The sequence below is a fragment of the Pseudomonas maioricensis genome, from assembly GCF_022790535.1.
In the GTDB taxonomy this organism is placed as follows: Bacteria; Pseudomonadota; Gammaproteobacteria; order Pseudomonadales; family Pseudomonadaceae; genus Aquipseudomonas; species Aquipseudomonas maioricensis.
The window spans coordinates 180,859-237,661 of record NZ_LOHG01000004.1; the positions used below are offsets into that span (position 1 = coordinate 180,859).

Annotated in this window: 54 protein-coding genes; 34 read left to right on the forward strand and 20 right to left on the reverse strand. The window is 56.9% G+C overall.

The features are described 5' to 3' along the window. Positions 1 to 635: 635 nt before the first annotated feature. Together AUC61_RS08210 and nhaA are read left to right on the forward strand one after the other, a co-directional pair. Positions 636 to 2,246 (forward strand): NAD(P)/FAD-dependent oxidoreductase, encoded by a 1,611-nt coding sequence (locus tag AUC61_RS08210; protein ID WP_243245462.1) that lies wholly within the window; start codon positions 636 to 638, stop codon positions 2,244 to 2,246. Between the two features lie 195 nt (positions 2,247 to 2,441). Beyond that, the gene (nhaA, locus tag AUC61_RS08215) at positions 2,442 to 3,623 is read left to right on the forward strand and encodes a Na+/H+ antiporter NhaA (RefSeq protein ID WP_243245463.1); all 1,182 of its coding nucleotides are present in this window, start codon (positions 2,442 to 2,444) and stop codon (positions 3,621 to 3,623) included. A 216-nt stretch (positions 3,624 to 3,839) separates the two neighbouring features. Here the strand turns inward: nhaA and AUC61_RS08220 are convergent, their stop codons facing one another. From AUC61_RS08220 to dinG, 5 genes are all read right to left on the reverse strand, one after another. Continuing rightward, the gene (locus AUC61_RS08220; protein WP_122666007.1) at positions 3,840 to 4,301 is read right to left on the reverse strand and encodes an outer membrane lipoprotein; all 462 of its coding nucleotides are present in this window, start codon (positions 4,299 to 4,301) and stop codon (positions 3,840 to 3,842) included. Positions 4,302 to 4,460: 159 nt separating this feature from the next. Then, positions 4,461 to 5,108 carry a pyridoxamine 5'-phosphate oxidase gene (gene pdxH, locus AUC61_RS08225; RefSeq protein WP_243245464.1) on the reverse strand — a complete coding sequence of 216 codons (648 nt, stop codon included), beginning with the start codon at positions 5,106 to 5,108 and terminating at the stop codon, positions 4,461 to 4,463. Between the two features lie 68 nt (positions 5,109 to 5,176). Further along, positions 5,177 to 6,271, reverse strand: coding sequence for an OmpA family protein (locus AUC61_RS08230; protein ID WP_243245465.1), 1,095 nt, complete (start codon positions 6,269 to 6,271; stop codon positions 5,177 to 5,179). Between the two features lie 154 nt (positions 6,272 to 6,425). Then, entirely contained in the window at positions 6,426 to 7,574 is a 1,149-nt protein-coding gene (locus tag AUC61_RS08235; protein ID WP_243245466.1) for a serine hydrolase domain-containing protein, read from the reverse strand. 250 nt (positions 7,575 to 7,824) lie between these two features. Beyond that, positions 7,825 to 9,969 carry an ATP-dependent DNA helicase DinG gene (gene dinG, locus AUC61_RS08240; RefSeq protein ID WP_087269212.1) on the reverse strand — a complete coding sequence of 715 codons (2,145 nt, stop codon included), beginning with the start codon at positions 9,967 to 9,969 and terminating at the stop codon, positions 7,825 to 7,827. Positions 9,970 to 10,114: 145 nt separating this feature from the next. Between dinG and AUC61_RS08245 the strand changes: the two genes are divergently transcribed. Further along, positions 10,115 to 10,579 (forward strand): CopD family protein, encoded by a 465-nt coding sequence (locus AUC61_RS08245; RefSeq protein WP_243245467.1) that lies wholly within the window; start codon positions 10,115 to 10,117, stop codon positions 10,577 to 10,579. Positions 10,580 to 10,720: 141 nt separating this feature from the next. Here the strand turns inward: AUC61_RS08245 and AUC61_RS08250 are convergent, their stop codons facing one another. From AUC61_RS08250 to AUC61_RS08260, 3 genes are all read right to left on the reverse strand, one after another. Beyond that, on the reverse strand, positions 10,721 to 11,479 hold the full coding sequence (locus AUC61_RS08250) for a collagen-like protein (RefSeq protein ID WP_243245468.1): 759 nt from the start codon (positions 11,477 to 11,479) through the stop codon (positions 10,721 to 10,723). Then, positions 11,472 to 11,747: a DUF1145 domain-containing protein gene (locus tag AUC61_RS08255; RefSeq protein WP_243245469.1), complete on the reverse strand. Its 276-nt coding sequence runs from the start codon at positions 11,745 to 11,747 to the stop codon at positions 11,472 to 11,474. The genes AUC61_RS08250 and AUC61_RS08255 overlap by 8 nt, the downstream gene beginning before the upstream one ends. Before the next feature lie 195 nt (positions 11,748 to 11,942). Next, positions 11,943 to 12,644, reverse strand: coding sequence for a PA1041 family peptidoglycan-binding anchor lipoprotein (locus AUC61_RS08260; protein ID WP_243245470.1), 702 nt, complete (start codon positions 12,642 to 12,644; stop codon positions 11,943 to 11,945). Positions 12,645 to 12,906: 262 nt separating this feature from the next. Between AUC61_RS08260 and AUC61_RS08265 the strand changes: the two genes are divergently transcribed. Continuing rightward, positions 12,907 to 13,404: a DUF6231 family protein gene (locus AUC61_RS08265; RefSeq protein ID WP_243245471.1), complete on the forward strand. Its 498-nt coding sequence runs from the start codon at positions 12,907 to 12,909 to the stop codon at positions 13,402 to 13,404. Positions 13,405 to 13,407: 3 nt separating this feature from the next. Further along, entirely contained in the window at positions 13,408 to 13,881 is a 474-nt protein-coding gene (locus AUC61_RS08270; RefSeq protein ID WP_243245472.1) for a YchJ family protein, read from the forward strand. A gap of 11 nt (positions 13,882 to 13,892) precedes the next feature. Here AUC61_RS08270 and AUC61_RS08275 read toward each other — a convergent pair whose 3' ends face one another. Continuing rightward, on the reverse strand, positions 13,893 to 14,411 hold the full coding sequence (locus AUC61_RS08275; protein ID WP_243245473.1) for a hypothetical protein: 519 nt from the start codon (positions 14,409 to 14,411) through the stop codon (positions 13,893 to 13,895). 101 nt (positions 14,412 to 14,512) lie between these two features. On the opposite strand from AUC61_RS08275, the gene AUC61_RS08280 reads away from it, so the two are divergent. From AUC61_RS08280 to pdeM, 13 genes are all read left to right on the forward strand, one after another. Next, a complete protein-coding gene (locus tag AUC61_RS08280) occupies positions 14,513 to 15,001 on the forward strand; it encodes an LEA/WHy family protein (protein ID WP_243245474.1) in 489 nt (162 codons plus the stop codon). 5 nt (positions 15,002 to 15,006) lie between these two features. After that, positions 15,007 to 15,222, forward strand: coding sequence for an SEC-C metal-binding domain-containing protein (locus tag AUC61_RS08285; RefSeq protein ID WP_087269191.1), 216 nt, complete (start codon positions 15,007 to 15,009; stop codon positions 15,220 to 15,222). A gap of 106 nt (positions 15,223 to 15,328) precedes the next feature. Then, complete coding sequence (locus AUC61_RS08290) at positions 15,329 to 15,979, forward strand: glutathione binding-like protein (RefSeq protein WP_243245475.1); 651 nt, start codon at positions 15,329 to 15,331, stop codon at positions 15,977 to 15,979. Positions 15,980 to 16,215: 236 nt separating this feature from the next. Continuing rightward, a complete protein-coding gene (locus tag AUC61_RS08295) occupies positions 16,216 to 18,681 on the forward strand; it encodes a penicillin acylase family protein (RefSeq protein ID WP_243245476.1) in 2,466 nt (821 codons plus the stop codon). Positions 18,682 to 18,851: 170 nt separating this feature from the next. Then, positions 18,852 to 19,883: a ligase-associated DNA damage response exonuclease gene (locus AUC61_RS08300; RefSeq protein ID WP_243245477.1), complete on the forward strand. Its 1,032-nt coding sequence runs from the start codon at positions 18,852 to 18,854 to the stop codon at positions 19,881 to 19,883. Beyond that, on the forward strand, positions 19,880 to 21,595 hold the full coding sequence (locus AUC61_RS08305) for an ATP-dependent DNA ligase (protein WP_243245478.1): 1,716 nt from the start codon (positions 19,880 to 19,882) through the stop codon (positions 21,593 to 21,595). Before AUC61_RS08300 ends, AUC61_RS08305 begins: the two co-directional genes overlap by 4 nt. 315 nt (positions 21,596 to 21,910) lie before the next feature. After that, on the forward strand, positions 21,911 to 22,693 hold the full coding sequence (locus AUC61_RS08310) for a transporter substrate-binding domain-containing protein (protein ID WP_122666023.1): 783 nt from the start codon (positions 21,911 to 21,913) through the stop codon (positions 22,691 to 22,693). Between the two features lie 85 nt (positions 22,694 to 22,778). Continuing rightward, positions 22,779 to 23,507: an ABC transporter permease gene (locus AUC61_RS08315; protein WP_243245479.1), complete on the forward strand. Its 729-nt coding sequence runs from the start codon at positions 22,779 to 22,781 to the stop codon at positions 23,505 to 23,507. Next, positions 23,504 to 24,214: an ABC transporter permease gene (locus AUC61_RS08320; RefSeq protein WP_243245480.1), complete on the forward strand. Its 711-nt coding sequence runs from the start codon at positions 23,504 to 23,506 to the stop codon at positions 24,212 to 24,214. The genes AUC61_RS08315 and AUC61_RS08320 overlap by 4 nt, the downstream gene beginning before the upstream one ends. Before the next feature lie 9 nt (positions 24,215 to 24,223). Next, the gene (locus tag AUC61_RS08325; RefSeq protein ID WP_243245481.1) at positions 24,224 to 25,342 is read left to right on the forward strand and encodes a succinylglutamate desuccinylase/aspartoacylase family protein; all 1,119 of its coding nucleotides are present in this window, start codon (positions 24,224 to 24,226) and stop codon (positions 25,340 to 25,342) included. Positions 25,343 to 25,355: 13 nt separating this feature from the next. Next, positions 25,356 to 26,120 (forward strand): ABC transporter ATP-binding protein, encoded by a 765-nt coding sequence (locus AUC61_RS08330; RefSeq protein WP_243245482.1) that lies wholly within the window; start codon positions 25,356 to 25,358, stop codon positions 26,118 to 26,120. A gap of 224 nt (positions 26,121 to 26,344) precedes the next feature. Further along, a complete protein-coding gene (locus tag AUC61_RS08335) occupies positions 26,345 to 28,834 on the forward strand; it encodes a ligase-associated DNA damage response DEXH box helicase (RefSeq protein WP_243245483.1) in 2,490 nt (829 codons plus the stop codon). Next, complete coding sequence (pdeM, locus tag AUC61_RS08340; protein WP_243245484.1) at positions 28,831 to 29,487, forward strand: ligase-associated DNA damage response endonuclease PdeM; 657 nt, start codon at positions 28,831 to 28,833, stop codon at positions 29,485 to 29,487. Before AUC61_RS08335 ends, pdeM begins: the two co-directional genes overlap by 4 nt. 112 nt (positions 29,488 to 29,599) lie before the next feature. Here pdeM and AUC61_RS08345 read toward each other — a convergent pair whose 3' ends face one another. After that, complete coding sequence (locus AUC61_RS08345) at positions 29,600 to 29,815, reverse strand: hypothetical protein (RefSeq protein ID WP_122666029.1); 216 nt, start codon at positions 29,813 to 29,815, stop codon at positions 29,600 to 29,602. Between the two features lie 119 nt (positions 29,816 to 29,934). Further along, the gene (dcd, locus tag AUC61_RS08350; RefSeq protein ID WP_111757808.1) at positions 29,935 to 30,501 is read right to left on the reverse strand and encodes a dCTP deaminase; all 567 of its coding nucleotides are present in this window, start codon (positions 30,499 to 30,501) and stop codon (positions 29,935 to 29,937) included. Positions 30,502 to 30,810: 309 nt separating this feature from the next. Between dcd and AUC61_RS08355 the strand changes: the two genes are divergently transcribed. Beyond that, positions 30,811 to 31,020, forward strand: coding sequence for a cold-shock protein (locus AUC61_RS08355; RefSeq protein ID WP_002554837.1), 210 nt, complete (start codon positions 30,811 to 30,813; stop codon positions 31,018 to 31,020). 151 nt (positions 31,021 to 31,171) lie between these two features. On the opposite strand, the gene apbC is transcribed toward AUC61_RS08355, so the two are convergent. Continuing rightward, a complete protein-coding gene (apbC, locus tag AUC61_RS08360; protein ID WP_243245485.1) occupies positions 31,172 to 32,266 on the reverse strand; it encodes an iron-sulfur cluster carrier protein ApbC in 1,095 nt (364 codons plus the stop codon). Between the two features lie 307 nt (positions 32,267 to 32,573). On the opposite strand from apbC, the gene metG reads away from it, so the two are divergent. The 4 genes from metG to AUC61_RS08380 all read left to right on the forward strand — a co-directional run bounded on the left by metG (position 32,574) and on the right by AUC61_RS08380 (position 36,739). Further along, positions 32,574 to 34,622: a methionine--tRNA ligase gene (gene metG / locus AUC61_RS08365; protein WP_243245486.1), complete on the forward strand. Its 2,049-nt coding sequence runs from the start codon at positions 32,574 to 32,576 to the stop codon at positions 34,620 to 34,622. Between the two features lie 131 nt (positions 34,623 to 34,753). Next, positions 34,754 to 35,815: an electron transport complex subunit RsxB gene (gene rsxB / locus AUC61_RS08370; RefSeq protein WP_243245487.1), complete on the forward strand. Its 1,062-nt coding sequence runs from the start codon at positions 34,754 to 34,756 to the stop codon at positions 35,813 to 35,815. Then, the gene (gene nth, locus AUC61_RS08375) at positions 35,812 to 36,450 is read left to right on the forward strand and encodes an endonuclease III (RefSeq protein WP_243245488.1); all 639 of its coding nucleotides are present in this window, start codon (positions 35,812 to 35,814) and stop codon (positions 36,448 to 36,450) included. Before rsxB ends, nth begins: the two co-directional genes overlap by 4 nt. A 106-nt stretch (positions 36,451 to 36,556) precedes the next feature. Further along, a complete protein-coding gene (locus AUC61_RS08380; protein ID WP_243245489.1) occupies positions 36,557 to 36,739 on the forward strand; it encodes a PA3496 family putative envelope integrity protein in 183 nt (60 codons plus the stop codon). 117 nt (positions 36,740 to 36,856) lie between these two features. On the opposite strand, the gene AUC61_RS08385 is transcribed toward AUC61_RS08380, so the two are convergent. Next, entirely contained in the window at positions 36,857 to 37,483 is a 627-nt protein-coding gene (locus AUC61_RS08385; RefSeq protein ID WP_025261490.1) for a response regulator transcription factor, read from the reverse strand. 1,252 nt (positions 37,484 to 38,735) lie between these two features. Between AUC61_RS08385 and AUC61_RS08390 the strand changes: the two genes are divergently transcribed. Both AUC61_RS08390 and AUC61_RS08395 read left to right on the forward strand, forming a co-directional pair. Continuing rightward, a complete protein-coding gene (locus AUC61_RS08390) occupies positions 38,736 to 39,263 on the forward strand; it encodes a hypothetical protein (protein WP_243245490.1) in 528 nt (175 codons plus the stop codon). Positions 39,264 to 39,277: 14 nt separating this feature from the next. Beyond that, positions 39,278 to 39,649 carry a hypothetical protein gene (locus AUC61_RS08395; RefSeq protein WP_243245491.1) on the forward strand — a complete coding sequence of 124 codons (372 nt, stop codon included), beginning with the start codon at positions 39,278 to 39,280 and terminating at the stop codon, positions 39,647 to 39,649. A gap of 491 nt (positions 39,650 to 40,140) precedes the next feature. On the opposite strand, the gene AUC61_RS08400 is transcribed toward AUC61_RS08395, so the two are convergent. Together AUC61_RS08400 and AUC61_RS08405 are read right to left on the reverse strand one after the other, a co-directional pair. Beyond that, positions 40,141 to 41,358, reverse strand: a complete 1,218-nt coding sequence (locus AUC61_RS08400) for an argininosuccinate synthase (protein ID WP_027898440.1) — start codon at positions 41,356 to 41,358, stop codon at positions 40,141 to 40,143. A 132-nt stretch (positions 41,359 to 41,490) separates the two neighbouring features. Then, positions 41,491 to 42,396, reverse strand: coding sequence for a flagellar protein MotY (locus tag AUC61_RS08405; protein WP_243245492.1), 906 nt, complete (start codon positions 42,394 to 42,396; stop codon positions 41,491 to 41,493). 147 nt (positions 42,397 to 42,543) lie between these two features. On the opposite strand from AUC61_RS08405, the gene pyrC reads away from it, so the two are divergent. From pyrC to bfr, 4 genes are all read left to right on the forward strand, one after another. Further along, the gene (gene pyrC / locus AUC61_RS08410; protein WP_243245493.1) at positions 42,544 to 43,590 is read left to right on the forward strand and encodes a dihydroorotase; all 1,047 of its coding nucleotides are present in this window, start codon (positions 42,544 to 42,546) and stop codon (positions 43,588 to 43,590) included. Next, positions 43,587 to 44,258: a ribonuclease T gene (gene rnt, locus AUC61_RS08415; protein WP_243245494.1), complete on the forward strand. Its 672-nt coding sequence runs from the start codon at positions 43,587 to 43,589 to the stop codon at positions 44,256 to 44,258. Before pyrC ends, rnt begins: the two co-directional genes overlap by 4 nt. Positions 44,259 to 44,505: 247 nt before the next feature. Beyond that, positions 44,506 to 44,724 carry a bacterioferritin-associated ferredoxin gene (locus AUC61_RS08420; RefSeq protein WP_243245495.1) on the forward strand — a complete coding sequence of 73 codons (219 nt, stop codon included), beginning with the start codon at positions 44,506 to 44,508 and terminating at the stop codon, positions 44,722 to 44,724. Between the two features lie 201 nt (positions 44,725 to 44,925). Further along, positions 44,926 to 45,399 (forward strand): bacterioferritin, encoded by a 474-nt coding sequence (bfr, locus tag AUC61_RS08425; RefSeq protein ID WP_122666039.1) that lies wholly within the window; start codon positions 44,926 to 44,928, stop codon positions 45,397 to 45,399. 487 nt (positions 45,400 to 45,886) lie between these two features. Here the strand turns inward: bfr and grxD are convergent, their stop codons facing one another. The 3 genes from grxD to AUC61_RS08440 all read right to left on the reverse strand — a co-directional run bounded on the left by grxD (position 45,887) and on the right by AUC61_RS08440 (position 48,861). After that, positions 45,887 to 46,228, reverse strand: a complete 342-nt coding sequence (grxD, locus tag AUC61_RS08430; RefSeq protein WP_087269113.1) for a Grx4 family monothiol glutaredoxin — start codon at positions 46,226 to 46,228, stop codon at positions 45,887 to 45,889. 99 nt (positions 46,229 to 46,327) lie between these two features. Then, positions 46,328 to 48,436, reverse strand: coding sequence for a molybdopterin oxidoreductase family protein (locus AUC61_RS08435; protein WP_243245496.1), 2,109 nt, complete (start codon positions 48,434 to 48,436; stop codon positions 46,328 to 46,330). 134 nt (positions 48,437 to 48,570) lie between these two features. Beyond that, complete coding sequence (locus AUC61_RS08440) at positions 48,571 to 48,861, reverse strand: hypothetical protein (protein ID WP_027900758.1); 291 nt, start codon at positions 48,859 to 48,861, stop codon at positions 48,571 to 48,573. Between the two features lie 453 nt (positions 48,862 to 49,314). Here AUC61_RS08440 and argF point away from each other — a divergent pair, with 453 nt between their 5' ends. Both argF and AUC61_RS08450 read left to right on the forward strand, forming a co-directional pair. After that, positions 49,315 to 50,235 (forward strand): ornithine carbamoyltransferase, encoded by a 921-nt coding sequence (gene argF, locus AUC61_RS08445; RefSeq protein WP_122666041.1) that lies wholly within the window; start codon positions 49,315 to 49,317, stop codon positions 50,233 to 50,235. After that, positions 50,232 to 51,305 carry an ABC transporter ATP-binding protein gene (locus tag AUC61_RS08450; protein WP_243245497.1) on the forward strand — a complete coding sequence of 358 codons (1,074 nt, stop codon included), beginning with the start codon at positions 50,232 to 50,234 and terminating at the stop codon, positions 51,303 to 51,305. The genes argF and AUC61_RS08450 overlap by 4 nt, the downstream gene beginning before the upstream one ends. A 31-nt stretch (positions 51,306 to 51,336) precedes the next feature. Here AUC61_RS08450 and AUC61_RS08455 read toward each other — a convergent pair whose 3' ends face one another. Further along, complete coding sequence (locus AUC61_RS08455) at positions 51,337 to 52,125, reverse strand: PhzF family phenazine biosynthesis protein (RefSeq protein ID WP_243245498.1); 789 nt, start codon at positions 52,123 to 52,125, stop codon at positions 51,337 to 51,339. Positions 52,126 to 52,297: 172 nt separating this feature from the next. Further along, positions 52,298 to 52,768, reverse strand: a complete 471-nt coding sequence (ybaK, locus tag AUC61_RS08460) for a Cys-tRNA(Pro) deacylase (RefSeq protein ID WP_243245499.1) — start codon at positions 52,766 to 52,768, stop codon at positions 52,298 to 52,300. A 358-nt stretch (positions 52,769 to 53,126) separates the two neighbouring features. Here ybaK and AUC61_RS08465 point away from each other — a divergent pair, with 358 nt between their 5' ends. The 3 genes from AUC61_RS08465 (at position 53,127) to AUC61_RS08475 (ending at position 56,407) form a co-directional block, all read left to right on the forward strand. Continuing rightward, positions 53,127 to 53,981 carry an MIP/aquaporin family protein gene (locus tag AUC61_RS08465; RefSeq protein WP_243245500.1) on the forward strand — a complete coding sequence of 285 codons (855 nt, stop codon included), beginning with the start codon at positions 53,127 to 53,129 and terminating at the stop codon, positions 53,979 to 53,981. 49 nt (positions 53,982 to 54,030) lie between these two features. After that, positions 54,031 to 55,536: a glycerol kinase GlpK gene (gene glpK / locus AUC61_RS08470; RefSeq protein WP_243245501.1), complete on the forward strand. Its 1,506-nt coding sequence runs from the start codon at positions 54,031 to 54,033 to the stop codon at positions 55,534 to 55,536. 115 nt (positions 55,537 to 55,651) lie between these two features. Continuing rightward, positions 55,652 to 56,407 carry a DeoR/GlpR family transcriptional regulator gene (locus AUC61_RS08475; protein ID WP_027900765.1) on the forward strand — a complete coding sequence of 252 codons (756 nt, stop codon included), beginning with the start codon at positions 55,652 to 55,654 and terminating at the stop codon, positions 56,405 to 56,407. The last annotated feature ends 396 nt before the right edge of the window (positions 56,408 to 56,803 follow it).

Below are 56,803 nucleotides of genomic sequence, written 5' to 3' on the forward strand. Positions count from 1 at the left end.
TAATGGGGCGCCTCAGATCAAAATCAAAAGCGCGGCGGCCTGACAGCCGACCTGATTGTGTGAACTTACCGATCTTCTGTAGGAGCTGCCGAAGGCTGCGATGCGGTGTGTCAGACGTCGAGTGCGTTGGTCGTGGTGACGTCTCGCGAACAAGTTCGCTCCTACCAGTTCGAAGTGAACCGATGCTTTTGATCTGCTTTTGATTTTGATCTTAAGCGCTCCGTTAAACCACGCCGGCCGTAATCCGATATTGCTGCGTGGGGCAAACCGGCAGGGATGCCGGTTTAGCCGCCTCAGGCCATGGATGGCCGGTTGCGGCGGCCCTGCCAGTTAAAAACTGTTACCTATGTGCGTGAACTGATTTGTAACCCATGTGGGTGAGTCATACCGGCAAGAGCGTTTTGCTTACTTTTGCGCTTTCAAAAGTGAGGCGCTGTAAAAGCGCAACCAATATCAGACATCATCGCGGTAATGGATATGTACGCAAAAATCACGGCATAAATGTGTTCCCCCCTAATAGCGTAACCATAAAACTCAGACAACCCACCACCCCGCCTCCCCCCAATGTGTCTTATAATCCCCGGTTCTTGTAGCGCTGTCGGGCTGATCCTGCGGCCCGGAAACTGGATCCTTTCATGTTACGAATCACCGAACTCAAGCTGCCGATCGATCATCCGGACGAAGACTTGCGTCCAGCCCTTTTGCAGCGTTTGGGCATCACCAGCGATGAACTGCTGGAATTCACCCTGTTCAAGCGCAGTTACGATGCGCGCAAAAAGTCTTCTGAGCTGTGCTTCATCTACACCATCGACTTCCAGGTGCAGGATGAAGCGGCTCTGCTGTCGCGCCTGGCCGATGATCGTCACGTCAACCCGGCACCGGACATCAGCTACAAAGTCGTCGGGCACGCGCCTGAAGGCCTGACCGAACGCCCGGTGGTGGTTGGCTTTGGCCCCTGTGGGATTTTTGCTGGCCTCCTGCTTGCGCAGATGGGCTTCAAGCCGATCATTCTCGAGCGCGGCAAGGAAGTCCGGCAGCGCACCAAAGACACCTGGGGCCTGTGGCGCAAAAACGTCCTGAACCCGGAGTCCAACGTGCAGTTCGGCGAAGGCGGCGCTGGGACATTCTCCGATGGCAAGCTCTACAGCCAGATCAAGGACCCTAAATTTCACGGTCGCAAGGTCCTGAACGAGTTCGTGAAAGCCGGTGCACCTGAAGAGATCCTTTACGTCAGCAAACCGCACATCGGTACTTTCCGACTGACAGGCGTCGTGGAAAACATGCGTCACCAGATCGAAGCACTGGGCGGTGAAGTACGCTTCGAGCAACGCGTGACTGACGTGCTGATCGACAATGGCCAACTGCAGGGTGTGGTCGTTGACGGTGGCGAACGCATCGAGTCGCGCCATGTGATCATGGCACTGGGGCACAGCGCTCGTGACACGTTCCGCATGCTCCACGGCCGTGGCGTTTATATGGAGGCCAAGCCATTCTCTGTAGGCTTCCGTATCGAACACCCGCAATCACTGATCGACCGTGCTCGCCTGGGCAAGTACGCCGGCCACCCAAAGCTGGGTGCCGCCGATTACAAGCTCGTGCATCACGCCAAAAACGGGCGCTCGGTATACAGCTTCTGTATGTGCCCGGGCGGCACCGTTGTCGCCGCGACGTCGGAGCCAAATCGCGTCGTCACCAACGGCATGAGTCAGTACTCGCGAAACGAGCGTAATGCCAATTCCGGGATCGTGGTCGGTATCACTCCGGAAGATTATCCAGGAGGCCCGCTGGCGGGCATCGAGCTACAGGAGCGTCTGGAATCCCACGCCTATCTGATGGGCGGTAGCACCTATGAAGCACCTGCACAGCTGGTAGGTGATTTCATCGCAGGCAAAGCGTCGCAGGAGTTGGGCAGCGTCGAACCGTCTTACAAGCCTGGGGTCAAGCTTGTGGATCTGGCGGACGCCCTTCCCGCTTACGCCATCGAGGCGATTCGCGAAGCACTGCCAGCGTTTGAAAAGCAGATCAAAGGCTTTGCCCTGCATGACGCCGTACTGACCGGGATCGAAACCCGCACCTCCGCGCCACTGCGGATCACCCGTGACGACACCATGCAGAGCCTGAACGTCAAAGGTCTGTTTCCGGCCGGTGAAGGTGCAGGCTATGCGGGCGGCATTCTTTCCGCCGGAGTGGATGGCATCCGCATCGCTGAAGCGTTGGCAAGAAGCATGCTGGGTATCGAAGCCTGAACACAGCTGTAATTTCAGACGATTCCTACACCATAAAAAGCGCCTTCCCACCAGCAAAAGCGCACTGACTGACAGACCTGAAAACACTCTAAACCGGCCGTCCCGCTTATAACAAAAACGAATATAACTTTTGTTTTAACAGCGAGAAGTCCGGGTTAGGGTGTCGCTCCTTTTCGTTGGATGGGAGCGCAAACCTTGCCTCTGCGTATCACTGTCACTCGTTTTTTTCAGCTCGAAGCTGCAGGTGGTCTGCTATTGATCGCGGCCGCTGCCCTGGCGTTGATCATTAATAACTCGCCGCTATCCTGGCTCTATAACGCCTTCCTTGATGTGCCCGTCGTGGCACAGATCGGCGCTGTCAAAATCGCCAAGCCGCTATTGCTGTGGATCAACGACGGCATGATGGCGCTGTTCTTCCTGCTGATAGGTCTGGAGGTCAAACGGGAGGTCCTGGACGGCCATCTCTCACGCCCCTCGCAAATCATTCTGCCAGGTACTGCGGCCATCGGCGGCATGGTGATCCCGGCGCTGGTCTTCTGGGCGCTGAACAAGGGAGACGCCGCCGCCATGAATGGCTGGGCGATCCCCATGGCCACTGACATCGCCTTCGCACTGGGCGTGCTAGCGTTGTTAGGCAAGCGTGTTCCGGTTTCACTCAAACTGTTTCTGATGACGCTGGCGATCATTGATGATCTCGGGGCAATCATCGTCATCGCGCTGTTCTATTCGGGTGAGCTTTCCAACTTGTCGCTGATACTGGCGGGATCCTCAATCGTGGCGCTGATTGCGATGAATCGGCTGGGCGTGCGCAAGCTGGGCCCTTATCTGCTGATAGGCCTGTTGCTGTGGGTCTGCGTACTCAAAAGCGGCGTCCACGCGACACTGGCAGGCGTGGTACTGGCGTTCTGCATCCCGTTACGCACCACTGACCACGACTCGTCCCCCCTATTGTCGCTGGAGCACGCCCTGCATCCATGGGTCGCATACGGGATTCTTCCATTGTTTGCGTTCGCTAACGCAGGCGTGTCGCTCAGCGGCGTCACGCTGGAGAGTTTCACCCATCACGTCCCTATGGGTATCGCAGCAGGCCTGTTGGTGGGCAAGACAGTCGGTGTTTTCGGCTTGACCTGGCTGGCGATCAAAATTGGCATCGCAAAACTGCCCGGCGGCGCGAATTGGGGTCAAGTGCTGGGGGTTTCGATCCTGTGCGGCATCGGTTTCACCATGAGCCTGTTCGTCGGTTCACTGGCTTACATACCGGGCAGTAGCGAATACGCCGGGGTTGATCGCATGGGGATTTTGACCGGCTCGATACTTGCTGCCTTTATCGGTTATGCCGTCATGGTGGTTAGCAGTCGTAAAAACCCAATCCGTTGAATTGAAATTAATCTTTTGTAGGAGCTGCCGAAGGCTGCGATAGCGGTATGTCAGGATGAATGCATCGCAGCCTTCGGCAGTTCCTACAGGGAAAGCATTTGCTGCGCGGCATAGGAAACAGCGTGACGCCAAAAGCACCAACGATCACCCACAAAAAACCCGATCGCAAGGATCGGGTTTTTATGTTTCAAGACGCTACAAGCGCCATGCAATCACTCAATGAGAGACGCGACTGGTACCGTTCACGGTCATGATACGAACGCGCTCGCCAACCCGGAAAATCTCGTTTTCCTGAACTTGCTGCACGTAGGCACGCATGGTGCCATCGTCTTCACGTACGGTGATTTCCACACCCTGAGTACGGGTCAGACCTTCTTCAGTAGCCGACCCCAGCAAGCCACCCGCTACAGCACCGATCACAGCGGCAACGATGCTGCCACGGCCGCCGCCAATGGCGCTACCGCCGACACCACCTACGATTGCACCTGCACCTGCACCGATAGGCGTCTTGCTGCCTTCGATCTTGACCGGACGCAGAGATTCGATGGTACCCAAACGAACGGTCTGCACGGTACGCGCCTCGTCACGGGAATAGGAATCACCGGTCAGGTTCGACATACAGCCACTGAGGGTCAGCGCCATGGCAGTGAACGTGGCCAACAGAACAGACTTACGCATAAAGGTATCTCCAGAAGAACATGCAGCCATTAGACTCTGCGCTATCAGCGCTGTCACCTGCCGCTCTTCGTTAATTTGTTTTCATTCAGGCGGTATACAGCACCGGCTGCCGTAACCGTAAGACGGGTAGGCAACCGAATAATTCAAACAGACTGAATGTTAGGGAGCGAGGCGCTCGCGCGACCAGTGCGTGTCCGCCCACCGGTAATTCAGGCGGTCATGCAAACGGCTCGGACGGCCCTGCCAGAACTCGATGCGCTCTGGCAGCAGGCGGTAACCGCCCCAATGTTCGGGGCAATGTGGCTGAGTGTCGATGAAGCGCTGTTCGGTGTCTCTGATCATGCATTCAAGCTCGGCGCGATCGGCGATCACCTGGCTCTGAGGCGAGGCCCACGCACCAAGCCGGCTGCCCAGCGGACGAACCTGAAAGTAGGCATCGGACTCTTCGGGTGTGACTTTGACCACTCGCCCCTCTATGCGTACCTGACGCTCCAGAGTGGGCCAGAAGAACGTCATTGCCGCAAACGGACGTGCCGCCAGTTGCTGGCCTTTGGCACTGTCGTAGTTGGTAAAGAACGTGAAGCCCTCGGCATCCAGCCCTTTCAACAACAGGATTCGGCAATGAGGGCGGCCCTGCTCATCGACCGTCGCGAGGGTCATCGCATTGGCCTCAACCGGTGCCTGCTCGGTTTTCACCGCCTCGGCGAACCACTGATGAAATAGCGCAAACGGTTCATCTGGCGCTTGCGCTTCGGTCAAACCATCGCGGGCATAGTCACGGCGCATATCGGCCAGAGACTGGGTCATGACGTCTTTCCTTGATTGAAGAAAACCGTCGCCTGACCCACGCCCTGCGGCGCGGGTCAGCGCGTGTTTCAGTTACTCGCCTGATCAGTCGCCGCAGGTTTCTTCTTCACGGCAGCTTTGGCAGGAGCGGCCTTGGCTGGCGTCGCCTTTTTAGCGGGTGCGGCTTTCTTGGCGGCAGGCTTGCTCGCAGCAGCCTTCTTGGCCGGTGCGGCTTTGGCTGGCGCGGGAGCGACTGCTGGCGCTGGTTTGACGTCTTGAGCCGCAACCATTGTCGGCGTTGGCGGCAAGGCGTACTTGCTCATCAGCGCGAGCATGGTGTTTTCCGGCGTCATGACAATTTCAACGCGGCGGTTCAGCTTGCGGCCTTCAGCGCTGTCATTGGCTGCACGCGGCATTACCGCGCCCATGCCCCGCAGGCTGAGCCGATTACGCTCAAGACCACTGAGGCGGAAAATGGCAGCGACCGACTGGGCACGCTCCTGGCTGATTTTCTGATTCGCCGGAGCAGCGCCGGTGGTGTCTGCGTGACCCAATACCAGCACGGCGGTTTTCGGATCGGCTTCAACCAGTTTGGCCAGACGGGTGATAGGGCCCAACGTCACGGGCAGCAACATCGCCGGACGATCCGGGTTGAACGAACTGTCTACAGGAGCGGTGATCACCAGAACATCTTCACGACGCTCTAGTTCGAACGGGCTGTCCTTGATCGCCAGACGCAGGCGCGGCTCGTAGTCATCCAGCCAGGCTTGCGTCACCTTGGGATCGACCTTGGGGGCAGCCTTGGCCTCTTCCTTCTTCTCGCCACCGAACGGCCACCACCACTTGCTATCGGTTTCGGACTTGGCAATCAGCGGTGCAACGCTTTTATCTGCCGGTTTGGCGGCAGCTTCAGCTTTTGGTTCCGCGCTGTCACTGGACGCAAACGGCCAATACCAATGAGTGCCACTCTCGGCCTTCGCCACCGGCTCCGCAGGCTTGGCCTCAGGGGCTGGAGCTTTCGCAGGGGCTTTTGCCGGGGCTTGTACAGGTGCTGCGTCGGCAACCTTATCGGAGCCGAATGACCACCAGTGGCTCCCAGCGTCGGCAGAATCGTTTTTAGGCGTTTGTGCGCAGCCAGTCACGGCGAGACACAGGGCGATTGCGAGGCTTTTATTGAATGACATGAATGACCCACAAAAAAATAGTAAACAGACAATGAACTTGGCAGTGCCCATATAACACGCATAAACAGGCTGTTGGAAAAGGAAACCGTCGCACGGTTCCTGTTCCGGGGTATTAACTGACAGTCGGTATTAAACAAGCACTTATGACGACAACTTAGCGCAAACACTCACCTAGCACTCGCACCAGCTTCTGAGCACGGGGATCCATCAGCACATAAGGCCCCAACGTATTTGTCACAAAGCCGAATGCGACGTCGTGATCAGGATCAGCAAAGCCAATGGATCCACCGGCGCCCGGATGGCCGAAAGCTTTCGGACCCAGGCCGTACGTGGCGTTGGAAACATCGGGCTGATCAAGCATGCAACCCAGACCGAAGCGCGTCTGAGTCAACAGGGTCTTGTCCTGACCCACACTGTGCTCGCGAGTCAGCTCATTGAGCAGCTCGGGCTCTAGCAGGCTGCCGTCGAGCAAACCGTTGTAGAAACCCGCAAGACTGCGAGCGTTACCGTGCCCGTTGGCAGCAGGCTGCTGCATGCGCCGCCACTCAGGTTTGTTGGTACTGGTCATGATCGACGGTGGGTTGGTAAACGCCCGTGCGGTCATTGATGTCGGCTCGCGCAGAGTGGTCTGCAGCAGACGCTGCGCAGATTCGTCGCCAGCATTGCCTTTGCTGCGAGCGATATGCGCAACGCGGTAAAACTCTTCATCAGCCAGGCCGACATGGAAATCCAGGTTCAACGGTCGGGAAATACGCGCAGCAATGGCGTCGCCCGGCCCGCGTCCATCGGCACGACGCAACACTTCGCCAACCAACCAGCCGTAAGTAATCGCTGCATAGCCGTGGCCATGTCCAGGCGTCCACCAGGGTTCCTCAGCGGCCATCGCATCGGTCATTGCAGTCCAGTCATAAAGCGCTTCAGCGGGGAGCATGTGACGCAGCGCAGGGAGACCTGCCTGATGACACAGCAATTGGCGCAGGGTAATCGCACCTTTGCCTGCTTCTGCAAACTCAGGCCACAAGCGGGCGACGGGTTCGTCGAGTTTCAGCTTGCCCTCACCGACCAGTTGCAGAGCAGTCACCGCAGCAAAGGGCTTTGTGCAGGAAAACAGGTTGGCGATGGTATCGCTGTGCCAGGCCTCTGCGCCGTCCTTGTCGGCGGTGCCAGCCCAGAGGTCAACAACGGTTTCACCACCGATCTGAATGCACAGCGCTGCGCCGCGCTCCTGAGTGTCTTCGAAGAGCGCCGCGAAAGCTTCGCGTACAGCCTCAAATTTAAGCTCGAAATGACCCTGAATCTGCACCCGCTGGCTCCCGGACTGGCTGATCAAAAAATGGTGTGCATTGTTTCAGCGATTGAGGTTTATGAACAGATGGTGGGTGGTCAGCCACGCTGCCCCGACACATCGCGATCATGCGGTAAACATCTGGTCTGTAGGAGCTGCCGAAGGCTGCGAAGCGTTTTCTCCTGACATGCCGCCATCGCAGCCTTCGGCAGCTCCTACAGAGTTTGAGTTCATATGGAAGCGATGGCGCAGGAGGCGCGAACTTGAATCAGGATATCTCCCGCCTGAAAGGCGGCAGCGCGTTGAGGATCGCCTTACCGTAACGCTGCGTCACCACGCGCCGATCCAGCAGCGTGATGGTGCCGCGATCCTCTTCGGTACGCAGCAACCGTCCGCATGCCTGCACGAGCCGCAATGAAGCATCCGGCACGGCGATTTCCATAAAAGGATTACCACCACGGGCCTCGATCCACTCAGCCAGTGCTGCCTCGACGGGATCGTCCGGCACAGCAAAAGGAATCTTGGCGATCACCACATGCTCGCAATACGCGCCGGGCAAATCGACACCTTCGGCAAAGCTGGCCAGCCCGAACAGCACGCTGGAGTCACCGCCATCGACCCGCGCCTTGTGCTTGTTAAGCGTTTCCTGTTTGGACAAATTGCCCTGGATAAACACCTGCTTGCGCCAGTCACGCTCCAGACCGTCAAAGACGTCCTGCATCTGTTTGCGGGAAGAGAACAGTACCAGAGTGCCTCGCGAGCCTTCCACCAGACCGGGCAACTCCCGGATGATCGCGGCGGTATGCGCCACGGAATCACGCGGATCGGCCTTGAGGTCAGGTACGCGTAATACCCCGGCGTCAGCATGATGAAACGGACTCGGAACAACGGCGGTGACCGCAACCTTGGGCAAACCGGCGCGCATACGGAAGCGATCGAATTTACCCAGCGCAGTCAGGGTCGCGGAGGTCACCAACGCGCCATAAGCGACGTTCCACAGATTGCGACGGAGCATCTCCGCCGCCAGAATCGGGCTGGCATTAACCTCGATATCAAACAACGCCCCGCTGTCGGCAAGGGTCAGCCAGCGCGCCATGGGCGGGCTGTCTTCCGGGTCCTCCGCAGTGAAGGCCGTCCATAATTCCCAGTTGCCATGGGCCCGGGCCAGCAGGCTGCCAAATAGCGGATACCATTCTTCGGCCTGATGGCTGGCGATGCCGATGTTGACCTCGCCATCCATGCCCTCTTTGAGCAAGTCGGCCAGGCGAGTGAACAGATCATCGAGCCGGGCAAAGCCCTTTTTCAGCTCGATACCCATTTCACGAATATGCTCGGGTACTACGCCGCCAATGAACCGATGCCGTGGACGCTCGCGCCCCTGCATGTCTTCACCGGCACGGAAGTCAGCCAGTTGTTCGCAAGCGCTGAACATGAACTGTTGCTGCGCCTTGATCTCGCGCGCCAGTTCCGGCACTTGCTCGATCAATTTCCCCAAGTCACCCGGCAGTGGGTGCTGAGCCAGCAACTTGGCCAGGTTCTTGGCGGTCTGTTCCAGCCAGTCAGCTGTAGACCGAAGTCGCGTGTAATGTGCGAAATGGCCGATGGCCTTGTCAGGCAGGTGATGCCCTTCGTCGAACACATATAAAGTGTCACGCGGATCGGGCAATACCGCACCGCCCCCCAAGGCCAGATCCGCCAGCACCATGTCGTGGTTCGTCACGATCACGTCGACTTTTCCCATACCTTCACGGGCTTTATAAAACGCGCATTGCTGAAAATTCGGACAATGGCGATTTGTGCACTGGCTGTGATCGGTGGTCAGCCGTGCCCAATCCTGATCCTCGAGTGCCTGGGGCCAACTGTCGCGGTCGCCGTCCCACTTATTGCCAGCGAGCTTTTCGATCATGCTGGTGAACAGTTTCTGACTGGCCTCATCGACCTCGATCTTGAAGCCTTCTTCTTCGAAAAGCTGCGCAGTGGCGTTGGTTGCGTCCCCTTCCTGGAGCAGCATGTCGAGCTTGGACAGGCACATATAGCGGCCCCGGCCCTTGGCGAGGGAGAACGTGAAGTTCAGCCCGCTGTTGCGCATCAGATCAGGCAGGTCCTTGTGGACGATCTGCTCTTGCAGGGCGACGGTCGCGGTGGCGATCACCAGACGTTTGCCCGCCAGTTTGGCAGTAGGGATCGCTGCAATGGCGTAAGCCACGGTCTTTCCGGTACCGGTGCCTGCTTCTACAGCGACAACGGCAGGATCACTGGTGCGACGGCCTTCTTCATCGGTGTCGATATCGCCCAGCACTTTGGCGACCTCGGCGATCATCAGACGCTGGCCATAGCGCGGCTTGAGGCTCTTGGCTTCGAGGAAACGCGAGTAGGCGCCCTGAATCTGGGATTTGAGTTCGTTGCTGATCATGGGTTCGGTCGTTGGCTCGGGGCGCTACACAGACTGTACAGGCTTGGGTAAAAATTAAAGCGCAAAAGGCTGGATATATCTTCAGTAGTTCCAGCAGGCGGCTATCATACCCCGCAAATTCCATCCGCGCAGAACGGAGTACCTGATGACACCTTTTTCCCTCGTCTACACCCTGCATGTTTTGGCCGCGCTGGTATGGGTTGGCGGCATGTTTTTCGCCTGGATGGTCTTGCGACCAGCGGTCGTCAGCGCATTGCAGGGGCCACAGCGACTGAAATTGTGGCTGGAAGTGTTCCCACGCTTTTTTGTCTGGGTCTGGGCAGTGGTGGTGGTCTTGCCGATTACCGGCGTAGGCATGATCCAGTTGCAGTTCGTCAGCTTCGAAACCGCGCCGCGCTACGTGCAGGTAATGATGGGGCTTTATGTCGTGATGACCGCACTGTTCATTCGCATTCAGTCACTGCAACTGCCGGAACTGCGCAAGGCGGTAGAGGCTGAACAATGGGCTGAAGGTGCTGCTGCTCTTGGCAGGATTCGCCGACTGGTGGGAATCAACTTGCTGGTCGGGTTAGCGGTGGTCGCTATCGCGGCGGCCCGTCCCCATTTGTAACGCGCCCCCTGAGGCAAGCTTGTTTTCGAGGCGGCAAAACTGAATCACCGCGTCAAGCCTCTCGCCAACAAGTTGCCTCCTACCTGAACCGCGTGACACGGCCCTATCCGGTAGGAGCGAACTTGTTCGCGAGGCGGCAGCTTAAAACCGCTGCAACGTAAGCGCCCCTGCAGGCCCGGCTGCACCAGGTTGGCCTGCTTCACCCGCGCGCCCGGCTTTGCCGCCATCAGCCCGGTACACGACGCATCCTTTGGAAGCGCCGCCTTTGCCCGGTTTGCCGCCAGCACCGGCCAAACCGCCAGCACCGCCCTGAACGTCAACCTTGATGCGCTCAACCGGGTAATCTCGCGGCAGTTCGAGACGCACCTGCGCACCCGCAGCGCCGTCATGACCATTGCCACCGTTGTCGCCATCAAAGCCGCGACCGGCGCTGCCCCAAGTGCAACCCGGTGCTTTGCCGTTGGCGCCATCGAGCCCGACATAGCCCGGCGAACCAGCGCCACCTCGTGCATCGACAAACAGTTCGTCGCCCTGCAGATGCTCGACACGCAACGTCAGGTTACGACCCGGCAAAGGCGGTTTTTCATAGGTACCCGGCGCACCGCGAGCAGTGATCTGGCTACCCGTGCCAAGCTGACCATGACCGACCACCAGATTAAGCGGCTGACTGCTCGGCACGATGGCGATACGTGCCTCGTGACCCAGTACCAGTTGGTCGACTTTCACTTCGGTAAGGCCTGACGGGATGAGCAAAGTGCCGTAGTCAGCAACTTCCAGGCGCTCCAGTTGCAGCACACTGGCCTGACTTGGCAAGCGCATCAGCGAGTGCGACTCGACGTTGATGGTTTGGGCCATGGCCAGGGGACTGCACAAGGCAGCCAGCAGACAAAGCTTACGCATGAGCGGCCTCCGGGATTTTTTTCGGGAAAGACTGAAGGTGGAAGATACCGAACAACAGGATATACAGACGGTCGCGCCAGGGACGTGGACGCCCGCGCAGGCTGCCATTGAACAGCAGCAATTCGGCGACATGAATCACCGCTAACAGGCTGCCTGCAAGTTTGATCAGAAGAGCGAACGGAGTCGGTAGCACCACTACCAGATTAAATAACACCACCAGCCAGAAAGCCGCAGTCAACAGTTTTCCCAATCCCCAAAACACCTTCATTGCCTGAGCCTGCCCCTATTGTTATGTCTGCAAACGCTTATCGTTGCGTAATTTTTCTGCGCGCACAGTAAACGCCTGCACTGTGAAATTTGCCAGCACGCGGTTGAAAATTAATCTGACGCGAAGAACAACCGCCGAACGGCTGAATCGGAATTGGCCCGGCGGGGTGCCGGGCCAACGGCTGGAGCAACCGCGTTAACGGTTGATAAGGATTTCTACGCGACGATTTAGCGAACGGCCGCTGGCGGTTGAGTTGTCAGCAACCGGACGGGCTTCACCATCACCTTCTACCGAAACGAATGCACTGCGCGGGATTCCGGAACTGACCAGGTAATCAGTGACCGAAACAGCACGTTTCTGAGACAGTTTCTGGTTGTAGGCATCGCTGCCAACGCTGTCGGTATGACCGCTGACGCGCAACTGCGCGCTCGGTGCTTCGCGTTTCAGGCGAGTCGCAATCAGGTCGAGCTTCGATTTGTCGGCGGCGGTCAGACGCGCAGAGTCAAACTCGAACAGCACGTCATTGATCACAATGACTTCCTCTTTGACCACCACCACTTCTTCAATGACAGCAGGCGGTGCCGGAGGGGTCAGTGGGCAACCTGTCGCATCGACTGCAACACCTTTAGGTGTATCAGGGCATTTGTCGACGCTGTTTTTCACCCCATCGCCATCATCGTCGCCATCGCCGTGAACCCAGCAATACGCGCCAGCCATGACACCCACTGCACCGCCCAGACTGGCTGCGACCGCAGCGCTCTGGAACGCGCCTGCCGCAGCACCTGCCACACCGCCACCCAATGCACAGAGCGGCCAGTCAGTCTTCTGCAAACCCGCACAACCGGTCAAAACACTGGTGACTAAAATAAGAGGTAACGCTGTTCGAATTATTCTCATTAATTTTTCTCCCAAGGGTTCGGCCGAATCCGCCGCTCAAGAAGTAAAGACAGCAAAATGCCAGTTCGCCACTTTTCGCCTTGTTTTATTGGGGTTTACCGGTTTATCAGGCAAATAGAATCCCTGTAGGAGCTGCCGAAGGCTGCGATCCCATCTACCTGACACACCGATTTCGCAGCCTTCGGCAGTTCCTGCAGAAATGCCCGGGCTAGGCCCATGCCTCACCACACGCTAGTCTTGCAGGTCATAGAGAGGATTTTTGATGAGCGAAGGCTTTTCCACGCGCACGCCGCAGCAAGCACTGGCTGCCCTGCTCGATTTGCAGGCACCCAAACGCCTGCTGTTGATCGGAGCCGAGGCGTTTCCTGCGTTACAGGCATTTCAGGAAGCCCACCCCGAAACGCTGCTGGCCCATGCCAAACCCGGTTTATTGTCGGCAGAGCTGGCCGCGCAACGGTTCGACCTGGCGCTGGTAGTCGATTGCCTGGAGCACATCAACAAGCGCGAAGGCCTGGAGTTGCTTGGCGGCATCCGAAACCTCAACGCCAGTCGCATTGCGGTATTGGCCGATCTGCAGGCCTGCGGCTGGAGAGACACCGACTTCTACTCACTGGCCTTGCAGGCCAGCGAACGCTTCACCCGCGATGAACAGGTGCTGACGCTGTACACCTACGATTTACGCGAATACAAACAAGTGCCCGACTGGCTCAACGCAAGGTTCTGGGCCAACCCGGAGAACTTCGGCAAATACTGGTGGTAAGTCATGAATAGCGCGATTTGCCCCTGCGGTAGCGGGGATCTGTTAGCAGCCTGTTGCGGTCCGTTTCACGCAGGCCAACCCGCGCCCTGCGCGGAGAAACTGATGCGTTCACGCTACAGCGCCTATGTCCTGGGGCTCATCGACTATTTGCTCGACACCACATTGCCGGTGCAGAAAGCAGGCCTGGACCGAGACTCGATCACGCAGTGGAGCCTGCAAAGCACATGGCTGGGACTGGAAGTGGAAAACTCGGAAGTATTTGGCGGCAAACCCGAGCACGCCTTCGTCACCTTTACCGCCCGCTGGCATGACGGCAGCGGTGAACACAGCCATCGTGAGCGTTCGTCTTTTGTGCAGAATCAGGGGCGCTGGTATTTCATCGACCCGACCGCAGGACTCAAAGCAGGGCGCAATGATGCGTGCCCTTGCGGCAGTGAGCAGAAATACAAGAAATGCTGTGCCAGCTACATAAGCTGAAGCCGTGGCAGCTATTCCAGCGAAAGATATGAAATATCCGGGACGGCTCCGGAGTGAACGCTTGGTAACTGCCCCAGTTCACTGCCTGCTGGTGCGAGGCTCAATCCGGACAGGTCCAGCGACGGCGCAACCGGGGCGGGTTTAACGTCCTGCATATCGCTGCCCACTTCGCACACTTCAAGATCCGGAGCATCGACCGCCACGAAAGCCGCCATGTACACGTCGCGAGGAGTAATCTGTAGCCGGCCGGGCTGTGGAGCAGCAATGGAACCCGCTCCGGCATCTGGCTCAGGCCTGGACGACGGCATTTCCAGCACTTCGACCAGCGCTCCGGCGCGCTCCAGGGTCGAACGATATTTTTCTGCCGCCTCGCCGTCGAGATTGTTTTTCAGAACCAGTCGACGCCCGCTGAACAACAGCTCCAGCCGTTGCGCGTCGCTGTGGAACAGCTTGCCCAGATTGGCCTGAACCTTTTCCAGTTGGGCGCCGGGGACCAGTTGGCCACTGAATATAATTTCATACAGATTCATTGGTCATACTCTGGGGGCACGTGCGAGAAGTATGCCGCAGCTTTATCAAAAAGGAATGGGCAGTCGCTTTGTCAAACTATGGCTTCAAATGGAGCACGAAGATGTTTTCACAGGCGCACGTCATACGAATCCTGAGCCTGGGCCTGCTGCTGTCGATCCTGAACGGTTGCTCATCGGTAGGCGTCAGCGACTATCAGGACCCTCAGGTGCACTTGCTCAAAGTCGAGGTGGTCAAGGCAAAGCTGCTGCAGCAAGACTTCAAGTTGCGCTTTCGGGTCGACAACCCCAACGACAGAAGCGTGCTAGTGCGCAGCCTCCGTTACAAGATCATGCTTAACGATCTGGTGCTGGCCGAAGGCGAGTCCACCGACTGGTTTGTGGTCGATGGCCAAAGCCGGAGAAATTTCGTCGTGCCGATCAGGACCAACCTCTGGAAGGATTTGAAGCAGATAGCGAAAATGCTGAAAAAAACCGATCAGCCCATCCAGTATCGGCTCGAAGGTAAGCTCAAAACCGGCTTTTTGTTTCGGCATAACGTGCGTATTGGACGCAACGGCGAGATAATGCCCGGCGATTTTATTCCGGAGTGACCCCGATGAACCAGCAAGCCCATGTGCATGGCCCAGATTGCAACCACGATCATGACGATCATGGCCATGCCCACCACGACCACCAGCATGGACATGTCCACGGTCCAAACTGCGGCCATGCCCATCAGGAGCCGGTACGCAACGCGCTGAAGGATGTTGGCCGCAACGATCCTTGCCCGTGCGGCAGCGACAAGAAATTCAAGAAGTGCCACGGCGCGTAAGCTGACCGTGGTACTCGAACGGCCTGCCTTGCAGGCCGTTTTCGTTTGTGTGGTCACTGCATGAGGGAGTAAAACAGGCATTCCGTGCCATCCGATGGAATTCCTGATGATCGATCTGCATTACTGGACCACACCCAACGGCCACAAAGTGTCGATGTTTCTTGAAGAGGCAGGTCTGCCTTACACGATCTTCCCGGTCAATATTGGCCAGAACGATCAATTCAAACCCGAATTCCTGAAAATCTCCCCGAACAACCGAATACCGGCCATCGTTGACCACGCGCCCGCCGATGGAGGTGAGCCGGTCAGCCTGTTTGAATCCGGGGCAATCCTGCTGTATCTGGCTGAAAAAACCGGCCAGTTCATCCCCATGGACCTGCGCGGTCGACAAGAAACGCTGCAATGGCTGTTCTGGCAAATGGGCGGTTTGGGGCCGATGGCGGGTCAGAACCACCACTTCAACCGCTTCGCCAAGGAAAAGATCCCTTACGCGATCAAGCGCTATGTTGATGAGACCGCGCGCCTTTATGGCGTGCTGGACAAGCGCCTGGCAGACCGTGAGTTCGTCGCGGGCAGTGAATACAGCATTGCGGACATGGCGATCTATCCGTGGATCGCGCGTCATACCTGGCAGGAACAGAATCTGAACGACTTCCCGCACCTCAAGCGCTGGTTCGAAGCAGTCAGTAATCGAGAGGCGACGAAGCGGGCGTACGCGCTGGTTGACCAAGTGAATCCACCGCAGGCTCAGGCCTGAAGGCTCGCGAACAAGTTCGCTCCTACCGAACAGAGCCGTCACGCGGTCCAGGCAGGAGGCAACTTGTTGGCGAGCCGGTCAACCTGACACACTGCCTCGCCCCCCTCATACAGTCGCAAATAGCCTCACGACCTTTGAAAAATCCTGAAATAAACTCCGTCCCCCCGCTTGCGCAGTGCTTGCCCGCTCACTAACGTAGCGCCTTTTACACGTTAAGCCCCCGCAGGAGTTTTGCCATGGCCTCACCAGCCCGTTCCAAAGTCGTAAACCGGTTCGGTGCTGCCGCCGCGACGGTGGGTTTGTTGAGCCTTGCAGGCTGCCAGTTGGGCGGTGGCGACAGCGACTCGCTGCTGCCCGCCTCCGGCACTGTTGCGGTCAAGGGGCTGGCCCAAAACGTTTCTCTGCGGCGCACCAACCTCGGCATGCCGCTGATAGAAAGCAGCACCTTCCACGATGCACTGTTTACTCTGGGTTATGTGCACGCCAGTGATCGCATCACACAGATGTTGACCATGCGCCTGCTGGCTCAGGGTCGACTGTCCGAAATGGCAGGCCCTGGCGCACTGGATATCGACCGATTGATGCGCGCCGCGAACCTGAAAAAAAGCGCCAGCGAGCTCTATAGCGCCTCAACCCCACGTTTGCAGCGTTTCTTTGAGGTGTACGCCCGCGGCGTCAACGCCTATCTGTTCCGCTACCGCGACAAATTGCCAGCCGATCTGGCCAGCTCCGGCTATCGCCCGGACTACTGGAAACCTGAGGACTCGGCGCTGATCTTCAGCCTGCTGAATTTCAGTCAGTCGGCGAACCTGCAAGAAGAGCTGTCCGCACTGGTACTGGCGCAAAAAGTCGGGGTGGACAAACTGGCCTGGCTGGTCCCGACCTATCCGGATGAGGAACTGCCCTTTTCCGAAGCCGACAAGCTCAAGGGTCTTAACCTTGGTGGGCAGGTGCCTGGCCTAAGCGGTCTGAACAATGTCGCCCGACAATTGACTGACCTGAACATGCTGGGTATTGCCGCCTCCAGCAACTGGGCGATCGCGCCGCAACGCAGCCGCACGGGCAAAAGCTTGCTGGCCAATGACGTGCAATTGCCTGCCGGATTGAACTCCGCGTGGAGCTTCGTACAAATCCGCGCCCCGAAATATCAGGCCGCGGGCGCTACGGTTGCCGGTCTGCCGCTGATCCTTAGCGGCTTCAACGGCAAGCTCGGCTGGTCAATGGCCTCGGTCATGGGCGACAACCAAGACCTGTTTCTGGAAAAACTGAAACGCGAAAATAATCGCCTCATGTATCTGGCCGATGGCAAGTGGCTGCCCACTGCTGCCCACGAAGAAACCTTTATCGTCAAAGGCGGCCGCCCCGTCCGCGAAACCGTTTACGAAACCCGACACGGCGCGCTGCTCAACAGCAACCCGAGCGAAGGTCAGTTGAATAACAGCCTGGGTCTGGCGCTGCAAACCCCTGACTTAAAAGACGACAAGAGTCTGGACGCGTTCTTCGATCTGTCCCGTGCGCCAAATGTCGACAAGGCGTTTGATGCCAGCCGTGAAATCCGCGCCATCGCACTGAACATGGTGTTCGCAGATGCCTCGAACATCGCCTGGCAAGTCACCGGTCGCTATCCGAACCGCCGTGAGGGCTTGGGCCTGCTGCCTTCGCCGGGCTGGGAAAGCCGTTACGACTGGGATGGCTTCGCCGATTCGATGCTGCACCCTTATGATCAAAACCCGCAGCAAGGCTGGATCGCTACTGCCAACCAGCGCACCTTCCCCAAGGGTTACGGCATGCAGTTGTCCAACTCGTGGAAAGCCCCCGAGCGCGCCGAGCGTATCGCCGAACTGGCCAACAGTGGCAAGCAGGACACCCGCAGCGTCATTGCCATGCAATACGACCAGAGCACGACTTTCGCCGCCAAGCTGAGAAAAATGTTTGAAGCGCCGGGCATGGTCAAACCGCTGAAACAAGCCATTGACGCCTTGCCCGAAGCCGAACGCAGCAAGGCCAGGGAAGCGTTTACCCGGTTGATGGCGTTCGACGGCAAGCTCACCCCGACCTCTGCTGATGCCGCTCTTTATGAACTGTTCCTGCAGGAAAGCGCCAAACAGATCTTCCTTGACGAGCTTGGCCCGGAAAGCAGCCCGGCGTGGAAAGCGCTGGTGCAGAACGCCAGCCTGTCGTACTCGGCCCAGGCCGATCACTTGTTGGGTCGCGAAGACAGTCCGTATTGGGATGACGCGAAAACTCCGCAGAAAGAAGACAAGCCCGCGATTCTGGCCCGCAGTCTGGCGGCAGCAATCACTGCCGGTGACAGCCTCATGGGCACTGATCGCAAAGCCTGGCAATGGGGCAAGCTGCATCGCTCGACTCTGCAGAGCAGCGACTTCGCCGCCAACAGCTTCAATCGTGGCCCAAGTGCAACAGGGGGCGACCACAACACGCTGAACATCGCGGCGTATCCATGGGGTCAGAACTTCGACAGCCAGGCGGTGCCGAGCATGCGCATGATCATCGACTTCGGCCAGGCAGAACCGATGCTGAGCCTGATCAACATCGGTCAGTCCGGCAACCCGGCCAGCCCGTATTACACCAACAGCATCGAGCCTTGGCTAAAAGGCCAATACCAGACGATCCCGCTGCAAACCCAGAACTACGAGCGGGCTTATGGCAGCAAGCGGTTGACGCTGGTGCCAGGGAAGTAGAATAACCCCCCTGTAGGAGCTGCCGAAGGCTGCGATTGCGATCTTCCTGACACGCCGCGATCGCAGCCTTCGGCAGCTCCTACAGGGTTCCACCAATCAGCTTCAGGTTCTTCGAACTTCCTCCCCCGCCCCGCCCTCATAACTAACAAGCCCATCCAGTCGGTTACTTCATGGATCTTGTTATCGCGCGTCCCGAAGGTTTGTATTGCCCACCCGGCGATTTCTACATTGATCCCTGGCGCCCCGTGGAACGCTCAGTCATCACCCATGGCCACGGCGATCATGCGCGAACCGGTAATGAGCACTATCTGGCTGCCGCGCCCGGTGAGGGCATTCTGCGTTCGCGGCTAGGGCAGGACATCAACCTGCAAACCCTGGCATACGGCGAAACACTGCTGCATCACGGTGTGAAACTCAGCCTGCATCCTGCGGGACATGTGCTGGGTTCGGCGCAGGTCAGGCTGGAGTACAAAGGCGAAGTCTGGGTCGCGTCAGGCGATTACAAAGTTGAACCGGATGGCACCTGTACGCCGTTCGAACCGGTGCGTTGCCATACGTTCATCACTGAATCGACATTTGGCCTGCCGATCTATCGCTGGCAACCTCAGTCGCAAATCTTCGCAGGCATCAATGACTGGTGGAGGGCAAACGCCGCTGTCGGCAAGGCCAGCGTGTTATTCGCCTATTCCTTCGGCAAAGCGCAACGCATCCTGCACGGCATTGATCCTCAGATAGGCCCGATTCTGGTCCATGGCGCAGTCGAACCTTTGAACCGGGTTTACCGTGAGGCCGGGGTGCGAATACCCGAAACCCAATACGCTGGTGATTTTCAGAAAAACGACCCGGCCCTGCGCCAGGCCTTGATCCTTGCACCACCGTCAGCCGGTGGCAGTACCTGGATGAAACGCTTCGGTGACTTTAGCGATGCCTTCGCCAGCGGCTGGATGATGTTACGTGGGACTCGCAGACGACGCGGCGTGGATCGGGGCTTCGTGCTGTCCGATCACGCTGACTGGCCAGGATTGCTGTGGGCAATCGAGCAGACCGGCGCCGAGCGGGTCATGGTGACCCACGGTTCAGTGGCGGTGCTGGTGCGCTACCTGCGCGAGTCCGGACTCGACGCCCAGGGCTTCGTCACTGAATATGGCGACGAGGAAGATCCGGCAACTTCAGACGCAAAACCAAGCGAGGCTTCTGCATGAAAGCCTTCGCCGAACTGTATTCAAAGCTCGACGCGACCACGTCGAGCAACGCCAAACTCGCCGCTATGCGAGACTATTTCACCAGCGTTGCGCCGCAGGACGCTGCATGGGCCGTGTACTTCCTGTCGGGCGGGCGGCCGCGCCAACTGGTGCCCACCAAGCTGCTGCGCGAACAAGCCATGACCTTGGGCAAGCTGCCGGAATGGCTGTTTGAGGAAAGCTATCAGGCCGTGGGTGACCTGGCAGAAACCTTGGCGCTGTTGTTACCAGAGGCAGAACACGACTCCGACGAAGGCCTCGCCGTCTGGATGGAAGACAAGCTGCTGCCCCTGCGTGGCTTGCCTCCGGAGGAACTGGCCGAGCGACTCCCGACATTCTGGGGACAACTGGACCGGGTCAGCCTGATGGTCTGCATCAAGCTGATCACCGGCAGCTTCCGGGTGGGGGTCTCAAAACTATTGGTCACTCGCGCCCTCGCTGCCATGGCCGATATCGACAGCAAACGTGTGGCGCAACGCCTGGTGGGTTACACCGACCTGTCCCATCGCCCCAGTGCAGAGGGCTTTCTCAAGCTGATCGCGGCAGAGTCGGAGGACGAGCATGCGCAGCGCGGCGGCCAGCCTTATCCATTCTTTCTTGCCCATGCCCTGCAGCAGCCGGTGGATCAGTTTGAAACGCTGCTGGGGTCGGTGGATAAGTGGCAGGTGGAGTGGAAATGGGACGGCATTCGCGCGCAACTGGTGAAGCGCGAAGGTCGTCTGTGGATCTGGTCTCGTGGTGAAGAGCTGGTAACCGACCGGTTTCCTGAATTGCACAGCCTGGTCCAGAGCCTGCCGGACGGCACCGTCATTGATGGCGAAATCGTGGTCTGGAAACCGGCGGAGCAATCTAAATCTCCCGACAAAGAGTTCGCACTGAGCGCTGAATCCCTGCCCGCCTCCGCACCGGCGCAACCGTCTGTACAGCCATTCGCCCTGCTCCAGCAACGCATCGGTCGTAAAACCCTGGGCAAGAAAATCCTCGAAGAAGTACCGGTGGTGGTGCTCGCTTACGACTTGCTTGAATGGCAAGGTCACGACTGGCGCAGCCGCCCGCAACATGAGCGGCGCGCTCAGCTTGAGGAGTTGATCGCTGGCACCCAAAGCCCGGTACTGCTTGCCTCCCCTGTTGTCAGTGGCAGGGACTGGCAGGACCTGAGCATTCAGCGCGAAGCCTCCCGCAGTCTCGGCGTAGAAGGCATGATGCTCAAAGCACGCGACTCGCTGTATGGCGTCGGCCGAACCAAAGACATGGGCGTCTGGTGGAAGTGGAAGGTCGACCCGTTCAGCGTCGACGCCGTGCTGATCTACGCACAGCGCGGCCATGGCAGGCGCGCCAGCCTGTACAGCGATTACACTTTCGCGGTGTGGGATGGCCCGCCCGAACAAAGCGAGCGCACATTGGTGCCATTCGCTAAAGCCTATTCAGGGCTGACCGACGAAGAAATGCGCAAGGTGGACGCCATTGTGCGCAAAACCACCGTTGAGAAGTTTGGCCCAGTCAGCAGTGTTACCCCAAGCCTCGTGTTTGAACTGGGCTTCGAGGGCATCGCACTTTCGAAGCGCCACAAGAGCGGCATCGCAGTACGTTTCCCACGCATGTTGCGCTGGCGGCAGGATAAATCAGTGGCCGAAGCCGATAGCCTGTCGACGTTGCAGGACCTGTTGGGGTAGGATTCCGCCCTTTTTTGGATCATCAAAACAGCTGCGCACCTTGTTGGAGCAGGACACTACCTTCTTTAGGAGTGAGCTTGCTCGCGATTGGAGGCCCAACTGAAGCTCAATGCTGCTGGCACGCCGATATCGCGAGCAAGCTCACTCCTACAGGGAGCGACCTCAAAGTCGTCAGTCAACATTGCGACAACTCCGTACATTTAAAACGCACGTTCGTATCTTTGGTTCGGAAATTGCTACTTTCAAGGGTCTGGCACCCGCCGGTAGCAAGCCTCGCGTGTTCCCAACGCTCAATTTGGTTTTAAGGACTGAACGATGAAAAAAGCATGGCTGACCCTCTCTGCATTGGCCGTTTGTCTGGCCGCTGGTAATGCAATGGCCAAGGAATATAAGGAACTGCGTTTTGGCGTGGATCCTTCTTATGCACCTTTCGAATCAAAAGCCGCTGACGGCAGCCTGGTAGGCTTCGACATCGACTTGGGCAACGCTATCTGCGCCGAGCTGAAAGTTAAATGCAAATGGGTTGAAAGCGATTTCGACGGCATGATTCCTGGCCTGAAAGCCCGCAAATTCGACGGCGTTATCTCGTCGATGACCGTGACTCCGGCTCGTGAAAAAGTCATCGACTTCTCCAACGAGCTGTTCTCCGGCCCAACTTCGCTGGTGTTCAAAAAAGGTGCAGGCCTGACCGCCGACCCGGCTAGCCTGAAAGGCAAAACCGTTGGCTACGAGCAAGGCACCATTCAGGAAGCCTACGCCAAGGCTGTGCTGGACAAGGCTGGCGTGAAAACCCAGGCCTACCAGAACCAGGATCAGGTTTATGCCGACCTGACTTCCGGTCGTCTCGATGCTTCCATCCAGGACATGCTGCAGGCCGAACTGGGCTTCCTAAAGTCGCCACAAGGTGCTGATTACGAAGTCAGCGAGCCTGTAGACAGCGAATTGTTGCCTTCGAAAACAGCGATCGGTATCGCGAAAGGTAACAAAGAGCTCAAGGCTCTTTTGGATAAAGGTATCAAAGCGTTACACGACGACGGCAAATATGCCGAGATCCAGAAGAAGCACTTCGGCGATCTGAATCTGTACAGCGGTAAATAACACCCCGACGCCCATGGATTTCGGCGATGATCCCCCGCCGATTTCCATGGGCGTTTTGTTTTATTGACCGTCAAAGGCTTTACCCATGTTCGAAACACTGCTGCAAACCCTCGGACTCTCGTCTTTCAGCCTCAAAGGCTTCGGCCCTCTGCTGCTCGAAGGCACGTGGATGACCGTTAAATTATCGCTGCTGTCGCTGCTGGTGAGCATTGTGCTCGGCCTGATCGGCGCCAGTGCAAAACTGTCAGGCGCCGCTATCGTGCGGATGCCGGCGCAGCTCTACACCACCCTAATTCGTGGCGTGCCCGATCTTGTGTTGATGTTGCTGATTTTCTACAGCCTGCAAACCTGGCTGAGTCAGCTGACCGACGCGATGGAATGGGACTACATCGAAATCGACCCTTTCAGCGCGGGCGTCATCACGCTGGGCTTCATCTATGGCGCCTATTTCACTGAAACCTTCCGTGGCGCGATTCTTTCCGTCCCGCGCGGCCAGGTCGAAGCCGCCACTGCCTACGGCCTGAGTCGCGCACAACGTTTCCGCTATGTGGTATTCCCGCAAATGATGCGCTTCGCGTTGCCGGGTATCGGTAACAACTGGCAGGTGCTGCTCAAGGCCACCGCACTGGTGTCGATCATCGGCCTGGCTGACCTGGTCAAGGCTGCGCAAGATGCAGGCAAAAGCACTTACCAACTGTTTTATTTCCTGGTCCTTGCTGCATTGATCTACCTGCTGATCACCAGCGCTTCAAACTTTGCCCTGCGTTGGGCGGAACGGCGGTATTCCGCAGGCAGCCGGGAGGCTAAACGATGATCGAACTGCTTCAGGAATACTGGCGCCCCTTCCTCTATAGCGATGGCGTGCACATCACCGGGCTGGCCATGACCATGTGGCTGCTCAGCGCCTCGATCGCCATCGGCTTTCTGGTCTCGATTCCGCTGTCCATCGCCCGCGTCTCCAGCAATTGCTGGGTTCGTTGGCCGGTGCAGTTTTACACCTACCTGTTTCGCGGCACGCCTCTCTATATACAGCTGCTGATTTGCTACACCGGTATCTACAGCCTCGAAGCCGTGCGTGCGCAGCCGATTCTCGATTCGTTCTTCCGCGACGCAATGAATTGCACAATCCTGGCGTTCGCCCTTAATACTTGCGCGTACACCACCGAGATTTTCGCCGGTTCGATCCGCAGCATGAACCACGGTGAAGTCGAAGCCGCCAAAGCCTACGGGCTCACTGGCTGGAAGCTTTACGCGTATGTGATCATGCCGTCGGCCTTGCGTCGCTCGTTGCCGTTCTACAGCAACGAAGTGATTCTGATGCTGCACTCGACCACCGTGGCCTTCACTGCCACTGTGCCGGACATTCTCAAGGTCGCTCGGGATGCCAACTCGGCTACCTTCATGACGTTCCAGTCGTTCGGCATCGCCGCCCTGATTTACCTGTGCGTCACGTTCATTCTGGTCGGCCTGTTCCGTCTTGCCGAACGCCGCTGGCTGGCCTTTCTCGGCCCGTCTCACTAGGACCTGCCCATGCGTCATGACACCCACGACCTGCTCGCGCCGGTGCCGGGCACTGCGCGGCAAATCCATAGCTTTCATTACGGTCCGCAAGACGGCGTCTGCAAAATCTATATCCAGGCGTCGCTGCATGCCGATGAGCTGCCGGGCATGCTGGTCGCCTGGTACCTCAAGCAACGCTTGAGCGAACTGGAAAATGCGGGTCTGTTGCTCGGCGAAATTGTCGTCGTGCCGGTCGCCAACCCTATCGGCCTGGAACAGGTCCTGATGGACGTTCCGCTGGGCCGATATGAGCTGGAAAGCGGACAGAACTTCAACCGCTGGTTCGCCGACCTCAGCGTAGCCGTGGGCGACGACGTTGAAGCGCAACTCAATGATGACCCTCAGCACAACATCCAATTGATCCGCCGCAGCCTGAGCAAAGCGCTTCAAGCCCAGCCAGCCGCCACGCAGCTGCAATCGCAACGTCTCACGCTACAGCGTCTGGCCTGTGATGCTGACATGGTTCTGGACCTGCATTGCGACTTCGAGTCAGTCGAGCACCTGTACACCACGCCTGAAGCCTGGCCGCAGGTTGAAATGCTCTCGCGGTACCTCGGTGCTCAAGCCAGCCTGCTGGCGACAGACTCCGGCGGTCAGTCATTCGATGAGTGCTTCACCCTCGTCTGGTGGCAATTGCAGCAGCGCTTTGGTGATCGCTTCGCCATTCCCATGGGCAGCTTTTCGGTCACTCTGGAATTGCGCGGTCAGGGCGACGTCAATCACGCGTTGGCCAGCCGCGACTGCCAGGCGCTGATCAACTACCTGATTCATTTCGGCGCCATTGGCGGTGACGTCTCGGCCGCCCCTGAATTGCTTTATCCGGCCACGCCACTGGCGGCGGTTGAACCAGTCGCTACGCCCGTTGGCGGATTACTGGTGTTCTGCGCCCAACCCGGCGAATACGTCGAGGCGGGCCAGTTGATCGCGGAAATCATTGACCCGATCAGCGACGCCGTCACGCCGATCCACACGCTCAATCCCGGCCTTCTGTATGCGCGCTCACTACGACGCATGGCAACTGCCGGCATGGTCATCGCTCACGTCGCAGGCACAGAAGCCTACCGTAGCGGCTACCTACTTTCTCCTTGAGGACTTGCTTGTCATGTACAAACTGACCATCGATGGCCTGCATAAAAGCTACGGCGACAACAAAGTACTCAAAGGTGTGTCGCTCAAAGCCAGCAGCGGCGATGTCATCTGCCTGATCGGGGCCAGCGGCTCCGGCAAAAGTACCTTCCTGCGCTGCATCAACTTCCTTGAACAGCCGAACGACGGCGCCATGAGCCTGGACGGCAAGCAAGTACGCATGGTGAGCGACAGGGGCCACATGCGCGTCGCCGACCCGGATGAGCTGCAAAGCATCCGCACGCGACTGGCCATGGTGTTCCAGCATTTCAACCTGTGGGCACACATGACTGTGATGGAGAACATCACCATGGCACCACGCCGGGTGCTGGGGGTTTCCAAAGAGGAAGCCGAAGCCCGTGCCCGCAAGTATCTGGACAAGGTTGGCTTGCCGGAGCGCGTCGCGGACCAATACCCGGCCTTCCTGTCCGGCGGTCAGCAGCAGCGTGTGGCGATTGCCCGTGCGCTGGCAATGGAGCCCGAAATCATGCTGTTCGACGAGCCGACCTCGGCACTCGATCCCGAGCTGGTCGGCGAAGTACTCAAAGTGATTCAGGGTCTGGCCGAAGAAGGTCGAACCATGATTATGGTGACCCACGAAATGAGCTTTGCCCGTAAAGTCGCCAACCAGATCGTATTCCTGCATCAGGGCCAGATCGAAGAGTCCGGGCACCCGGATGAAGTCCTGGGCAACCCGAAAAGTGAGCGTTTGCAGCAGTTTTTGAGCGGGAATTTGAAGTAGCTTGTGACCGATGATGACCTGTGGGAGCTAGGCTTGCCCGCGATAAGGCTGGACGCGCTATAACGTGAACCGCGTCCAGCCTTATCGCGGGCAAGCCCAGCTCCCACAGGACCAGCATTCCAGTTCCTGAACTACATCACTCCAACTGCTCGGCCCAACCAACAAAACTAATCCCGCCCCCCCGCTGTCTCTGAAATACCCCCTTTCAGAGCACACAGCAGCGCATGAGCAGACCCACCGATTTCGCTCAGCGATGGTTTTCGGAACGCAGCTGGAAGCCCTTTCCTTTTCAAAAAGAGGTCTGGTCGGCCGTTAAGCAGGGGCACTCAGGCCTGCTGCACGCAAGCACCGGCTCTGGTAAGACCTACGCCGTATGGTTCGCCGCACTCAATCGTTTCGCCCAAACCGTCAAGCCGCCAGCCGATGACAAACCCCGCAAGCGCAAACCACCTGCCACACCGCTCAGCGTGTTGTGGATAACGCCCATGCGCGCGCTGGCTGCCGACACTGCCAGAGCGCTCGAAGCGCCGCTGGCGGATCTGGACATTCCCTGGACCGTCGGCCTGCGTACCGGCGATACCAGCAGCAGTGAACGCGCACGACAAGGCAGACGCCTGCCGACTGCACTGATCACCACGCCCGAAAGCCTGACCCTGTTACAGACCCGCGCTGACGCTCAAAGCACGTTCTCGACCCTGAAAATGGTGGTCGTTGACGAGTGGCACGAGCTGATCGGCAACAAGCGCGGCGTGCAGTTACAGCTCGCAATCGCCCGCTTGCGTCAATGGAATCCGGATCTGATCGTGTGGGGCGTTTCCGCGACGCTTGGCAATCAGCAACATGCACAGGAAGTGCTGGTTGGCGAAGGCGGCGTCAGCGTACAAGGCAAGATCACCAAAGAACTTCGAGTGGACACCCTGTTGCCACCCTCCATCGAACGCTTCCCTTGGGCCGGGCACATGGGCTTGCGCATGCTGCCGCAAGTGTTGGCGGAAGTGGACAGCAGCGCCAGCTGCCTGGTGTTCACCAACACACGTGCGCAATCAGAGGTCTGGTATCAGGCACTGCTGGAAGCTCGCCCGGACTGGGCCGGACTGATCGCCCTGCACCACGGCTCACTGGCGCGGGAAGTGCGTGACTGGGTCGAGCGCGCCCTGAAGGAAGGCCACCTCAAGGCAGTGGTGTGCACCTCCAGCCTCGATCTAGGGGTGGACTTCCTGCCCGTGGAGCGGGTCTTGCAAATCGGCTCGCCCAAAGGTGTTGCGCGGCTGATGCAGCGCGCCGGACGTTCTGGACACGCACCCGGCCGCCCCTCACGTGTCACGCTGGTGCCGACTCACAGCCTGGAACTGGTGGAAGCCGCCGCGGCTCATGACGCTGTTGCAGCGCGCATGATCGAGCCGAGAGAATCACCCCATAAGCCCCTCGACGTGCTGGTGCAGCATTTGGTCAGCATGGCACTGGGCGGCGGTTTCGATCCTGACGCGCTGTTACTTGAAGTGCGCAGTGCCTGGGCTTACCGGGATCTGACCGATGCCGAGTGGCAATGGGCCTTGGCCTTCGTGCGCCACGGTGGCAACTCGTTGACGGCCTATCCGGACTACCGTCGCGTAGAGCCGGATGAAAATGGCGTATGGCGAGTACCCGATGCGCGTCTCGCCCGGCGTCACCGAATGAGCATCGGCACCATCGTCAGCGACGCCAGCATCAACGTGAAGTACTGGAAAAAAGGTGGCGGCGGAGGCTCTTTGGGCAGCGTCGAAGAAGGTTTCATTGCACGCCTCAAACCTGGCGATGGCTTCCTGTTTGGTGGTCGCCTGCTGGAACTGGTTCGTGTGGAAAACATGACCGCTTATGTAAAAAAGGCAACCAGCAAGAAAGCCGCAGTCCCACGCTGGAATGGGGGACGAATGCCGCTTTCGAGCGAACTGGCCGATGCGGTGGTGACCCAACTCGACGCAGCCGCGCACGGTATATTCAACAGTCCTGAGATGCAGGCTGTGAAGCCCTTGCTTGAAGTCCAGCGGCATTGGTCCGCCCTGCCCCGGGAAAAGACGCTGCTCGCCGAAGTCATGAAATCCCGCGAGGGCTGGCACTTGTTTCTCTATCCATTCGCCGGGCGCCATGTACACCTGGGGTTGGCCAGCCTGCTGGCCTGGCGTCTGAGTCGTCATGCGCCACTGACATTCTCGATCGCCGTCAACGACTACGGCTTCGAGCTGCTCAGCGCGACGGAGGTGGATTGGCAGGCGCAGCTACAACCTGATCTGTTCAGTGAGGAGCATCTGCTCGCCGACATCATGTCCAGCCTTAACGCGGGGGAACTGGCCCTGAGACGCTTTCGGGAAATAGCCCGCATTGCCGGGCTGGTATTCTCCGGCTATCCCGGCGCGCCCAAAAGCAATCGGCAACTGCAGGCCTCAAGCGGATTGTTCTTCGAAGTATTCAAACAATACGACGCAGGCAATCTGTTGCTGACGCAGGCTCAAGAAGAGGTTTTGCGTCAGGAACTGGATGTCACCAGACTGGAGCACACTTTGCAGCGTATCAACCAACGCACGCTGGATGTACACCTGATCAAGCGCGCCACGCCGATGGCCTTTCCTCTGTTGGTAGAACGGATGCGCGAAAGCCTGAGCTCGGAAAAACTCGCTGACCGAATAGCAAGGATGGTTCGCGATTTGGAGAAAGCCGCCGGACCTGATACCCCATGAGCCCCTACATCGCGGTACATCTGGACGGTGCTGAGATCTGGCTACTCGCTGAAAAAGCCGTTTATTACCCCGCCTACCGGGCATTGCTCATCGCCGATGTTCATTTCGGCAAAGCAGCAGCCTTTCGAGCACTTGGGCAACCCGTGCCCCAAGGCACAACCCAGGACAACTTGCAGCGCCTTGATCAGTTGCTGCGGCGCTATCCCTGCGATCAATTGATATTCCTCGGCGACTTCCTGCATGCCCGGCAGTCGCGCACCCCATCAACCCTGCAGGCGCTTGGCGAGTGGCGTTCGCGTCATCCTGAACTGACTATTACGCTTATCCGGGGCAATCACGATAAACACGCAGGCGATCCACCCTCGGATCTGATGATCGAAACAGTACCAGAACCCCTGCTGCTGGGACCTTTTGCGCTGCAACACGAGCCTCATCCACATCCCACCCATCATGTGCTGGCCGGGCATGTGCATCCGGTTTATCACCTGCAGGGGCGCGGCCGTCAAAGGTTAAGGCTGCCTTGCTTTTATCTGAACGAGCGCACGAGCCTGCTACCCGCTTTCGGCGCATTCACCGGCGGCTACAGCGTTGAACGCGAACAGAACAGCAAGATTTTCGTGGTAGGTGACGGGGCGGTGTGGGCAACTGGCTGAAACGATTCACGCTGGCGCGTTCAGTCTGGATCAACACCCGATCGCAGCCGTTCAAAACATCCAGGCAGCATCCTGCTGGCCAGTGAATGCGCCAGCAGAACAATCAATGAATTCAGGCGACTGGAGCCGGTGGCGGCTCATCCGGAAGCGTCGGCTCCCCCGGTTCGGTAGGCTGAGGATACTCGTTCGGAGTGTCCGGGCCTGGTTGCCCAGGTACTCCGCCAACCATATTGGCCTGCGGATAGGCGAGTAACGACAAGGCTAGCAGACCCACATGATTCTCTCGCGGGTCAGCCCCCTGGGCGCTGGCATTCGATTGTCTCTTCATAAGGCACTCCTGAGCGTTATCCCCCTGCCCACATGGCGCGAGGAGGAGCGATTCAGTCAATAGAGTGCCGAAATGAGGACTAATTCAATTTACGGAGGCTAAACGGTAACAAATATCAGTCAGGCGCGAGGCAGTGTGACGCCGCGCTGCCCCTGATACTTGCCGCCACGATCCTTGTAAGACACTTCGCACTCTTCGTCGGACTCTAGGAAGAGCATCTGCGCCACGCCCTCATTGGCGTAGATTTTAGCCGGCAAGGTCGTGGTGTTGGAGAACTCCAGCGTTACGTGACCTTCCCACTCAGGCTCAAGCGGCGTCACATTGACGATGATTCCGCAGCGCGCATAGGTGCTTTTGCCCAGACAAATGGTCAGCACATTGCGCGGGATACGGAAATATTCGACGGTGCGAGCCAGCGCAAAGGAGTTGGGCGGAATGATGCAGACGTCACTCTTGATGTCCACGAAGCTCTTCTCGTCGAAGTTCTTCGGATCAACGGTCGCGGAATTGATATTGGTGAAAACCTTGAATTCATCCGCACAACGCACATCGTAGCCATAGCTGGACACGCCATAGGAGATGAGTCGGTCTGCGCCTTCGCCACGCATCTGGCGCTCGACGAAAGGCTCGATCATGCCGTGCTCTTGCGCCATGCGGCGAATCCACTTGTCCGATTTGATGCTCATGGCGATGTCCTGATAGCTGGGTGGAAAAACATGTCCGGCATCTTACCGGGCCGAGGCGCAGGGTTCAAAGGCTGAAGAACGCCATCGACGGATGCTTTGCGCACTAATCGAAATAATCCTCAATTGGCTGTTGGCACGTTCAAAAAAAAGCGTTAAGGTGGCGTCACTGTGTTGCTTGTGTCACTGAGAATCTCTACACGATGTTGAATTTCGATCCAACCATCTCCAAGAATTTTTCCTGCTCTTTGCACTCAGTCTCGGCCAGGGCACTTCCTGAGTCGCAGTTAACTTTGTCCAAGGAGATACACCATGTCTAATCGCCAAACTGGTACCGTTAAGTGGTTCAACGATGAAAAAGGCTTCGGCTTCATCACTCCACAATCCGGTGACGACCTGTTCGTACACTTCAAAGCTATCCAATCCGACGGCTTCAAAAGCCTGAAAGAAGGCCAACAGGTTTCTTTCATCGCTACCCGCGGTCAGAAAGGCATGCAAGCTGAAGAAGTTCAAGTTATCTAACTTGTACTGAATCGCTTAAAAAACCCCGCTTCGGCGGGGTTTTTTTATGCCTGTAGAAAAGTCGAGGCCCTGTAGGCGCTGCCGAAGGCTGCGAAGGTGGCCTCCTGACAAAGCGCCTTCGCAGCTTTCAGCAGCGCCTACAGAATCAGATTCAATCGTCGCTAACAGAAATACTCGGCATCGCCGGGCTGGCCGCTTCCTGCAATACGATCCGCGCACCGACGTGGCGGGCCAACTCCTGATAAACCATCGCAATCTGACTGTCCGGCTCGGCAATCACCGTAGGCTTGCCACCATCCGCCTGTTCGCGAATGAGCATCGAAAGCGGCAATGAAGCCAGCAACTCGACGTCGTATTGCGAAGCAAGCTTCTCGCCGCCGCCCTCGCCAAACAAATGCTCCGCGTGACCGCAGTTCGAGCAAATGTGCACCGCCATGTTTTCCACCACGCCCAACACCGGAATGTTGACCTTGCGGAACATCTCTACACCTTTCTTGGCATCCAGCAAGGCCAGATCCTGAGGCGTGGTCACGATGACAGCTCCAGCAACAGGAACCTTCTGCGCCAGCGTGAGCTGGATATCGCCCGTGCCTGGTGGCATATCTATGACCAGGTAATCCAGATCATTCCACGCCGTCTGGGTGATCAACTGCAGCAATGCACCGGAAACCATCGGGCCACGCCAGACCATCGGCGTGTTGTCATCGGTGAGAAAAGCCATAGACATCACTTCGACGCCATGCGCCTCGATAGGCACGAACCACTTCTGATCCTTGATTTTCGGGCGGGTACCCTCAGCAATACCGAACATCACGCCCTGACTCGGACCGTAGATGTCCGCGTCAAGAATCCCGACCCGCGCACCTTCACGAGCGAGTGCCAGAGCCAGGTTCGCGGCGGTGGTGGACTTACCCACACCGCCCTTGCCGGAGGCCACAGCAACGATATTCTTCACATTGGCCAGGCCAGGGATCTGCCCCTGAGACTTGTGCGCCTCAATCACAGAGCTGATATCCACGCGGGCGGATGCCACACCCTCCAGGCTCTCAATGGCGATCTGCAGCATCTGCGCCCAGCCACTCTTGAACAATCCGGCGGCATAACCCAGCTCAAGCTGGACGCTGACACGCTCGCCTTGAATATCAATGGCGCGCACGCAGCCGGCACTGACCGGATCCTGATTCAAATAGGGGTCGATATATTGGCGAAGGACGGCTTCCACCGCTGCGCGGTTAACAGCGCTCATGGGCTACTCCCGAATAAAGACAGACTAAAACAGGCGGCTATCCTAACGCTTCTGCGTGCCACCGGCATGGTTTCGCTGTCCCTGCGGCAACAACACCTATTAAACGTCCTCCTGTAGGAGCTGCCGAAGGCTGCGAAAGCAGTATCACTGGCACCAAAGATTCGCAGCCTTCGGCAGCTCCTACAGAAACCCTTTGCACGCCTGCCAGACACCTCAGGGGAAATTCCTACAATCAGCACGGGGTGAAAAAAATCCCTCAGACCTTTATAGTGGCCGATCTCCGTTTCACTTCAAGTAGCCGAGCCCCATGTCCGAGCCACGCAAGATCCTCGTTACCAGCGCCCTGCCCTATGCCAATGGTTCGATCCATCTTGGCCATATGCTTGAGTACATCCAGACCGATATGTGGGTGCGCTTCCAGAAGCACCGCGGCAATCAATGCATCTATGTCTGCGCGGACGACGCACACGGCTCGGCAATCATGCTGCGCGCCGAAAAAGAAGGCATCACCCCGGAACAACTGATCGATAACGTCAAGGCTGAACACAGCGCCGACTTCAGCGACTTCCTGGTGGACTTCGACAATTTCCACTCGACGCACTCGGATGAAAACCGTGAGCTGTCGAGCATGATTTACACCCGCCTGCGCGATGCGGGCCATATCGCTACGCGCTCGATCACCCAGTATTTCGACCCGGAAAAGAAAATGTTCCTGGCCGACCGCTTCATCAAGGGCACCTGCCCGAAATGCGGCACTGAGGATCAATACGGCGATAACTGCGAGAAGTGCGGCGCGACCTATGCGCCGACTGATCTCAAGGACCCGAAATCAGCGATTTCCGGCGCAACACCTGTTCTGAAAGACTCGAAGCATTTCTTCTTCGATCTGCCTGCCTTCGACGCCATGCTCAAAAGCTGGACACGCAGCGGCACCCTGCAGGACGCCGTAGCGAACAAGATTGCCGAGTGGCTGGATGCCGGCCTTCAGCAGTGGGATATCTCCCGCGACGCGCCTTACTTCGGCTTTGAAATCCCGGATGAGCCAGGCAAGTACTTCTACGTGTGGCTGGACGCACCAGTCGGCTACATGGCCAGCTTCAAGAACCTGTGCGCACGCCGCCCTGATCTGGATTTCGATGCGTTCTGGGCCAAGGACTCGACCACCGAGCTATACCACTTCATCGGCAAGGACATCGTCAACTTCCACGCCCTGTTCTGGCCAGCAATGCTCGACGGCGCAGGCCTGCGCAAGCCTACCGGTATCAATGTGCACGGCTACTTGACCGTCAACGGCCAGAAAATGTCGAAATCACGCGGTACGTTCATCAAGGCTCGCACCTACCTGGACCAGCTGTCGCCGGAATACCTGCGCTATTACTACGCGGCCAAGCTGGGCAAAGGTGTCGATGACCTCGACCTGAACCTCGACGACTTCGTCCAGAAGGTCAATTCGGACCTTATCGGCAAAGTAGTCAATATCGCCAGCCGCTGCGCCGGTTTCATCCATAAGGGCAATGCCGGTGTGCTGGTGGCTGAAAATGCCGCTCCGGAACTGACCGATGCATTCCTTGCCGCAGCCCCCGGGATCGCAGAAGCCTATGAAGCCCGCGATTTTGCCCGGGCAATGCGCGAAATCATGGGGCTGGCCGACCGTGCCAACGCCTATATCGCTGACAAGGCTCCGTGGTCGCTGGCCAAGCAGGAAGGCAAGCAGGATGAAGTCCAGGCGGTCTGCGCACTTGGCGTGAACCTGTTCCGGCAATTGGTGATTTTCCTCAAGCCGGTGCTGCCGCTGCTGGCTGCCGATGCAGAGAAATTTCTTAATGTCGCGCCGCTGACCTGGGACGACCACAAGACATTGCTGAGCAATCATCAGCTCAACCCGTTCCAGGCCCTGATGAGCCGTATAGATCCGGTCAAGGTTGAAGCCATGACCGCTGCTTCGAAAGAAGACCTGACTGCCAGCGCTACCGACACCGGTGCCGCTCCCGAGGGTAACGGCGAGCTCACCAAAGACCCGCTCTCCCCGGAGATCGACTTCGATGCGTTTGCAGCGGTGGATCTGCGAGTGGCGTTGATCCTCAAAGCCGAGCACGTTGAAGGTGCAGACAAACTGCTGCGTCTGACACTGGACATCGGTGACGAACAGCGCAACGTGTTCTCGGGCATCAAAAGTGCCTACCCGAACCCGTCAGAGCTGGAAGGCCGACTGACCATGATGATTGCCAACCTCAAGCCACGGAAGATGCGCTTCGGCATATCAGAAGGCATGGTGATGGCCGCAGGTCCTGGCGGCGAAGAAATCTACTTGCTTAGCCCTGATAGCGGCGCCAAACCAGGCCAGCGCATCAAGTAAGATCCGAGACAAACCCGATAACAGCCTTAACCGCTGTTATCGGGTTTGTGCCGTTTGCGTAAACCGATTGCTCGCCAGACAGTGTCCCTGCTCACTTACCGTTACTGCACGTTCGCCTCTTCGGCAAGATCATGAACCTCATTCAAAGCGTCGACGCTCTGCTCCCTCAGACCCAATGCGGCAAGTGCGGCCATCCAGGCTGCAAGCCTTATGCAGAAGGCATCGCTCAGGGCGAAGCAATCAACAAATGCCCTCCGGGCGGCGACGAGACCATTGCAGCATTGGCGCAACTGCTCAATGTCCAGCCACTGCCTGTGGACTCAGCCCGTGGCTCTGCCCCCGCGCAAGTTGCATTTATTCGCGAGGCTGAATGCATAGGCTGTACAAAATGCATCCAGGCTTGCCCGGTCGATGCGATCGTCGGCGCGGCCAAATTCATGCATACCGTGATTGTTGATGAATGCACCGGCTGCGACCTGTGCGTGGCGCCCTGCCCGGTCGACTGCATCGATTTACTGCCACTGTCGCCAACGGTCATCCCGATTGTCGGTGGATATGCTGTCACCGTACAGGAGCAACAGGCCCGAAGCCGTAAGCGCAACCACGCCCGGCGTCGCTTCGAGTCCCGCAACGCACGATTGCGCAACGAAGAGGACCGGCGGCATGCAGAACGCGTGGCGCGCTTGCAAAAGCCCTCAGCGGCATCTGAAGGCTCACGACCGCCCACCCGAACAGCAATGGGGCAGGCTCGCGCGCAAGACAGTGCCATAGATGACGAAGCATTGAAAAAGGCCAGAATCACTGTGGCAATGAGCAGGGCGCAACTCAATAAGTCGCTAAAGGCATTTGGTCACCCACCCATCGCCGAGCAAGCTGCACGCCTGGTTCAATTGCAGCAGGAATATGAGGTTGCGGAGAAAGCCCTGACCAGCCTTCAAGCCGCACAGGAAAGGACGACAACAACGCCGCTACCCAAAGTGGATAACAGCGGCGTCAAACGTGCAAAAATTCAGCTGGCCATGGCCCGCGCCGCCTTCAGCAAGGCTCAGACAGCTGAAGTCTCGCCCGAGCAGATGGCGAGCCTTGAAGCCGCCCTCCAGCACGCAGAGCAAACACTGCGGGCCGCCGAGCAGGCACTTTTACTACCAACTAACCCGCAAGCTATCACCCCCAAGGAAAGCCTCGGTCCATGAATGCCGCAAAACGCCTGGAAATCTTTCGTCGACTCCACGAGGACAATCCGGACCCGAAGACCGAGCTGGCGTACACCACGCCTTTTGAGTTGCTGATTGCTGTAATCCTTTCGGCACAGGCGACCGATGTCAGCGTCAACAAGGCGACCGCGCGACTGTACCCCGTCGCCAATACCCCCCAGGCTATTTACGAGCTCGGCGTTGAAGGCCTTTCCGAATACATAAAAACCATCGGTCTCTACAACAGCAAAGCAAAAAACGTCATAGAGACGTGCCGAATGCTGGTGCAATTGCATGACGGAGAAGTGCCGCAGACACGCGAGGCGCTTGAGGCCTTACCCGGTGTCGGGCGTAAGACTGCCAATGTGGTGCTCAACACCGCATTCCGCCAAGTGGCAATGGCGGTAGACACTCATATTTTCCGGGTCAGTAATCGCACAGGCCTGGCACCTGGCAAAAACGTGGTAGAGGTGGAAAATCAGCTCATGAAGTTTGTGCCCAAAAATTACTTACTGGACGCTCACCACTGGCTGATCCTCCACGGCCGCTATGTATGCCAGGCCCGCAAGCCACGCTGCGGCAGCTGCAGGATCGAAGATTTGTGTGATTACAAGCTCAAGACATCCGACGATTGAGCAATAGAGAATAAAGCGCTCAATCGATTGAAAAAATCTTTTTTACCCGCTCGCAGATACTCGCTATAAGGTGCGCCAACGACAGCCTAAGTCTGGAGTCACCTTTATGAGCACTGACAAAGAGCAATTGGACGTAGACGACGATTTCACTGCGGTTGAATCAGATGATACCGAGCCAGCGCCGGTTGAGGCCGCCAAGACCAATCTCAGCAAACGGCGCACTATCGATAACCTCCTGGAAGAAAGACGCCTGCAGCGGCAACTGGCTGATTACGACTACGATCTCTGAACTGCCCGTCTGCGTCCATGCGCTGCCATTTAATAGAAAGCCTCTCATGCACGAGAGGCTTTAGTGATCAGCGCTAAAACTGTCGCCCCGCACACCAGAAAAAATCGGCACTCCCCTTCAGACCAGGCCATTGCGCTGAGCAAGCTCTATCAGGTCGACCAATGAATGAGCATTGAGCTTCAGCAACAGGCGAGTCTTGTAAGTGCTAACTGTTTTGTTACTCAAAAACATTCCATCGGCAATTTCCTTATTGGTTTTACCCCGAGCCAACTGTTGCAACACCATCATTTCACGTCCGGAAAGACGATCAACCATGTCAGCTTCGCTCGCATTACCCATACTCGACCGCACCGTATGCAAAGCCTGATTAGGGAAATAACTGTAGCCAGATAACACGGCCTTGATTGCGCTCAACAGCTCAGTGAGGTCCTGCTGCTTGCAGACATAGCCAGCGGCCCCGGCCTGCATACAACGCATGGAAAAATGCCCGGGAGCCTGAGACGTAAGGATCAGTACCTTGAACGGCAACGTCATGGCGGACAGCCGGGCAATGACTTCAAGACCGTCCAGCTTTGGAATGCCTATGTCGAGAATTACGATATCAGGCAAATGCTCACGAGCCAGTTGCAAGGCATCCACGCCATTATCCGTCTCCGCGATGACCTCGTAGCCATGGCGCTCCATCAGCATGCGTACGGCAAGGCGAATGACGGGATGATCGTCCACGATCAGCACTTTATTCATGGGCAGTCCAATTTTCGCTATTCGAAGTTTCAGAGTAAGCACAATAGCTTAGTCGTTTAGTGCTTTGCATGACGCCACCCCCTCAGGACTGGCAGCCAAAGACCGTTCTTACAGCCACAACAGAATGTTCCTACAAAAAACAGTCTTAATGCCGCTACATTACAAGTCATCACAAGACCACCGTGTGGGAAGTGACGCGTTAATTGACCTGTGCAGAAGTGACCCAGAACAGCGTGAATGAACTAATAGAATTATTATGATTGGGTCAAGCATTTTCCAAATACCCCTTTGGACTAATAAATAGATACCACAGCGATTAAATTAATCCTCCTCCCTGACACCCCTCGGCAATACGGGATAGCCTGTCCAGCTGGCTAGCATTTAGCCACTACCCAGTCTGAAATCCGTGAATCTCTTCCTACCCGATCACCCGAGTCACGCGTACCCAAAAAACATCACCTGTTACATTTACGTTACACCGCCACCAGAAAAACGGGCCATGGCTACCCCCAACATGTCAGCCCCCTTTTGATTAAGCACCAAGGTTGTGCCAACAGGATATTTCGGCCCACATAAGACGCCGTTTAAAAACTACACACTTTGCAGCCTCTCTTTTGTAAATATATATATTTTGCGAAAAGTCCTACGCACTTTTCGGAACTTGCTGTACGCCCGCGATAACACAGTACGATGGCTAGATAATTTGGCGGTACTTATGCACCGCACATCCTTAAATTAAATATCCCACGAAATATTGCTGAAAAATCTGCAGACAGCGAACGAAATTTCTGACGCATCATGATTTAAAACGGCTAATCCCGCCGAAAGCAAATACTATATCCCGGTACAAATCCACCCTCCCATTATCGAACAGGAAATGTACTACAACACTAACGGACGACAAAAAATACCCATGTAAGAAAAGCCAACCACCTGAAAATCAATCCATGTAACAGCCATATTTTTACTTGCAAATCTTATTACCAGTCGTTACTTTTTCAAGAAGCACCCACTCTTCAGCCCTCACATGCAGGTTCGCCTATGAAACCCACTTAACAAATGATGCCACTTTGGCAGACTACAACACTGTTGCTTTATATGGACGCCCCTCCAATAGAGAGCCGAAGGGATTCGAACACTATGAACATGCCCCCCCCTCAGAATCAGCGTTTCGCTGAACGCGCCAGGCCTAGGCTCGACGATTCTTTTTGAATGGGTCATGTGAACAACCATGTTCAAAAAGGGATATATCATGAACACTAAAACCTCCAGCGCCTGCCTTAAAGACGCTGACTCTATGGACCTGGCAGCAGCGGTTGAACAATTCGTCGCGCTGGGCGGCGTTATTGACATCGTTTCAGGAGATGAACATGGCGCCTTGGCAGGGAGTCAAGAAAGCGCGGCGCTGCACGATGAGAATAAGCCCCCTGAAAAACTCAGCAAGTTAGAACACCTCAAAATCCTGATCGCGAAAGGCGCCGGCATTAGCGCTCTGCAATATTCATTACGCATGAATAAAAAGGACATCAAGCAGCTGGCCATCGAGAACGGACTGAAAATTACGTTCAGCCGACCGGTGGGTGAAACCAGTAGAGCACACCGCGCTGAAACCTCTGATATCGATGACACGGTGGCAGGACACGCCATGCATTATTCCAGCTTGGGATACACCGCTCAGGAAATTGCCAGCATTCTTGATTTAAGCGTGCGTCAAGTATGGAACATCGGAAAAGCCTATCGTTTCGAATTCAAAACAGACGATCGGGATCCAGCCCTTTGAGGCATCAATACATCATGCAATCAAACTACTTAAGCGGGGTTCGCCGCCATCACGGCGCCAATCAGATGTTCAACTGCTTAAGCATCCCCACCACCAGGCCCATTTTGAAGAACGCCATGAAGCTAAACACTCGATTTATCAACCCAATCAGTATCATCGCCCTATTTGCCGCACTCTGTGAAGCGTCAGCCACCACCGTGCTTCCCCACCTCGATGAGGAGAACCGTCAAGTCTATATATGGTTTCTGATTGCATTCCCTTCGACGCTGGTTATCCTGTTTTTTTTGACCCTGAATTTCAACAGCAGGGTTCTGTATCCACCAGCGGACCGTAGCGCGGAACAGCAGAAGCCCCCTGACAAACAGCAGGATACTAAAGACCTGTAAGCGCGCTGCCTATGCAGGTTGCACAGATTCTTGAAGGGAGGACATCAGAGTAACGGCCTAAACGTGGTTTATAACAATAAAGCAACGCCAGCCACGATAAAACTGTACGACACGCTAAATAAGTCATGGGCATCAACTAATGCGCAAATCGCTGATATCAAACTGAAGGCGTGGGGATATAACACGCTAACTTTTTGGCTCGCCAAGCGCAACGTATTTACCGCTCAGCATGAGCAAATCAAGGAAGTATAATTCCAACTAGAAATCATCCCGCTATTAAAACATCACGACAAGACACAGGAGGACTGTCGCCTTTACCGCAACACAGACTGTGCCCACCAGCGGGAGATGGACCTGCCAAGCTAAAAGCCATTATCTGGATTGTGGAAAAAAAGCCTTACTCAGGTATCGCCTCACCCATCAGACGAAGGCTTACCCTTATTTCAGACGCAGCACCGTGAGGTGCTGCATCTTCATTTCAGGACCAGACGTTAAAACAGCTTCCGGCCTTTATTTGCAGCGATACGCATACGCAACGCATTGAGCTTGATGAAGCCCGCTGCGTCAGCCTGATTGTAGGCACCGCCATCTTCTTCGAAGGTTGCGATATTGGCATCGAACAACGACTCGTCAGACTTGCGACCGGTGACGATCACGTTGCCCTTGTAAAGCTTGAGGCGCACGACACCGTTCACGTGAGCCTGCGATGCGTCGATCATTTGTTGCAACATCTGACGCTCAGGGCTCCACCAGTAACCTGTGTAGATCAGGCTGGCGTACTTGGGCATCAACTCATCCTTGAGGTGAGCGACTTCGCGGTCCAGTGTGATCGACTCAATGGCACGGTGAGCGCGCAGCATGATGGTGCCACCAGGCGTCTCGTAGCAGCCGCGGGACTTCATGCCCACGTAGCGGTTTTCAACGATGTCCAGACGACCAATGCCGTGCTCGCCGCCGATGCGGTTCAGCGTTGCCAGTACGGTGGCCGGAGTCATCTCAACGCCGTCCAGCGCGACGATGTCGCCGTTGCGGTAAGTCAGCTCCAGATATTGTGGGGTGTCCGGAGCCTTCTCAGGGGACACGGTCCAACGCCACATGTCTTCTTCGTGCTCGGTCCAGGTGTCTTCCAGCACGCCGCCTTCGTAGGAGATGTGCAGCAGGTTGGCATCCATGGAGTACGGGGATTTCTTCTTGCCGTGACGCTCGATCGGGATCGCGTGCTTCTCGGCGTAGTCCATCAGCTTCTCGCGGGACAGCAGGTCCCACTCACGCCAAGGGGCAATCACTTTTACGCCAGGCTTAAGTGCGTAGGCACCCAGCTCGAAACGAACCTGGTCGTTACCTTTACCGGTAGCACCGTGGGAAATGGCATCAGCGCCGGTTTCGTTGGCAATCTCGATCAGACGCTTGGCAATCAGCGGGCGAGCGATGGAAGTACCCAGCAGGTACTCGCCTTCGTAAACGGTATTGGCGCGGAACATCGGGAATACGAAATCACGCACGAACTCTTCGCGCAGGTCGTCGATGTAGATCTCTTTTACGCCCATGGCTTTTGCCTTGGCGCGTGCTGGTTCAACTTCTTCGCCCTGACCCAGGTCAGCCGTAAAAGTCACCACTTCGCAGTTATACGTGTCCTGCAGCCACTTGAGGATTACCGAAGTATCCAGGCCACCGGAATACGCGAGAACTACCTTGTTTACGTCCGCCATGCCATCACTCCACCGGGTTGTACGGAAAACCGGTGATTCTACCGCTCAAATGACGTGATTTACAGTAGCGCGACAGCTTCTGACGATGAAGCGACAGATTATGTCGACCTGGCGACGAGTGGCGGCCCGTCGTCAGATCTTGGCAGGGGCGGAGTTTAGGGCTACCGGAGCAGGTCTTTCATCGGGTGCGATACGCTCCAGATGGATGTTTACCCGGCGGTTGCGCGCACGATTGGCGTTGTTGGTATTGGGCACCAACGGGTAACGCTCGCCATGGAAGCGCAAGGTGATCTGCTCTTCGGGAATACCTTGAGCCTTCAGGAAATCCATGACGGCCAGGGCGCGACGTCGGGACAAGTCACGATTGGTCAGGCGATTGCCGCTGTTATCAGAGTGTCCGTCCAGTTCGATGTGATTGACCGTCGGATCGGCCTTGAGATAGGCCACGATGGTTTGCAAGCGAGCCTTGGCCTGCGCGTCCAGATCGATGCCGCCGCCCGGGAAGCCCACTTCGCCTTGCTTGACCTGATCGTAATTCATTGGCAACAGCTTGGTGACGCACAACTGATAGTCGCTGAAGGCTTTGTTGAACTTGACCGGCAACAGACGCACTTCTGTAGTACCGCTCGCATCACGAGAATAATGACGGATAACCGGGCTGCGGCCTTCCATCAGACCACTGATCAGCCGACCGGCCTGTACCTGCGAGCTGCTGAACGGGAACTCACCGTTATTGACCTTGACCGATCCCAGATTGATATCGCCGCGCCCAGGCTGCCACGGCGCAGCGGCAGCCAGCAAAGTCGCCGAACCACCGCCCAACATGCCGCCAGCCGACTTGATCCGGAACGTCGCCTGCTCACCCGCACGGCGCACGAACTCACCCGCACCGAAATCGGTGATGGGCTGGCTGAGGCGACACTCGAACTGATCGCCTTCCACTTTCCATTCGATGCTCTCCAGACGTGTCTGGAAAGTCATGGCCATGGCGGGGAAGCTGGCGAACACGCTGAGCAGGGCTAGATATCGCTGGCGCACGGGAGGCTCCACAAAAAAATTACCGCATTACAAAAAAGACTTCCTACAACGGGCTATCGGTAACTTCCTACAAAACTTGATAGCGAGTGCCTGAGAGAGTCTTTTCCGGTAGCATTCCCAGCGAGTTTGACCCGCCTGGAATCCCCAATGTCCGACCTCCTGACCCTTTTGCGTCCCGACGACTGGCACATTCACCTCCGCGATGGAGCTGTTTTGCCCCACACCGTTGCTGACGTTGCGCGCACTTTTGGCCGCGCAATCATCATGCCTAACCTGGTACCGCCCGTTCGCAACGCTCAGGAAGCCGACGCTTATCGTCAGCGCATCCTGGCTGCACGTCCGGCAGGGAGCCACTTTGAGCCGCTGATGGTGCTCTACCTGACCGACCTGACACAGCCTGAGGATATCCGCACGGCAAAAGCCAGCGGTTTTGTCCACGCCGCCAAGTTGTACCCGGCCGGAGCGACCACCAACTCCGATTCAGGCGTAACCAGCATCGACAAGATCTTCCCGGTTCTGGAAGCCATGGCCGACGTTGGCATGCCGCTTCTGGTTCACGGCGAAGTGACCCGCAGTGAAATCGACGTGTTTGATCGCGAGAAGATGTTCATTGATGAGCACCTGACGCGTGTAGTGGAGCGTTTCCCGACGCTCAAAGTGGTGTTTGAACACATCACCACCGCCGAGGCCGTGCAGTTCGTCAACCAGGCATCGAGCAATGTCGGCGCGACGATCACTGCGCACCACTTGCTCTACAACCGCAACCACATGCTGGTGGGCGGGATTCGTCCGCATTTCTATTGCTTGCCGATCCTCAAGCGCAATACACACCAGACAGCACTGCTTGATGCTGCCACCAGCGGCAGCACCAAGTTTTTCCTCGGTACCGACTCGGCGCCGCATGCCCAGCACGCCAAGGAAAACGCCTGCGGATGTGCCGGCTGCTACACCGCCTATGCCGCCATCGAGTTGTACGCCGAAGCTTTCGAGCAACGTAACGCACTGGACAAACTGGAAGGCTTTGCCAGCGTCCACGGTCCAGCGTTCTACGGCCTGCCTGCACCTCAAGACACCATTACGCTGGTCCGTGAAGAATGGACCGCGCCCACCAGTCTGCCGTTTGGCGAGCTGTCCGTAATACCGCTACGCGCCGGTGAAAAACTGCGCTGGCGTCTGCTGGAGAAACACGCGTGAGTGAAGATCATTTCGACGACGAACAGGAAGGTCAAGGCGGCGGTTCGCGCCACCCGATGGCAGCCCGTTTTCGCGGCTACCTGCCTGTCGTCATCGATGTAGAAACCGGTGGCTTCAATAGTGCAACCGACGCCCTGCTGGAAATCGCCGCAGTGACGATTGGCATGGACGAAGACGGTTTTGTGTTCCCGGAACACACCCACTTCTTCCGTGTCGAGCCGTTCGAAGGTGCCAACATTGAAGCGGCTGCACTTGAGTTCACCGGGATCAAGCTCGATCACCCTTTGCGCATGGCTGTCAGTGAGGAAACTGCACTGAACGACATCTTCCGCGGTGTACGCAAAGCCCTGAAGGCCAATGGCTGCAAGCGTGCGGTGCTGGTTGGCCACAACGCAAGCTTTGACCTCGGATTTCTGAACGCCGCAGTTGCGCGACTGGACATGAAGCGCAACCCGTTCCACCCGTTCTCCAGCTTTGATACCGCCACGCTGGCAGGCCTTGCTTATGGCCAGACAGTGCTTGCCAAAGCCTGCCAGGCGGCCGGTATTGATTTCGACGGCCGTGAAGCGCACTCAGCGCGTTACGACACCGAGAAAACCGCTGAGCTGTTCTGCGGCATCGTCAATCGCTGGAAGCAGATGGGCGGCTGGGAAGACTTCGGCGATTGATTGGCGACACTGAAAATCCTGCGTTGATTTAACTGAGGCCATCGCGAGCAAGCTCACTCCTACAGAAGTACGCGGTCTTCTGTAGGAGTGAGCTTGCTCGCGATGGCCTCGTTACGTTCCAAGCATCGCTTAATGTATTTTTGCCACTCGTCGGTACTGAGAGAAACCTTCTCAATGAGTTTTGACAAGCATTCTCATTAACATTAGTATCCCCGGCAACGAGAAATTACAGCGACGGTTCTCATATATGTATGTCTGCCTCTGCCAAGGTGTTACCGACGGTCAAATCCGAGATGCAGTCTTCGAGGGTTGCTGCAGCTACAAAGACGTCCGTGAAACACTGGGTGTCGCTACCAAATGTGGTAAATGCGCCTGCCTGGCTAAAGAAGTTGTCCGGGATACGCTCACCGAGCTGCAGAGCAGCCAGGCAGCATTAGCCTATCCGGCAGAATTTTCAGCCGCCTGATTTAACCGAATTCAAAGAACCGGACCCTGTGTCCGGTTTTTTTATGCCTGTAATTCAAATGCTTAGCACCAAGATGCGGAACACAAACATTCTTATTCCTATTTAATTTCACTTATTATTCAATAACTTAGGTTTGACAGACTAATAACCGGGGATCAAACTCGCCTTTTATATATACAAGCCATTGGCAGGACCTCAAAAATGAAAGGCGACATTACAGTCATCCAGCATCTCAACAGGATCCTCGGAAACGAGCTGGTCGCGATCAATCAATACTTCCTGCATGCCCGCATGTACGAGGATTGGGGCCTGAATAAACTGGGCAAACACGAATATCGCGAATCCATTGATGAGATGAAGCACGCTGACAAGCTCATCAAACGCATCCTGTTCCTCGAGGGTCTGCCTAACCTGCAAGATCTTGGCAAGATTCTGATCGGTGAGCACACCAAGGAAATGCTTGAGTGCGATCTGAAGATCGAGCAAAAAGGCCTGGCCGACCTCAAGGCAGCCATCGCTCACTGCGAAGTCATCGGTGACTTCGGTAGCCGCGAAATGCTGGAAGACATCCTTGAATCCGAGGAAGAGCACATCGACTGGCTGGAAACCCAACTGGGCCTGATCGAGAAAATCGGTATCGAAAACTACCTGCAATCGCAGATGGGCGAAGACTGATTCATCTGATCTGCCAGTAACGAAAAAGCCCCGCTCTCGAGAGAAAGCGGGGCTTTTCTTTGCACTGCCAGACGCACCTTTATGGCAATAAACTGGACCAGTGGGACCGAACTCATTCGGGAAGGCGGCATTTCAAGCGATACATCAGCTGCGGATGTACCGGCCCCTTCGCGAATGAATTCGCTCCCTCGGATCTGTGTTTGCAGACCAACATAGAATCTCCCACAGGTATCCGTCAAATAGACAGCGGATAACAAAAAGCCCCGCCTTCTCTCGAAAGCGGGGCTTTTCTTTGCACTGCTGGACGCATCTTTATGGCAATACACTGGACCGGTGGGACCGGATTTGTCCGGGAAAAGGCCAGCACACCCGATGCATCTCCGTCGTCAGTAATACCGCTTTCGCGAATAAATTCGCTCCCACAGGTATCCGTTCGACAGGAAACAGAGCAGTGTTTCGAACCCCACCCTGTTCCCCAAAATGTCAATCAGGCTTCAGTGTTACCCGCAGCAGCCTTGGCTGCTGCGCCTTTTACCAGCTCTTGCAGAGAGCCATCAGCCTGCATTTCGGTGATGATGTCGCTACCGCCGACCAGCTCACCGGCAACCCACAGTTGTGGGAACGTCGGCCAGTTGGCGTATTTCGGCAGGTTGGCGCGAATTTCCGGGTTCTGCAGAATGTCGACGTAAGCGAATTTTTCGCCACAGGCCATCAATGCCTGGGAAGCCTTCGCCGAAAAGCCGCACTGCGGGGCATTCGGAGCACCTTTCATGTAGAGCAGAATGGTGTTGTTGGCAATCTGGTCTTTGATCGTTTCGATGATATCCATGGAGCACCTCGGCTTAACTTTTCCGACTCAGTTGTCGACACGGTGGCGCATTGTAACGGAAACCCGAGCATGACGCTCTGCCTTCCCCATACACCCCAATCATGCCGCTGCGACCTGAACGCTGACGCCATTGAGCACCGCATTACCGGAAAGGCTATCAAGTTCTCGCTCGTCGGTCAGGTCATTGGCGCTCTCCCCCGGTTGATGAGCGGCAATGTCCATCTGCACGCCAGGTTTCGCATGCCCCCAGCCATGAGGCAGGCTGACCACCCCCGGCATCATGTCCAGACTTGCCAGCACCTGAACTTCAATCACGCCAACCCTGGAGCTGACTCGCACTTGCTGGCCATCATTCAAACCGCGGCTGGCCAGATCATCCGGGTGCATCAAGAGTTGGTGGCGCGGCTTGCCCTTAACCAGCCGGTGATAGTTGTGCATCCACGAATTATTGCTGCGCACATGGCGGCGGCCGACCAACAGCAGCTCACCCGCAGCGGGCGCATTAACAAGCGCGAATCGCGCCAGATCGGCCATAACCACATCGGGCGCGGCCTGGATGCGGCCATTCGTCGTTTTCAGACGTGAAGCAAGATTCGGCTTCAACGCCCCCAGATCGAGTCCGTGAGGGTGATCCAGTAATGTGTCCAGCGAAAGCTTGTAGTCTGAGGCTTCGCCATAACGGCCGCTGCGCAAGCCCCGATCAATCATTTGCGCCGGAGCCATTGTCGGCTTCAACTCGCGTCCGGCTCTCTCGGCAAAGGCTTTTGCCAGGCCGACGAAAATCTCCCAGTCATGCAATGCCCCTTCTGGTTTCGCCAGAATGGCTCGATTGAACCGCGTGACATTACGGACGGCAAAGGTGTTGAACGTGGTGTCGTAGTGATCATTTTCCAGCGCAGAGGTTGAAGGCAGAATCAAATCGGCATGTCGTGTGGTTTCGTTGATGTAGAGGTCGATGCTGAGCATGAACTCCAGACCTTCCAGTGCCTGGTCCAGCTGACGCCCATTGGGAGTCGAGGACACCGGGTTACCCGCCACCGTCACCAGCGCTTTGATCTGCCCTTCCCCTGCGCTGAGCATTTCTTCGGCTAACGCGGCGACCGGCAACTCGCCTGCGTACTCTGGCAAACCGGAGACCCGGCTTTGCCATTGATTGAAATGGCCGCCGGATGTTGACCCCACCAGATCCACGGCAGGCTCGGTGCACAGCACACCACCTACCCGATCCAGATTACCGGTCACCAGATTGATCAACTGCACCAACCAATGACACAGCGTGCCGAACACCTGCGTAGAGATCCCCATGCGGCCATAACACGCGGCCTTATCGGCGCCGGCGAAGTCTCGGGCCAATTGGCGAATTTGCTCGACAGGCACCCCGCAACGCGGGCTCATGGCTTCGGCAGTGAACGCCGCGATGGCTGAGCGCACCTGGTCGAAACCGTCCACCGCTAGATGGCTTTCCCGGGTCAGCCCCTCCTCGAAGAGCGTATTCAACAGCCCGAACAGTAATGCAGCGTCGCCTCCCGGACGTACGAAGATGTGCTGATCGGCAATCGCTGCCGTTTCGGTGCGCCGTGGATCGACCACCACTACTTTGCCACCCCTCGCCTGAATAGCCTTGAGCCGTTTTTCAACATCAGGAACCGTCATGATGCTGCCATTGGAGGCAAGAGGGTTGCCGCCCAGGATCAGCATGAAATCGGTGTGATCGATATCGACGATGGGCAGCAGCAAACCGTGCCCGTACATCAGGAAACTGGTCAAATGATGTGGCAGTTGATCCACTGAGGTCGCCGAGTAGCGATTGCGGGTTTTCAGCAAGCCAAGAAAGTAGTTGCTGTGGGTCATCAAGCCGTAATTGTGAACGCTGGGGTTGCCCTGATACACCCCCACCGCGTTTTGCCCATGACGCTGCTGGATGTCCAGCAAACGCTCGGCGACCAGATCAAATGCGGCCTGCCATTCAATAGGCTGCCATTGGTTACCCACGCGCTGCATAGGCTGGCGCAAGCGGTCGGGGTCGTTCTGGATGTCCTGCAGCGCCACGGCCTTGGGGCAAATGTGTCCGCGACTGAAGGAATCCAGCGGATCACCCTTGATCGAAGTAATCGTCACCTGATCGTCTGCGCTGACGGTGGTCTCGATGCTCAGCCCGCAAATGGCTTCGCAAAGATGGCAGGCACGGTGATGGAGGGTCTTGGTCATGGCCAGCCTCATATTTTTGTCAGGGCGACCTGAAGCGATCGCTCAAACGAAACTATGGGGCGTGGCTGCCGACTGCGCCAGAGACGTTCGTCTCATGAATCGACAGGCATCAAGCGGGCCGATGGCGGAAAGGATTAGCCGCCGATAGGAGTGATTTTGCGCTGCAACTGGATTTCGTGGACCGTCTCGATCTGCTCCTGTGCCAGGTGCACACCGGTCAATTCGCCAATCAGACGCCAGTGCTCATCCAGACCGGAACTGATTGTAGCCATGCGATCAATCATGTGCCGCCCGGCAGCCCGGGTGACTTCGTCATTACTGCGCAACAGCTCGAAGGACATGGATGTCATTGAAGCAGTGAGGTGCGTCAAGGTGCGAGCCGTAAGCCCGAGCAGTTCCGTCAGCTGTTTTTCTTTCGATTCCATTCCCCAGACCCCTTGATACACGATGAGCAGTTATAACCTGCGCCGATTATTTATGGAACGGGCCACTAGCGCGCCGCGTGAAGCAGATCGCATAAGGGCAACGTTATGACCACTCAACAGCTCAACTGTTGCAGGATCGGCAGTAATTGCAATGTCACACGAGGGCAGTGTACAAATAGCCCCCTCGGAAAATCCTCGAATGGCCAGTTGCCGCCACCTAGAGCATTGCTCAGCTTGAGATGTCAGGCAAGCTCCGAATGTAGAAAACAGCCTCTGTTGCGAATAAAAAACTTTCGTACATGAGCATCCTATTGGTAAGAGGCGACATTTTTTTATACCATCGCGCCTTCCCTATTCGTCGCCCCGTGCGGCTTCCGCCGCAGGTCTCGCCCGTTTTCCCGATAAAACCCGGCTTTGAGCATCTGCGGTCTGTTGCAAAAAAGGTAGTTAATAATGAACGCCAGGCACTTTCTCTCGATGATGGATTACAAGCCAGAAGAGCTCCTGCGCTTGATCCGTCGAGGCGTAGAGCTCAAAGACCTGCGAAACCGAAGCGTGCTGTTTGAACCGTTGAAAAGCCGGGTTCTGGGCATGATCTTCGAGAAATCTTCGACACGTACCCGTGTTTCGTTCGAAGCCGGCATGATCCAGCTGGGCGGTCAGGCGATCTTTTTGTCGCCTCGTGACACCCAATTAGGTCGTGGCGAGCCGATCGCCGACTGCGCAAAAGTCCTGTCGAGCATGCTTGATGCCGTGATGATTCGTACTTTCGCTCACAGCAATCTGACCGAGTTCGCTGCCAACTCCCGAGTGCCTGTGATCAACGGTCTGTCTGATGACCTGCACCCGTGCCAGTTGCTGGCCGACATGCAAACCTTCCTAGAGCACCGTGGCTCGATCAAAGGTAAGACGGTTGCCTGGATCGGCGATGGAAACAACATGTGCAACAGCTATATAGAAGCGGCGATTCAGTTCGACTTCAAATTGCGTGTGGCCTGCCCTGAAGGTTATGAGCCAAATCCTGAATTCCTGGCACTGGCCGGAGATCGCGTTACCGTACTGCGTGATCCCCGCGCGGCAGTGGCAGGCGCACATCTGGTGAGTACCGACGTCTGGACCTCCATGGGCCAGGAAGAAGAAACCGCCAAGCGCATCGCCTTGTTCACCCCTTTCCAGGTGACCCGCGCGTTGTTGGATCTGGCTGACAAGGACGTGCTGTTCATGCATTGCCTGCCAGCGCATCGCGGCGAAGAAATCAGCGTCGACCTGCTTGATGATCCGCGCTCGGTCGCGTGGGACCAGGCAGAAAACCGCTTGCATGCTCAGAAGGCGTTGCTGGAGTTCCTCGTCGCGCCTTCCTGCCAACCGGCATGAGTTCGCCACTGCTGCTGAACCTGCGCAACCTGGCCTGCGGCTATCAGGATCAACGCGTGGTGCAGGATCTCAATCTGCACCTCAACGCGGGTGATATCGGTTGCTTGCTGGGTTCATCCGGCTGTGGCAAAACCACCACCTTGCGAGCCATTGCGGGATTCGAGCCGGTTCACGCCGGAGAAATCACGCTGGCAGGCGAAGTCATCTCAAAGCCTGGATTCACCCTACCACCGGAAAAACGCCGGATCGGCATGGTGTTTCAGGACTACGCACTTTTCCCGCACTTGAGCGTCGCTGAAAACATCGCTTTTGGCATTCGCAAGCACCCACGCCTCAAGCAAGTCACAGAGGAGCTGCTGGAGCTGGTCAACCTGGGTGCCTTGGGCAAACGCCTGCCCCATGAATTGTCCGGCGGCCAACAGCAACGAGTTGCGCTGGCACGAGCCCTGGCACCCGAGCCGCAACTGTTGCTGCTTGACGAACCGTTTTCAAACCTGGATGGCGAACTGCGTCGGCGCCTCAGCCATGAAGTGCGCGACATACTCAAGGCACGAGGCACGAGCGCAATCCTGGTCACTCACGATCAGGAGGAAGCCTTTGCCGTCAGTGACCATGTGGGCGTGTTCAAAGAAGGCCGCCTCGAACAGTGGGACACCCCTTACAACCTCTATCACGAACCGCTGACACCTTACGTCGCGAGTTTTATAGGCCAGGGGTATTTCATTCGTGGCGTGATGAACGATCCACAATCGGTGCAGACCGAACTGGGTGTACTGCTGGGCAATCGCGCTTATCCCGGCATCAAGGGCAGCGCGGTGGACGTGCTGTTGCGCCCGGATGACATCGTCTTCGACCCAAACAGCGAACTCAAAGCCCGTGTCACCAGCAGAACCTTTCAGGGCGCAGCAACGCTGTATCGCCTTCAATTGCCTACCGGTAGCCAGCTGGAAGCGATCTTCCCCAGCCATGCGGATTATCAGCCAGGCGAACAAGTGAGCATCCGCGTGGCCGCCGAGCATCTGGTACTTTTCCCAACCTCCGGAAGCGTTGCGGTGCAGCAGGCAGTTTAGCCAAATGCATTCCAGCTATCGGCCGCGTGACTCAGCCTAGACTCACCATCAATTTCCCGCTCGCCACCAGCGTTGCGTGGCCACCGATTTTCACCCGCTCCCCTTCCAGACGACAGAACAACGCCCCGCCGCGGTCCGAACACTGGTAAGCATCCAGCACGTCCTTGCCCAGACGGCTGGCCCAGTACGGGATCAGCACACAATGCGTCGAACCGGTTACAGGGTCTTCAGGAATACCAATAGCCGGTGCGAAATAGCGCGAGACGAAATCATGCTGCTCGCCCCGGGCGGTGACTATCACGCCCGGCCAGGGCAAACGCGCCAGCGCCGACATGTCTGGCTTGCATTCACGTACCGCCTGCTCCGACTCAAGCACCACCATTAATTCCGCCGAACCCAGCGCATCCACAATACTGGTGCCCAACGCACGCTCAAGCTCAACGGTTACGCCAACCTCGTGCGGGATCATCGCTGGGAAATCCAGCCACAATAATCCCTCCTCGCGAGTGACACTGAGAGCACCTGATTTACTGAGAAAATCGAGTTGCTGCGCTGGCTCGGCAAAAACAGTGAACAGCACATGGGCGGCGGCCAGGGTCGCATGCCCGCACAACGGAACCTCAGTCTTGGGCGTAAACCAGCGAATGTGCCAGCCGAGCGCTTCCCGTACCACGAAGGCCGTTTCCGCCAGATTGTGCTCAGCAGCTATACGCTGCATCAGCTCGTCGGCCAGCCACGTATCGAGGCGATAAACCATCGCCGGATTGCCGCTGAACGGACGATCACTGAAAGCGTCGACCTGATGAAATTCGAGATACATAAGTAACGCTCCAGTGCGATGGAAGGGCTCGGTCACTCCGATCAAAAAAATGCAAACTGCTGAATTAAAATGCATTCCTGTAGGAGCTGCCGCAGGCTGCGAAGCATTCATCCTGTCATACCGCTATCGCAGCCTTCGGCAGCTCCTACAGATCCTGTGCAGCTAAAAACCTTCAGCCTCGCCCCACCGGCGCAAACAGCGCGCCGGTGTGTTCAGCAAGTACCGATGGCGCCAACTCCACCTCAAGACCGCGACGCCCGGCACTGACGTAAATCGTCGCGAACTGCTCGGCGCTTTGATCAATAAAAGTACGCAGTCTCTTCTTCTGGCCTAGCGGACTGATACCGCCCAACAGATAACCCGTCGACCGCTGAGCCGCAGCCGGGTCAGCCATTTCGGCTTTCTTCGCTTTCGCAGCCGCTGCCAGCGCCTTGAGGTCCAGCGTGCCAACAACCGGTACCACTGCAACCAAAAGTTCGCCCTTCTCGGTACTTGCCAGCAACGTCTTGAACACTTGCGCGGGTTCCAGCCCCAGCTTCTCTGCGGCTTCCAGCCCATAGGAAGCTGCTTTAGGGTCATGTTCGTAACTGTGTATACGATGTTCAGCGCGATGTTTTTTCAACAGATCCAATGCAGGTGTCATGCAGCGCTCCAAAAGGCCAGGGCGACCGGTTCAAGCGAATTATTCTAGGCCATTGAGCGGCTGTATACCCCGTAAATAAAGGGCAGGTGAAGAAATTTCCGGACAGTACCAAACACCTTTTCTTAACCCCGATCAATGCGAGCAATAGCGCTGGCCCGCAAAATCCCTTCAGGTTCGGTTAGATCCTCCACAACATTCGTTCCTGTTTATTTTTTTTCGTTTGCGAAGATTCACTGGAACTTTAGTTCCATTTAAGGTCGAATTCAGAGGTCGAGGATGGGGTTTCCTCGAGCTCTTAAAAAGCCGCGCACTGGTGAATTTCACACAGGGCCGCACAAGAACAAAAAATGAGGTTTTCATGACTAACGCACTGCAAGAACCAACGCTGAAAGGTCAATGTGTGGCCGAGTTCCTGGGCACTGCCTTGATGATTTTCTTCGGTACTGGGTGTGTCGCAGCGCTCAAGGTCGCGGGTGCCACATTCGGCTTATGGGAAATCAGCATCATTTGGGGCCTGGCGGTCGCCATGGCAATCTACTTGAGCGCAGGTGTATCAGGGGCCCATCTCAACCCGGCAGTCAGCATCGCGCTGAGTCTTTTCGCCGGTTTCGAAAAGCGCAAATTACCGTTCTACATTGCCGCGCAAATGGCTGGAGCCTTTTGCGGTGCTGGCCTTGTTTACCTGCTGTATATCAGCCTGTTCTTCGAATTCGAACAAACTCACCAGATGGTTCGTGGTTCGGTTGCCAGCCTTGAACTGGCTTCTGCGTTCTCCACGTATCCCAACCCTGCCATTTCGGTCGGTCAGGCGGCACTCGTAGAGTGTGTGATCACTGCCATTCTGATGTGCGTCATCATGTCCCTGACCGATGACAACAATGGCCTGCCGCGCGGCGCCCTCGCACCGCTGCTGATCGGTTTGCTGGTTGCGCTCATCGGTGCCTCGACCGCACCGCTGACCGGCTTCGCAATGAATCCCGCACGTGACTTCGGACCTAAACTGATGACATTCCTGGCGGGCTGGGATGAGATCGCGTTTACCGGTGGACGTGACATACCGTATTTTCTGATCCCGATTTTCGCGCCGATTCTCGGTGCGTGCCTCGGTGCCGCAGGCTATCGTGCGCTGATTGCGCGATATCTGCCGCGCGCCGTTCCTGTTGTAGAAAAGAAGGCTGACGTTGTTCCAGGCAAAGCCCAGATCTCATCTTGAACCTGCTCGCCTGTTTTTCACTTCACCCATTTAGCACAAGGCAATCGACATGACTGACTCCCAGAACAAGAACTACATCATTGCCCTTGATCAGGGCACGACCAGCTCTCGTGCAATCATCTTTGATCGCGACGCCAATGTGGTCAGTACCGCGCAAAGCGAATTCGTTCAGCATTACCCGCAAGCAGGCTGGGTTGAACACGATCCAATGGAGATCTTCGCCACTCAGACTGCGTGCATGACCAAAGCATTGGCTCAGGCTGATCTGCATCACAATCAGATTGCGGCCATCGGCATCACCAACCAGCGTGAAACCACGGTTATCTGGGAAAAGGAAACCGGTCGGCCGATCTACAACGCCATTGTCTGGCAGTGCCGTCGCAGTACCGAAATATGCCAGCAGCTCAAGCGCGACGGCATGGAGGAGTACATCAAGGACACCACCGGCCTGGTCATCGACCCGTACTTCTCGGGCACCAAGGTCAAGTGGATCCTCGACCACGTTGAAGGCAGCCGCGAACGCGCCCGCAAAGGCGAGCTGATGTTCGGCACCATCGATAGCTGGCTGATCTGGAAATTCACCGGCGGCAAAGTGCACGTCACCGACTACACCAACGCATCGCGCACCATGCTATTCAACATCCACACCCTGGAATGGGATCAGCGCATGCTCGACGTGCTGGATATTCCGCGTGAGATGCTGCCGGAAGTGAAAAGCTCTTCCGAGGTCTACGGCCAGAGCAAAAGCGGCATTCCGATTGCGGGTATCGCGGGCGACCAACAGGCCGCGCTGTTCGGCCAGATGTGCGTCGAGCCAGGCCAGGCCAAGAACACCTATGGCACCGGTTGCTTCCTGCTGATGAACACCGGCAAGAAAGCGGTTAAATCGGCTCACGGCATGCTAACTACTATTGGCTGCGGCCCACGCGGTGAAGTGGCCTACGCCCTGGAAGGCGCTGTTTTCAACGGCGGCTCGACAGTGCAATGGTTGCGCGATGAACTGAAAATCATCACCGATGCCGTCGACACCGAATACTTCGCAGGCAAGGTCAAGGACAGCAACGGCGTTTATCTGGTGCCAGCGTTTACCGGTCTGGGTGCTCCGTACTGGGACCCGTATGCCCGTGGTGCATTGTTCGGCCTGACCCGCGGCGTGAAAGTCGATCACATCATTCGTGCGGCGCTGGAATCCATCGCCTATCAAACCCGTGACGTACTCGACGCCATGCAGCAGGATTCCGGCGAACGCCTGAAATCGCTGCGGGTTGACGGCGGCGCAGTGGCCAACAACTTCCTCATGCAATTCCAGGCCGACATCCTTGGTACCACGGTAGAGCGCCCGAAAATGCGTGAAACCACTGCACTGGGCGCCGCCTACCTGGCTGGCCTGGCGATTGGTTTCTGGAGCAGCCTGGACGAGCTGAAGAACAAAGCGGTCATCGAGCGCGAGTTCGAACCGCAATGTGCTGAAGAAGAGAAGGAAAAGCTCTATGCCGGCTGGCAGAAGGCAGTAGCCCGCACTCGTGACTGGGAACCCCACGAAAACAACGAGTAACCGTCACGCTTCAGACGGGGCGCAGGATCATCGGGATTGAGTTTCCGGCTGACAGGCAGTACACGCCTACGGCATCATGGACGCCATTTGGCAGCCTGAAGGACACTCAACAAAAATGAACCTGCCTCCCCGTCAACAGCAGATCCTCGAACTGGTCCGTGAACGCGGCTATGTCAGCATCGAGGAAATGGCCACGCTGTTCGTCGTAACCCCTCAGACTATCCGCCGCGATATCAATCAGCTTGCGGAATCGAACCTGTTGCGCCGTTACCACGGCGGCGCAGCCTATGACTCCAGCATCGAAAACACAGCCTACGCCATGCGTGCTGATCAGATGCGCGATGAGAAACAGCGCATTGGCGAAGCCATTGCCGCACAAATCCCCGATCACGCCTCGATATTCATCAACATCGGTACAACGACCGAGTCGATCGCCCGCGCCCTGCTCAACCACAACAACCTGAAGATCATCACCAACAACCTGCACGTCGCCTCGATGCTTAGCGCCAAAGAGGACTTCGACGTCCTGCTGGCGGGCGGCAACGTGCGTCGCGACGGCGGTGTGATGGGTCAGGCCAGTGTTGATTTCATCAACCAGTTCAAAGTCGACTTCGCGCTGGTGGGCATCAGCGGAATTGATGAGGACGGTAGCCTGCTGGATTTCGATTATCAGGAAGTGCGGGTCTCTCAGGCGATCATCGCCAACGCTCGCCAGGTAATCCTGGCCGCCGACTCCAGCAAGTTCGGCCGCAACGCCATGGTTCGCCTGGGGCCGATCACCCTGATCGACTGCCTGGTAACCGATCAGGCACCGGCTCCGGCGCTGGTACAGCTGCTGGCGCAGAACAAAATTCGGCTGGAAGTGGTTTAGTTTCCGTGAATGCCCAGGATTCAAATCTGCTGATTCTATTTCTGCATGAAATATTGATCTCGTAGGACGGGCTAGAACCGGGAGGGCGGTATTTCAGGCGATCAATTTCAGCGCCTGCCCCGGCCGCTTCCCGATTAAAGGCGAACGCCGCAAGGTCGGTCCCGTGACATCGTGCGGAACCTGTGGGAGCCGAGCTTGCTCGCGATAGAGGCGCCGCAGATATCAGGTCAATCCGGTCCAGCCTTATCGCGAGCAAGCTCGGCTCCCACAGGAATAACATCCTGCCTTCCATGTTCACTTTTGTTCTTTTCTCCCTTCCCGATCAGTATTTTCAATGACTATCGACTGGAAGCCCCGGCGTTATTGAGCTATGATTTTCGGAAATGAACATTAATG

Excerpts from the sequence above, each read along its gene's own strand:
- pyrC (WP_243245493.1), top strand. The coding sequence starts at position 42,544 with ATGTCCGACCTCCTGACCCTTTTGCGTCCCGACGACTGGCACATTCAC.
- AUC61_RS08345 (WP_122666029.1), bottom strand. The coding sequence starts at position 29,815 with ATGAAGAGACAATCGAATGCCAGCGCCCAGGGGGCTGACCCGCGAGAG.
- ybaK (WP_243245499.1), bottom strand. The coding sequence starts at position 52,768 with ATGACACCTGCATTGGATCTGTTGAAAAAACATCGCGCTGAACATCGT.
- AUC61_RS08210 (WP_243245462.1), top strand. The coding sequence starts at position 636 with ATGTTACGAATCACCGAACTCAAGCTGCCGATCGATCATCCGGACGAA.
- AUC61_RS08335 (WP_243245483.1), top strand. The coding sequence starts at position 26,345 with ATGAGCAGACCCACCGATTTCGCTCAGCGATGGTTTTCGGAACGCAGC.
- AUC61_RS08435 (WP_243245496.1), bottom strand. The coding sequence starts at position 48,436 with ATGACCAAGACCCTCCATCACCGTGCCTGCCATCTTTGCGAAGCCATT.
- AUC61_RS08455 (WP_243245498.1), bottom strand. The coding sequence starts at position 52,125 with ATGTATCTCGAATTTCATCAGGTCGACGCTTTCAGTGATCGTCCGTTC.
- AUC61_RS08310 (WP_122666023.1), top strand. The coding sequence starts at position 21,911 with ATGAAAAAAGCATGGCTGACCCTCTCTGCATTGGCCGTTTGTCTGGCC.
- AUC61_RS08395 (WP_243245491.1), top strand. The coding sequence starts at position 39,278 with ATGCAATCAAACTACTTAAGCGGGGTTCGCCGCCATCACGGCGCCAAT.
- AUC61_RS08380 (WP_243245489.1), top strand. The coding sequence starts at position 36,557 with ATGAGCACTGACAAAGAGCAATTGGACGTAGACGACGATTTCACTGCG.
- AUC61_RS08450 (WP_243245497.1), top strand. The coding sequence starts at position 50,232 with ATGAGTTCGCCACTGCTGCTGAACCTGCGCAACCTGGCCTGCGGCTAT.
- AUC61_RS08295 (WP_243245476.1), top strand. The coding sequence starts at position 16,216 with ATGGCCTCACCAGCCCGTTCCAAAGTCGTAAACCGGTTCGGTGCTGCC.
- AUC61_RS08320 (WP_243245480.1), top strand. The coding sequence starts at position 23,504 with ATGATCGAACTGCTTCAGGAATACTGGCGCCCCTTCCTCTATAGCGAT.
- AUC61_RS08255 (WP_243245469.1), bottom strand. The coding sequence starts at position 11,747 with ATGAAGGTGTTTTGGGGATTGGGAAAACTGTTGACTGCGGCTTTCTGG.
- AUC61_RS08475 (WP_027900765.1), top strand. The coding sequence starts at position 55,652 with ATGAACCTGCCTCCCCGTCAACAGCAGATCCTCGAACTGGTCCGTGAA.
- AUC61_RS08300 (WP_243245477.1), top strand. The coding sequence starts at position 18,852 with ATGGATCTTGTTATCGCGCGTCCCGAAGGTTTGTATTGCCCACCCGGC.
- metG (WP_243245486.1), top strand. The coding sequence starts at position 32,574 with ATGTCCGAGCCACGCAAGATCCTCGTTACCAGCGCCCTGCCCTATGCC.
- AUC61_RS08355 (WP_002554837.1), top strand. The coding sequence starts at position 30,811 with ATGTCTAATCGCCAAACTGGTACCGTTAAGTGGTTCAACGATGAAAAA.
- bfr (WP_122666039.1), top strand. The coding sequence starts at position 44,926 with ATGAAAGGCGACATTACAGTCATCCAGCATCTCAACAGGATCCTCGGA.
- rsxB (WP_243245487.1), top strand. The coding sequence starts at position 34,754 with ATGAACCTCATTCAAAGCGTCGACGCTCTGCTCCCTCAGACCCAATGC.
- AUC61_RS08400 (WP_027898440.1), bottom strand. The coding sequence starts at position 41,358 with ATGGCGGACGTAAACAAGGTAGTTCTCGCGTATTCCGGTGGCCTGGAT.
- AUC61_RS08260 (WP_243245470.1), bottom strand. The coding sequence starts at position 12,644 with ATGAGAATAATTCGAACAGCGTTACCTCTTATTTTAGTCACCAGTGTT.
- AUC61_RS08245 (WP_243245467.1), top strand. The coding sequence starts at position 10,115 with ATGACACCTTTTTCCCTCGTCTACACCCTGCATGTTTTGGCCGCGCTG.
- pdxH (WP_243245464.1), bottom strand. The coding sequence starts at position 5,108 with ATGACCCAGTCTCTGGCCGATATGCGCCGTGACTATGCCCGCGATGGT.
- AUC61_RS08230 (WP_243245465.1), bottom strand. The coding sequence starts at position 6,271 with ATGTCATTCAATAAAAGCCTCGCAATCGCCCTGTGTCTCGCCGTGACT.
- AUC61_RS08315 (WP_243245479.1), top strand. The coding sequence starts at position 22,779 with ATGTTCGAAACACTGCTGCAAACCCTCGGACTCTCGTCTTTCAGCCTC.
- AUC61_RS08390 (WP_243245490.1), top strand. The coding sequence starts at position 38,736 with ATGAACACTAAAACCTCCAGCGCCTGCCTTAAAGACGCTGACTCTATG.
- AUC61_RS08280 (WP_243245474.1), top strand. The coding sequence starts at position 14,513 with ATGTTTTCACAGGCGCACGTCATACGAATCCTGAGCCTGGGCCTGCTG.
- pdeM (WP_243245484.1), top strand. The coding sequence starts at position 28,831 with ATGAGCCCCTACATCGCGGTACATCTGGACGGTGCTGAGATCTGGCTA.
- nth (WP_243245488.1), top strand. The coding sequence starts at position 35,812 with ATGAATGCCGCAAAACGCCTGGAAATCTTTCGTCGACTCCACGAGGAC.
- dcd (WP_111757808.1), bottom strand. The coding sequence starts at position 30,501 with ATGAGCATCAAATCGGACAAGTGGATTCGCCGCATGGCGCAAGAGCAC.
- AUC61_RS08420 (WP_243245495.1), top strand. The coding sequence starts at position 44,506 with ATGTATGTCTGCCTCTGCCAAGGTGTTACCGACGGTCAAATCCGAGAT.
- AUC61_RS08265 (WP_243245471.1), top strand. The coding sequence starts at position 12,907 with ATGAGCGAAGGCTTTTCCACGCGCACGCCGCAGCAAGCACTGGCTGCC.
- dinG (WP_087269212.1), bottom strand. The coding sequence starts at position 9,969 with ATGATCAGCAACGAACTCAAATCCCAGATTCAGGGCGCCTACTCGCGT.
- glpK (WP_243245501.1), top strand. The coding sequence starts at position 54,031 with ATGACTGACTCCCAGAACAAGAACTACATCATTGCCCTTGATCAGGGC.
- apbC (WP_243245485.1), bottom strand. The coding sequence starts at position 32,266 with ATGAGCGCTGTTAACCGCGCAGCGGTGGAAGCCGTCCTTCGCCAATAT.
- argF (WP_122666041.1), top strand. The coding sequence starts at position 49,315 with ATGAACGCCAGGCACTTTCTCTCGATGATGGATTACAAGCCAGAAGAG.
- AUC61_RS08220 (WP_122666007.1), bottom strand. The coding sequence starts at position 4,301 with ATGCGTAAGTCTGTTCTGTTGGCCACGTTCACTGCCATGGCGCTGACC.
- AUC61_RS08290 (WP_243245475.1), top strand. The coding sequence starts at position 15,329 with ATGATCGATCTGCATTACTGGACCACACCCAACGGCCACAAAGTGTCG.
- AUC61_RS08250 (WP_243245468.1), bottom strand. The coding sequence starts at position 11,479 with ATGCGTAAGCTTTGTCTGCTGGCTGCCTTGTGCAGTCCCCTGGCCATG.
- AUC61_RS08325 (WP_243245481.1), top strand. The coding sequence starts at position 24,224 with ATGCGTCATGACACCCACGACCTGCTCGCGCCGGTGCCGGGCACTGCG.
- AUC61_RS08270 (WP_243245472.1), top strand. The coding sequence starts at position 13,408 with ATGAATAGCGCGATTTGCCCCTGCGGTAGCGGGGATCTGTTAGCAGCC.
- AUC61_RS08385 (WP_025261490.1), bottom strand. The coding sequence starts at position 37,483 with ATGAATAAAGTGCTGATCGTGGACGATCATCCCGTCATTCGCCTTGCC.
- AUC61_RS08275 (WP_243245473.1), bottom strand. The coding sequence starts at position 14,411 with ATGAATCTGTATGAAATTATATTCAGTGGCCAACTGGTCCCCGGCGCC.
- AUC61_RS08440 (WP_027900758.1), bottom strand. The coding sequence starts at position 48,861 with ATGGAATCGAAAGAAAAACAGCTGACGGAACTGCTCGGGCTTACGGCT.
- AUC61_RS08285 (WP_087269191.1), top strand. The coding sequence starts at position 15,007 with ATGAACCAGCAAGCCCATGTGCATGGCCCAGATTGCAACCACGATCAT.
- AUC61_RS08330 (WP_243245482.1), top strand. The coding sequence starts at position 25,356 with ATGTACAAACTGACCATCGATGGCCTGCATAAAAGCTACGGCGACAAC.
- AUC61_RS08305 (WP_243245478.1), top strand. The coding sequence starts at position 19,880 with ATGAAAGCCTTCGCCGAACTGTATTCAAAGCTCGACGCGACCACGTCG.
- grxD (WP_087269113.1), bottom strand. The coding sequence starts at position 46,228 with ATGGATATCATCGAAACGATCAAAGACCAGATTGCCAACAACACCATT.
- AUC61_RS08465 (WP_243245500.1), top strand. The coding sequence starts at position 53,127 with ATGACTAACGCACTGCAAGAACCAACGCTGAAAGGTCAATGTGTGGCC.